At 62.9% G+C, this 52,523-nt stretch carries 48 protein-coding genes, 2 tRNA genes and 1 riboswitch; of the genes, 15 read left to right on the top strand and 35 right to left on the bottom strand.

The features are described from left to right. The first annotated feature begins 214 nt into the window (after positions 1-214). The 7 genes from QMA15_RS28950 to QMA15_RS28920 all read left to right on the top strand — a co-directional run bounded on the left by QMA15_RS28950 (position 215) and on the right by QMA15_RS28920 (position 9,172). Positions 215-300: transfer RNA gene (locus tag QMA15_RS28950), tRNA-Leu, on the top strand. 108 nt (positions 301-408) lie between these two features. Beyond that, the gene (locus QMA15_RS28945) at positions 409-1,950 is read left to right on the top strand and encodes an SDR family NAD(P)-dependent oxidoreductase (protein WP_020907830.1); all 1,542 of its coding nucleotides are present in this window, start codon (positions 409-411) and stop codon (positions 1,948-1,950) included. Between the two features lie 157 nt (positions 1,951-2,107). Next, positions 2,108-2,539 (top strand): universal stress protein, encoded by a 432-nt coding sequence (locus QMA15_RS28940; RefSeq protein WP_020723653.1) that lies wholly within the window; start codon positions 2,108-2,110, stop codon positions 2,537-2,539. Between the two features lie 44 nt (positions 2,540-2,583). Next, positions 2,584-3,834, top strand: a complete 1,251-nt coding sequence (locus QMA15_RS28935; protein ID WP_283384352.1) for a saccharopine dehydrogenase NADP-binding domain-containing protein — start codon at positions 2,584-2,586, stop codon at positions 3,832-3,834. Positions 3,835-3,986: 152 nt separating this feature from the next. Further along, positions 3,987-6,170: a malate synthase G gene (locus tag QMA15_RS28930; protein WP_019748551.1), complete on the top strand. Its 2,184-nt coding sequence runs from the start codon at positions 3,987-3,989 to the stop codon at positions 6,168-6,170. 159 nt (positions 6,171-6,329) lie between these two features. Continuing rightward, positions 6,330-8,024 (top strand): VWA domain-containing protein, encoded by a 1,695-nt coding sequence (locus QMA15_RS28925; RefSeq protein WP_279164098.1) that lies wholly within the window; start codon positions 6,330-6,332, stop codon positions 8,022-8,024. Further along, complete coding sequence (locus QMA15_RS28920; protein WP_279164099.1) at positions 8,024-9,172, top strand: metallophosphoesterase; 1,149 nt, start codon at positions 8,024-8,026, stop codon at positions 9,170-9,172. The genes QMA15_RS28925 and QMA15_RS28920 overlap by 1 nt, the downstream gene beginning before the upstream one ends. 22 nt (positions 9,173-9,194) lie before the next feature. Here the strand turns inward: QMA15_RS28920 and gcvP are convergent, their stop codons facing one another. From gcvP to QMA15_RS28865, 11 genes are all read right to left on the bottom strand, one after another. Then, a complete protein-coding gene (gcvP, locus tag QMA15_RS28915; protein WP_024487228.1) occupies positions 9,195-12,053 on the bottom strand; it encodes an aminomethyl-transferring glycine dehydrogenase in 2,859 nt (952 codons plus the stop codon). 53 nt (positions 12,054-12,106) lie between these two features. Then, a riboswitch (glycine riboswitch) is annotated at positions 12,107-12,236 on the bottom strand. A 220-nt stretch (positions 12,237-12,456) separates the two neighbouring features. Continuing rightward, a complete protein-coding gene (locus tag QMA15_RS28910; protein WP_021344354.1) occupies positions 12,457-13,011 on the bottom strand; it encodes a MerR family transcriptional regulator in 555 nt (184 codons plus the stop codon). 335 nt (positions 13,012-13,346) lie between these two features. After that, positions 13,347-13,820, bottom strand: coding sequence for a bifunctional nuclease family protein (locus QMA15_RS28905; RefSeq protein WP_003946194.1), 474 nt, complete (start codon positions 13,818-13,820; stop codon positions 13,347-13,349). 93 nt (positions 13,821-13,913) lie between these two features. Next, a complete protein-coding gene (locus tag QMA15_RS28900) occupies positions 13,914-14,651 on the bottom strand; it encodes a MerR family transcriptional regulator (protein ID WP_003946161.1) in 738 nt (245 codons plus the stop codon). Next, positions 14,651-15,145 (bottom strand): glycogen accumulation regulator GarA, encoded by a 495-nt coding sequence (gene garA, locus QMA15_RS28895; protein ID WP_003946166.1) that lies wholly within the window; start codon positions 15,143-15,145, stop codon positions 14,651-14,653. Before garA ends, QMA15_RS28900 begins: the two co-directional genes overlap by 1 nt. A 211-nt stretch (positions 15,146-15,356) precedes the next feature. Beyond that, positions 15,357-15,761, bottom strand: coding sequence for a glycine cleavage system protein GcvH (gene gcvH, locus QMA15_RS28890; protein ID WP_020969688.1), 405 nt, complete (start codon positions 15,759-15,761; stop codon positions 15,357-15,359). A 44-nt stretch (positions 15,762-15,805) separates the two neighbouring features. Further along, the gene (locus tag QMA15_RS28885) at positions 15,806-16,585 is read right to left on the bottom strand and encodes a DUF881 domain-containing protein (RefSeq protein WP_021344355.1); all 780 of its coding nucleotides are present in this window, start codon (positions 16,583-16,585) and stop codon (positions 15,806-15,808) included. Between the two features lie 3 nt (positions 16,586-16,588). Next, positions 16,589-16,939, bottom strand: a complete 351-nt coding sequence (locus QMA15_RS28880; protein WP_003946178.1) for a DUF1290 domain-containing protein — start codon at positions 16,937-16,939, stop codon at positions 16,589-16,591. A gap of 13 nt (positions 16,940-16,952) precedes the next feature. Then, positions 16,953-17,819 (bottom strand): DUF881 domain-containing protein, encoded by an 867-nt coding sequence (locus tag QMA15_RS28875; protein WP_290287753.1) that lies wholly within the window; start codon positions 17,817-17,819, stop codon positions 16,953-16,955. Then, positions 17,816-18,415, bottom strand: a complete 600-nt coding sequence (locus QMA15_RS28870) for a CDP-alcohol phosphatidyltransferase family protein (protein WP_020969691.1) — start codon at positions 18,413-18,415, stop codon at positions 17,816-17,818. Before QMA15_RS28870 ends, QMA15_RS28875 begins: the two co-directional genes overlap by 4 nt. Positions 18,416-18,524: 109 nt before the next feature. Further along, entirely contained in the window at positions 18,525-19,139 is a 615-nt protein-coding gene (locus tag QMA15_RS28865; RefSeq protein ID WP_279164100.1) for a CoA pyrophosphatase, read from the bottom strand. A 139-nt stretch (positions 19,140-19,278) separates the two neighbouring features. Here QMA15_RS28865 and QMA15_RS28860 point away from each other — a divergent pair, with 139 nt between their 5' ends. Both QMA15_RS28860 and QMA15_RS28855 read left to right on the top strand, forming a co-directional pair. Then, positions 19,279-21,414 carry a DUF2156 domain-containing protein gene (locus tag QMA15_RS28860; protein WP_133728094.1) on the top strand — a complete coding sequence of 712 codons (2,136 nt, stop codon included), beginning with the start codon at positions 19,279-19,281 and terminating at the stop codon, positions 21,412-21,414. 4 nt (positions 21,415-21,418) lie between these two features. Beyond that, positions 21,419-23,686 carry a DUF2254 family protein gene (locus tag QMA15_RS28855; protein WP_046378597.1) on the top strand — a complete coding sequence of 756 codons (2,268 nt, stop codon included), beginning with the start codon at positions 21,419-21,421 and terminating at the stop codon, positions 23,684-23,686. Here QMA15_RS28855 and QMA15_RS28850 read toward each other — a convergent pair. The 5 genes from QMA15_RS28850 to QMA15_RS28830 all read right to left on the bottom strand — a co-directional run bounded on the left by QMA15_RS28850 (position 23,648) and on the right by QMA15_RS28830 (position 29,780). Beyond that, the gene (locus QMA15_RS28850) at positions 23,648-24,937 is read right to left on the bottom strand and encodes an alpha/beta hydrolase-fold protein (RefSeq protein ID WP_007731985.1); all 1,290 of its coding nucleotides are present in this window, start codon (positions 24,935-24,937) and stop codon (positions 23,648-23,650) included. The genes QMA15_RS28855 and QMA15_RS28850 overlap by 39 nt on opposite strands. Before the next feature lie 65 nt (positions 24,938-25,002). Next, on the bottom strand, positions 25,003-27,486 hold the full coding sequence (pepN, locus tag QMA15_RS28845; protein ID WP_279164101.1) for an aminopeptidase N: 2,484 nt from the start codon (positions 27,484-27,486) through the stop codon (positions 25,003-25,005). 48 nt (positions 27,487-27,534) lie between these two features. Continuing rightward, positions 27,535-28,335: a bifunctional hydroxymethylpyrimidine kinase/phosphomethylpyrimidine kinase gene (gene thiD / locus QMA15_RS28840; protein WP_003946192.1), complete on the bottom strand. Its 801-nt coding sequence runs from the start codon at positions 28,333-28,335 to the stop codon at positions 27,535-27,537. A gap of 93 nt (positions 28,336-28,428) precedes the next feature. Continuing rightward, positions 28,429-29,043, bottom strand: coding sequence for a class F sortase (locus QMA15_RS28835; protein ID WP_243617608.1), 615 nt, complete (start codon positions 29,041-29,043; stop codon positions 28,429-28,431). Next, entirely contained in the window at positions 29,040-29,780 is a 741-nt protein-coding gene (locus QMA15_RS28830; RefSeq protein WP_279164102.1) for a hypothetical protein, read from the bottom strand. Before QMA15_RS28830 ends, QMA15_RS28835 begins: the two co-directional genes overlap by 4 nt. 337 nt (positions 29,781-30,117) lie before the next feature. Between QMA15_RS28830 and QMA15_RS28825 the strand changes: the two genes are divergently transcribed. The 4 genes from QMA15_RS28825 to QMA15_RS28810 all read left to right on the top strand — a co-directional run bounded on the left by QMA15_RS28825 (position 30,118) and on the right by QMA15_RS28810 (position 32,523). Then, positions 30,118-30,561, top strand: a complete 444-nt coding sequence (locus QMA15_RS28825; RefSeq protein ID WP_084324770.1) for a hypothetical protein — start codon at positions 30,118-30,120, stop codon at positions 30,559-30,561. 21 nt (positions 30,562-30,582) lie between these two features. Then, positions 30,583-31,404: a class II glutamine amidotransferase gene (locus tag QMA15_RS28820; RefSeq protein ID WP_279164103.1), complete on the top strand. Its 822-nt coding sequence runs from the start codon at positions 30,583-30,585 to the stop codon at positions 31,402-31,404. Between the two features lie 61 nt (positions 31,405-31,465). After that, positions 31,466-32,146, top strand: a complete 681-nt coding sequence (locus QMA15_RS28815; protein ID WP_279164104.1) for a hypothetical protein — start codon at positions 31,466-31,468, stop codon at positions 32,144-32,146. Positions 32,147-32,181: 35 nt separating this feature from the next. After that, positions 32,182-32,523 carry a hypothetical protein gene (locus QMA15_RS28810; protein WP_047888127.1) on the top strand — a complete coding sequence of 114 codons (342 nt, stop codon included), beginning with the start codon at positions 32,182-32,184 and terminating at the stop codon, positions 32,521-32,523. Here the strand turns inward: QMA15_RS28810 and QMA15_RS28805 are convergent, their stop codons facing one another. Further along, the gene (locus QMA15_RS28805; RefSeq protein ID WP_279164105.1) at positions 32,524-32,979 is read right to left on the bottom strand and encodes a hypothetical protein; all 456 of its coding nucleotides are present in this window, start codon (positions 32,977-32,979) and stop codon (positions 32,524-32,526) included. It abuts the gene before it with no gap. A 466-nt stretch (positions 32,980-33,445) separates the two neighbouring features. On the opposite strand from QMA15_RS28805, the gene QMA15_RS28800 reads away from it, so the two are divergent. Further along, positions 33,446-33,871 (top strand): hypothetical protein, encoded by a 426-nt coding sequence (locus tag QMA15_RS28800; RefSeq protein WP_046378606.1) that lies wholly within the window; start codon positions 33,446-33,448, stop codon positions 33,869-33,871. Between the two features lie 219 nt (positions 33,872-34,090). Next, positions 34,091-34,252 (top strand): hypothetical protein, encoded by a 162-nt coding sequence (locus QMA15_RS28795; protein WP_198586352.1) that lies wholly within the window; start codon positions 34,091-34,093, stop codon positions 34,250-34,252. A gap of 61 nt (positions 34,253-34,313) precedes the next feature. Here QMA15_RS28795 and QMA15_RS28790 read toward each other — a convergent pair. The 18 genes from QMA15_RS28790 to QMA15_RS28705 all read right to left on the bottom strand — a co-directional run bounded on the left by QMA15_RS28790 (position 34,314) and on the right by QMA15_RS28705 (position 52,409). Beyond that, a tRNA-Pro gene (locus tag QMA15_RS28790) sits at positions 34,314-34,387 on the bottom strand. Between the two features lie 102 nt (positions 34,388-34,489). Continuing rightward, complete coding sequence (gene der, locus QMA15_RS28785; protein WP_019748583.1) at positions 34,490-35,917, bottom strand: ribosome biogenesis GTPase Der; 1,428 nt, start codon at positions 35,915-35,917, stop codon at positions 34,490-34,492. Then, positions 35,914-36,594 (bottom strand): (d)CMP kinase, encoded by a 681-nt coding sequence (gene cmk, locus QMA15_RS28780; protein ID WP_172827088.1) that lies wholly within the window; start codon positions 36,592-36,594, stop codon positions 35,914-35,916. The genes der and cmk overlap by 4 nt, the downstream gene beginning before the upstream one ends. An 11-nt stretch (positions 36,595-36,605) precedes the next feature. Next, complete coding sequence (locus tag QMA15_RS28775; RefSeq protein ID WP_279164106.1) at positions 36,606-38,051, bottom strand: pseudouridine synthase; 1,446 nt, start codon at positions 38,049-38,051, stop codon at positions 36,606-36,608. A gap of 77 nt (positions 38,052-38,128) precedes the next feature. After that, complete coding sequence (scpB, locus tag QMA15_RS28770) at positions 38,129-38,812, bottom strand: SMC-Scp complex subunit ScpB (RefSeq protein WP_070797649.1); 684 nt, start codon at positions 38,810-38,812, stop codon at positions 38,129-38,131. Between the two features lie 41 nt (positions 38,813-38,853). After that, positions 38,854-39,675, bottom strand: coding sequence for a segregation/condensation protein A (locus tag QMA15_RS28765; protein ID WP_046379919.1), 822 nt, complete (start codon positions 39,673-39,675; stop codon positions 38,854-38,856). A gap of 50 nt (positions 39,676-39,725) precedes the next feature. Continuing rightward, a complete protein-coding gene (locus QMA15_RS28760) occupies positions 39,726-40,739 on the bottom strand; it encodes a ParA family protein (protein WP_020969711.1) in 1,014 nt (337 codons plus the stop codon). A gap of 143 nt (positions 40,740-40,882) precedes the next feature. Next, positions 40,883-41,806, bottom strand: a complete 924-nt coding sequence (gene xerD / locus QMA15_RS28755) for a site-specific tyrosine recombinase XerD (RefSeq protein ID WP_070386276.1) — start codon at positions 41,804-41,806, stop codon at positions 40,883-40,885. Position 41,807: 1 nt separating this feature from the next. Beyond that, the gene (locus QMA15_RS28750) at positions 41,808-42,440 is read right to left on the bottom strand and encodes an NUDIX hydrolase (protein ID WP_020907867.1); all 633 of its coding nucleotides are present in this window, start codon (positions 42,438-42,440) and stop codon (positions 41,808-41,810) included. A gap of 6 nt (positions 42,441-42,446) precedes the next feature. Continuing rightward, entirely contained in the window at positions 42,447-44,207 is a 1,761-nt protein-coding gene (locus QMA15_RS28745; protein WP_003946139.1) for a CTP synthase, read from the bottom strand. Between the two features lie 156 nt (positions 44,208-44,363). Then, positions 44,364-45,317 carry a copper transporter gene (locus QMA15_RS28740; RefSeq protein WP_019748590.1) on the bottom strand — a complete coding sequence of 318 codons (954 nt, stop codon included), beginning with the start codon at positions 45,315-45,317 and terminating at the stop codon, positions 44,364-44,366. Continuing rightward, positions 45,314-46,498, bottom strand: coding sequence for a putative cytokinetic ring protein SteA (gene steA, locus QMA15_RS28735; protein ID WP_020907868.1), 1,185 nt, complete (start codon positions 46,496-46,498; stop codon positions 45,314-45,316). The genes QMA15_RS28740 and steA overlap by 4 nt, the downstream gene beginning before the upstream one ends. An 86-nt stretch (positions 46,499-46,584) precedes the next feature. Further along, positions 46,585-48,363, bottom strand: coding sequence for a DNA repair protein RecN (gene recN, locus QMA15_RS28730; protein WP_279164107.1), 1,779 nt, complete (start codon positions 48,361-48,363; stop codon positions 46,585-46,587). Between the two features lie 2 nt (positions 48,364-48,365). Next, positions 48,366-49,313: an NAD kinase gene (locus tag QMA15_RS28725; protein ID WP_019748593.1), complete on the bottom strand. Its 948-nt coding sequence runs from the start codon at positions 49,311-49,313 to the stop codon at positions 48,366-48,368. Then, positions 49,310-50,167, bottom strand: a complete 858-nt coding sequence (locus QMA15_RS28720; RefSeq protein ID WP_279164108.1) for a TlyA family RNA methyltransferase — start codon at positions 50,165-50,167, stop codon at positions 49,310-49,312. The genes QMA15_RS28725 and QMA15_RS28720 overlap by 4 nt, the downstream gene beginning before the upstream one ends. Before the next feature lies 1 nt (position 50,168). Next, complete coding sequence (locus QMA15_RS28715; RefSeq protein ID WP_019748595.1) at positions 50,169-50,411, bottom strand: hypothetical protein; 243 nt, start codon at positions 50,409-50,411, stop codon at positions 50,169-50,171. A 76-nt stretch (positions 50,412-50,487) separates the two neighbouring features. Then, positions 50,488-51,471: an HAD-IIA family hydrolase gene (locus QMA15_RS28710; protein ID WP_019748596.1), complete on the bottom strand. Its 984-nt coding sequence runs from the start codon at positions 51,469-51,471 to the stop codon at positions 50,488-50,490. Beyond that, complete coding sequence (locus QMA15_RS28705; RefSeq protein WP_073513327.1) at positions 51,468-52,409, bottom strand: hypothetical protein; 942 nt, start codon at positions 52,407-52,409, stop codon at positions 51,468-51,470. Before QMA15_RS28705 ends, QMA15_RS28710 begins: the two co-directional genes overlap by 4 nt. Between the last annotated feature and the right edge of the window lie 114 nt (positions 52,410-52,523).

Raw genomic sequence — 52,523 nt, 5'->3', positions numbered from 1 at the left:
AGGTGCTAGTGTCCTATTAACGGACGTGGGGGTTCAAGTCCCCCCTCGGACACTCGAATACAGCAAAAAGACCCCAGCCTGATCAGGTTGGGGTCTTTTTGCTGTGCGCCTTTATTAACCCCCGGCGGTTAATAAAGGCGCACAGCAGAGGGGCGATTTGGGACCTGGCGATGGCATCGGATACTCTTTCCCAGCACCGAGAAATCGGGGCCGAGTCCGAGTGGCGGAATGGCAGACGCGCTAGCTTGAGGTGCTAGTGTCCTATTAACGGACGTGGGGGTTCAAGTCCCCCCTCGGACACTCTGTGTTGAGACAGACAGGAAAAGCTCCGGTTCATCGAACCGGAGCTTTTCTCGTAATTGGCGAAGTTCCCGCACCAGGGAACAGTCCGCGCGAGCGGCGATCGAGATGGAACAGAAGTTCGAAGTGGATACAGACACCAAGAAGTCGGATGCACTGCAGGCAGATTCGCTGGAAACAGCCGATTCAGAATCTGCTCGAGCCGAACTCACCGGCCTCGACCCCGCAGAACTCGAAATCTGCCTGAAGGTCCTTTCCGAAGCCGCCGAACTCGACGACGAGCATCCCGATTCGATCACCATGCAGCGCGCTGTCGGCCATCTGTTCAAGCGACTCAAGAAGAAGCGCCGCCTCGCCTCGCGCGCAGCCGTCAACGAAGCGGACCGCCAAGTAGTCGCCGCGACTGCCACAGGTTCACCCGATCGCATCGACGACGAGACCGCAGGCATTCCGATCAAGTCGAACACCGCCGGCGCTTCCGCCGGCACGCTCATCAAGGCGCGACCGTGCTACATCTGCAAGCAGCGCTACACCGCAGTCGACGCCTTCTACCACCAACTGTGCCCCGAGTGCGCTGCCACCAGCCGCAGCAAACGTGATGCGAGCACTGATCTGACCGGCCGACGCGCACTTCTGACCGGCGGCCGCGCGAAGATCGGTATGTACATCGCGCTGCGCCTGCTGCGTGACGGCGCACATCTGACCATCACGACGCGATTCCCCAACGACGCGATCCGCCGATTCAAGGCGATGGAAGACAGCAACGACTGGATTCACCGTCTGCGCATCGTCGGCATCGACCTCCGCGACCCCGCCCAGGTTGTTGCACTCGCGGATTCCGTTGCCGCACAGGGTCCGCTCGACATCCTCATCAACAACGCCGCGCAGACCGTCCGACGCTCCCCCGGTGCCTACGGCGCTCTGGTTGATGCCGAGTCCGGTGCGCTTCCCGCCGGTGAACTGCCTGATGTCCTGACCTTCGGCAAGACGAGCGACGCCCACCCCGCGGCTCTGGCCGGATCGCTGTCGGACGTCGCAAGCATCACCTCCGGAAATCTGTCCGCCGACGCGGTCAGTTCACTCGCACTCGTCGCCAAGTCGGCTTCACCCGATCGCATCGAGCAAGGCATCGCCATCGACGCCGGCGGGCTGCTGCCGGACCTCGCGCACACCAACAGTTGGGTCCAGACCGTCGAGGAAGTCGATCCGATCGAGCTTCTCGAAGTCCAGCTCTGCAACTCGGTAGCGCCCTTCATCCTCGTTTCACGCCTGCGCCCGTCGATGGCCGCGGCAGCTGCGCGACGCAAGTACGTCGTGAATGTCTCCGCCATGGAAGGCCAGTTCAGCCGCGCGTACAAGGGCCCTGGCCACCCGCACACCAACATGGCCAAGGCAGCACTGAACATGCTGACCCGCACCAGCTCCAAGGAAATGCTCGACGACGGCATCCTCATGACCGCCGTCGACACCGGCTGGATCACCGACGAACGCCCGCACTTCACCAAGATGCGGTTGGCCGACGAAGGTTTCCACGCACCACTCGACCTCGTCGACGGTGCCGCCCGCGTCTACGACCCCATCGTTCAGGGTGAACTGGGTATCGACCTGCACGGCTGCTTCCTCAAGGATTACAAACCCTCGCCGTGGTGATAGGCGGCACCCCGCAGTGGTGACAGGCAGCACCTAGGCGCCCCGATGTGGCGATCTCGTCACCGCCAAACCCCCGTGTCGAGTAGCTCAATTCAGGTAGGGCACAGCATTGCAGGCGATAATGGACTGCGAACCTGCTCACCGACTCGGAGGAACCATGACGATCGCCGTCGTACACAAGGACAGCCCGGAAGGCCGCGCCGCAATCGTGGCCGCCGCACGGGAATCCGTGGGTCGAAGCGAGGAACTGCTGGTTCTGCACGTCCTGGACGATGTCAACATCGGGGACACGGCCGACACCGGAGACACCGAGGACGATCGGGCCGCTCTTCGCGGCGAGATTCAGTCAGCGCTCGACGCCGGTGGATTCTCGGAGACGAAGTGGGATCTGCGCACCACCGAGCACGACGGCGATCCGGTGACCGCGCTCGTGAACCTGGTCCACGGCGCGGGTGTCGATCTCCTGATCGTCGGAACACGCCGGATGTCCCCCATCGGCAAGTTCCTCCTCGAACGCCCGCTGCAGCGTCTCCTGCTCGAAGTGGAGGCTCCGATCCTCGTCGTCAAGGAACCCCTCCCTGCTGAGTGACCACGGTCACATCACTTTCGAGTGCGCGTTTGTAGGCTGGCTCCATGACTGGAACCTCGCCCGCCCGAGAACTCGACATCATCGTCTACGGAGCGAGCGGCTTCGTCGGAAAGCTACTCGCCGACTACCTCGTCAAACATGCTCCCGAAGGCACGAAGATCGGCCTCGGTGGCCGCTCCCTCGAGAAGTTGGCAGCCACTCGCGCCGATCTGGGTACCGCCGCGGCCGATCTCCCCCTGATCATTGCCGACGCCGACGACGCCACCGCATTGAAGGCGCTCGCGCAGCGAACTCGGGTCGTCGCCACCACGGTCGGCCCGTACGCCAAGTACGGTCACACCCTTGTTCACGAATGCGCCTCCGCCGGAACTCATTACGTCGACCTGACCGGTGAGGTGCTGTTCCACCGCGAGAGCATCGACGCCAACCATGAGCTGGCGGTCTCGACCGGCGCAAAGATCGTCCATTCCTGCGGATTCGATTCCATCCCTTCCGATCTCGGAGTTCACGTCCTCCACGAGAAGGTCACTGCCGACGGCGCCGGTGAGCTCACCGACACAACGCTGGTGGTCACGGCGCTGCGCGGCGGAGTGAGCGGCGGCACGATCGATTCGCTTCGCAACCAGATCGACGTGTCGAAAGACGATGCGCGCCTGCGGAAACTCGCTGCTTCGCCGTATTCATTGAGCCCCGATCGTGACCGGGAGCCCGACCTCGGACGACAGAGCGACGTGAGCGTGGTCGACGGCAAGAAGATCGATCCGTCGTTGAAGGGTTGGAAGGCACCGTTCGTGATGGCGTCGTACAACACACGAGTCGTCCGTCGCAGCAATGCGCTCCGAGAGTGGGCGTACGGCAAGAAGTTCAAGTACAGCGAGGTGATGAGCGTCGGCTCCTCGGTGGTGTCACCGGTAATCGCGGGCGGTGTCGCAGTCGGCCTCGGCGCGCTGGTCGCCGGACTCGCTCTACCTCCGACGCGTTTCCTTCTCGACAAGGTATTGCCTGCACCCGGCGAGGGCCCGAGCGAGAGCACCCAGAAGAAGGGGCACTTCACGCTCGATGTGTTCACCACGACCACGACCGGCGCTCGATACACCTCACGAGTGAAGGCGAAGGGCGACCCGGGATACAGCGCGACGGCGGTAATGCTCGGCGAATCTGCGTTGTCATTGGCGAAGGACCACAAGGATCTCCCCCCGGCCACCGGCGTTCTGACTCCAGCGACAGCGCTCGGCGACGTCCTGGTCGAGCGTCTACGCAAGGCCGGTTTCGAGATTTCCGCGCGCAAACTCTAGACAGAACGAATTTCACTTGATCGTTTCAGCTCTTTGCGCCCGATTATCGCAGCTCAGGGCGCGGACAGCGGTGGGAATACTCCCAGGTAACATTGATGTTGGTTCATGGCATCCATATGTGGTGCTCCGCTTTCGGAAAAGTGAGGCTATTCATGACTGAGCGCGTTCAGGTCGGCAGTCTTCAGGTTGCCAAGGTTCTCTACGACTTCGTGGTCGAGGAGGCTCTTCCCGGCACCGGTGTAGACGCCGAGACGTTCTGGGCCGGCGCCGACAAGGTCATCACCGAGCTCGCACCGAAAAACCGCGATTTGCTTGCCAAGCGTGACGATCTGCAGGCTCAGATCGATCAGTGGCATCGCGATCATGCCGGCGCTCCCATCGACGCTGCCGCATACAAGGCGTTCCTGCAGGAGATCGGCTACCTCTTGCCGACGCCTGCCGAGTTCTCGGTCACCACCGCGAACGTCGACACTGAGATCACCTCGACGGCCGGCCCGCAGTTGGTCGTGCCGATCCTCAACGCGCGCTTCGCTCTCAACGCGTCCAACGCCCGCTGGGGTTCGTTGTACGACGCGCTGTACGGCACCAACGCCATCTCGGAGGAGAACGGCGCCGAGAAGGGTTCCGGCTACAACAAGGTCCGCGGCGACAAGGTCATCGCCTGGGCGCGTGAATTCCTCGACGCGGCAGCACCTCTCGCGTCGGGGTCGCATGCAGATTCGACCAAGTACGTGATCGACGGCAGCGAACTGAAGATCACGTTGGCAGACGGTACGGTCACCACCCTCGCCCAGCCGGAGAAGTTCGTCGGCTACCTCGGCGAGAAGGACGCACCGACGAGCATCCTGCTGCTCAACAACGGATTGCACGCCGAGATCCAGATCGACGCGTCCTCCCCGATCGGCAGCACCGACGCCGCCGGTGTCAAGGACGTCGTTCTCGAATCGGCCGTCACCACCATCATGGACTTCGAGGACTCGGTCGCCGCTGTCGACGCCGACGACAAGGTTGTCGGTTACCGGAACTGGTTGGGCCTCAATCGCGGTGATCTGTCCGAGGAGATCAAGAAGGGCGCCAAGTCCTTCACTCGTACGCTCAACGGCGACCGTAAGTACACCGCCGTCGACGGCAGCGAACTCAGCCTGCACGGTCGTTCGCTCCTGTTCGTCCGCAACGTCGGTCACCTCATGACCAACCCCGCGATCCTCGATGCCGACGGCAACGAGGTCCCCGAGGGCATTCTCGACGCTTTGATCACCAGCACCTGTGCAGTGCACGGCCTCTCGATCAGTGACGCCAACGGCCCGCTCGACAACAGCCGCACCGGCTCGATCTACATCGTCAAGCCCAAGCAGCACGGCCCCGAGGAAGTTGCCTTCACCACCGAACTGTTCGGCCGCGTCGAGCAGGTCCTCGGGCTTCCCGAGAACACGCTCAAGGTCGGCATCATGGACGAGGAGCGTCGCACGACAGTCAACCTCGCTGCCTGCATCAAGGAAGCCGTCGACCGCGTCGTGTTCATCAACACCGGCTTCCTCGACCGCACCGGCGACGAGATCCACACCTCCATGGAAGCCGGCGCGATGGTGCGCAAGGCCGAGATGAAGAAGCAGAAGTGGATCGGTGCCTACGAGGACTGGAACGTCGACACCGGACTGGCCTGCGGCCTGCAGGGCAAGGCGCAGATCGGCAAGGGCATGTGGGCCATGACCGAGCTGATGGCAGACATGCTCGAGCAGAAGATCGGCCACCCCAAGGCCGGCGCCAACACCGCGTGGGTTCCTTCGCCGACCGGCGCAACGCTGCACGCGACGCACTACCACCGCGTCGACGTGTTCGCTGTTCAGGACAGCCTGAAGGGCAAGCCGCGTGCGAGCGTCGACGACATCCTGACCATCCCGCTCGCTCCCAGCACCGACTGGACGGACGCGGAGAAGAAGGAAGAGCTCGACAACAACTGCCAGTCCATCCTCGGCTACGTCGTCCGCTGGATCGACGCGGGTGTCGGCTGCTCCAAGGTTCCCGACATCCACGATGTCGCGCTCATGGAGGACCGCGCCACCCTGCGCATCTCGAGCCAGCTGCTCGCCAACTGGCTGCGTCACGGCATCGTCAGCGAGAGCGACGTTGTCAGTGCACTCGAGCGCATGGCGCCGGTTGTCGACCGTCAGAACGAGGGCGACGCCGAGTACCGCAACATGGCACCTGATTTCGATTCCAACATCGCGTTCCAGGCTGCCAAGGAACTCATCCTCGAAGGCGCGAAGCAGCCCAGCGGATACACGGAGCCGATCCTGCATCGCCGCCGCCGCGAGTACAAGGCTGCCAACGCCTGATTTCACCTTCTTCGAACTCGAAGCTGAACCCGAACAGCCTCGGCACCGCTACCGGTGTCGAGGCTGTTCGCGTAGGCCCCGAAGATTCGTCACTAGACTGGCCGAGGACACAGTCCGTTCAGCAGACATTCTTCGAGTGACCAAGGTAGGGCAAGGTACGTGGGCGAACATCGCGGCGGGTCAGGCGCCAGAGGTATCAGCAAGGGGCCGATTCTCGTCGTCGTGCTGATCGTCTTGATCGTTGCAGGCTTCTTCGGGTGGAAGGCCCTCAGCAACCGGATCGACGATCAGGGCCAGCAGGCAGCAGGTACGTGCGTCGAAGGCAACAAGACACTCGACGTCACTGCGGATCCGTCCATCGCCCCACAGATCGAGGAACTGGCCAAGCGGTACACCCAGACCTCTCCGGTCGTGCGCGATCACTGCATCGCCGTCGTGGTGCATGGTGCGCCGTCCGCGTCGGTCTCGACGGCACTCGAAGCCGGTCCGGCGGCATCCTGGGACGACGCAGCACTGGGACCGCGTCCCTCCCTTTGGATCCCGACGAGCTCGCTCGAACTCGCGCCGCTGGCGGGCAAGGCCGTGATCAACGGTGATCCCCGCTCGCTCGCGAGTTCCCCGATCGTTCTGGCAGCCGGCCCCGAGACCGCGGCAACATTGGTCGGCGCAGCATCGAGTTGGAAGTCATTGCCTTCGGATCTGACAGTCGCCCTGCCGGTCGGAAGTACCGAAACCTCGATGGCCGCACAGGCGATCGCTGCCGACGTCGCCGATGCGGGTGCCGGTCCGGTCACGACGGATCAGGTGAAGTCCGCGCAGGTCAACGCTGCGCTCAGTGCGCGGGCGTTGCAGTTCCAATCCTTGCCGACTCCCCCGACGTCCACCGCCGAAGCCCTCGGAGCACTGAGCGCCGGAACACCGGATTCGGTGAAAGCCGTTCCGGCCACGGAACAGTCGATAGCGCAGAGCGCGAACGCGGCGATGACGACGTACTCCCCCGCCGGCGCAACGCCAGTCGCGGATTATCCGGCGGTCATCGTCTCGGGCAGCGGGATCGACGAAACCGCCTCGCGCGCAGCGGCACAGTTTGCCGATTTCATGCGTGAGCCGAATCAGTCACAGTTGTTCGTCGGCGCCGGTTTCCGGGTCGAGGGTCAAGATCTTCCCGATCTCGGTGCGGTGTCTCCGGCCAAGATCTCGTCCACGTTGAAACCGGCTTCGGCCGAAACCGCAGCTGCGCTCGGTGACATCGTCGCCAATCCGGTCTCTCCGCGTAGTGCCACCATCCTGATGGACACGTCAGCGTCGATGGGTACCGACGACGGTGGCACTACCCGCTTGGCGAACGTTGCCGCGGCAGTGAACACGCAATTGGGTCGCAGCCCTGACGCTTCGGACATCGGCCTTCGCGAGTTCAGCACGGGCACCGACGGAAAACCGTCCGAGCGCATCCTGGTTCCGGGCGGTTCACTGTCCGAGCCGAATCGGCGTGCCACCATCACCGATTTCCTCAACGGGCTTCGAGCCGGCGGAAAGACCTCCAAGTACCCGGCGCTTGCCAGTTCGTACAAAGCCGCGGTTGACGGTTTCGACGCGGGACGAGTCAACTCGGTGCTGCTGATCACCTCGAGTACACCTGACGAATCCACCACGACGCGAGCCGAACTGCTCAGCGCGATCGCCGCTGCGGGCAATCCGTCGCGTCCGGTACAGGTCGACGTGATCGTCGTCGGTGCGGGCGACGACGTCTCCACACTCCAAGACGTCTCGGATCGGACCGGCGGAACCTTGGTTCGCGTCGATTCGACGTCCGACCCCGCTCTCGCGGCCACAGTGACCAAGATGCTGTCCTGATGGGGCGCGTCGCGGTTTTTGCAATCCTTCTCGCCCTTCTGACCTGGTTCCTGCACCGCCGACTCGTTCGCGCCACCGGCATCCCGAGGCGATGGGCTCGTCTTGCCGACACTGCGCTTGTCGTCTTGGCGGTCTCGACGCTCATCGGGGTCGGCAGCGGCGAAATCTTCCCGACGTCCTGGGCGCGACCGATCGGATTTCTCGGATGGGTCTGGCTGGCTTCGTGGCTGTACCTGATTCCCGGACTGCTCGTGATCGGCCTGTTTGCCGGGATCAGTCGACTACGTGCACGCCGCACGGATACCACGACCGAAGTCGACCCGGCCAAGCGTCGTACGTTGCAGTTGGCTACAGCAGCAGTCACTCTCGCGGCGATCGGCACCGCCGGCTACGGCGTCTACGAGGCGTCGGGCCCCAAGATTTCACGCGTCCGCGTGCCGCTTGCTCGCCTACCTGAGCGCTTCAACGGATACCGGATCGCCTTGATCACCGACCTGCACGTGGGACCGGCCCGCGGGGTCGACTTCACCCGCAAGGTGGTCGAAATCGTGAACTCGCAGAATGTCGATCTGATCGCGATCGGCGGCGATCTCGTGGACGGCACCGTCGCAAAAGTTGCTCCCGATCTTGCTCCGCTCGCCGATCTTCAGGCGCCGGACGGAATCTTCGGAGTCAGCGGAAACCACGAGTTCTACGCGGACGACGGTGGCAAATGGCTCGACGTGTGGGAAACATTGGGGATCACCACACTTCGCAACAGCCGCGCCTCGATCCAGCATGACGGCGACACCATCGACATCGTGGGCATCCACGACTACACGTCGCCGGCCCCGTACGAGCCGAACCTTACTGCCGCGCTCGCAGGTCGCGATCCGAATACTTTCGCCTTGCTTCTCGCGCACGAACCGCGTCAGGCGATCGAGGCGTCCGAGATGGGTATCGATCTGCAGCTGTCCGGGCACACTCACGGCGGTCAGATGTGGCCGCTGAGGTATCTCGTTCCGCTGCAGCAGCCTTCGGTGCAAGGCTTGGACAGGGTCGGAAACACAGTGTTGTACACGACGCGTGGCGCCGGGGCTTGGGGCCCGCCGGTACGCGTCGGCGCACCGCCGGAGATCACCGTTCTCGAACTCGTACGCGAGAGGTGATGATCTCCGGCGCGCACACGCCTTAGTTGCCTGCGAACGCTTCGATCGGCGGGCACGAGCAGACCAGGTTGCGGTCGCCATGTGCACCGTCGATACGACGCACGGACGGCCACACCTTCGGGCGAGCCTTGCCACGCGGGAAGACGGCAATCTCACGCGAGTACGGGTGATCCCACTGCGCTGCAATGCTTCCGGCAGTGTGGGGAGCACCGCGTAGCGGGTTGTCCTCCACCGTCCACTCGCCGGCGCCGACGCGATCGATTTCGCCGCGAATGGCGATCATCGCCTCGCAGAACTCGTCGATCTCTTCGAGGTTCTCGCTCTCGGTGGGCTCGACCATCAGTGTGCCGACCACGGGGAAGCTCATGGTCGGTGCATGGAAACCGTAGTCGGCCAGACGCTTTGCCACGTCGTCGACGGTGACGCCAGTGTCCTTGGTCAACCCACGGAGGTCGAGGATGCACTCGTGCGCGACCATGCCGTTCTCGCCGGTGTAGAGAACCGGGAAGTACTCGTCGAGTCGACGCGCGATGTAGTTGGCCGACGCGATGGCGGTCAGGCTGGCCCGGCGCAGGCCCTGAGCACCCATCATCCGGATGTAGGTCCAGGTGATGGGCAGAATGGACGCACTGCCGTACGGCGCTGCCGAGATCGTTCCTCTACCACCGAGTTCGGGGGCCATCGGGTGTCCGGGCAAAAACGGCGTCAAGTGTGAGCGCACACCGATCGGGCCGACGCCGGGTCCGCCGCCGCCGTGCGGGATGCAGAAGGTCTTGTGCAGATTCAGGTGGCTGACGTCGCCGCCGAATCGGCCCGGACGGGCAAGGCCGACAAGCGCATTGAGGTTGGCGCCGTCGACGTACACCTGGCCACCGGCGTCGTGTACCGCTGCGCAGATGTCGGAGATCTCATGCTCGTAGACACCGTGTGTTGAAGGGTAGGTGATCATGATCGCGGCGAGACGCTCGGCGTGATCGGCGATCTTCGCGCGCAGATCGTCGACGTCGACGTCACCGTTGGGACGGCAGGCGACTACCTCGACGCGCATCCCGGCCATGACGGCAGACGCCGCGTTGGTGCCGTGAGCACTCGACGGGATGAGGCAGGTGTCGCGGTGGTCGTCGCCCCGGCTGAGGTGGTAGTTGCGGATCGCGAGCAGGCCCGCGTACTCCCCCTGGCTGCCGGCGTTGGGTTGCAGGCTGACGTTGTCATAGCCGGTGACCGCGACCAGCCAGTCTTCGAGATCCTTGATGATCTTCAGCAGACCGGGTGCATCCGACGTGGGCGCGAACGGATGGATCGCGTTGAACGCGGGCCAGGTGATGGATTCCATCTCGGCGGTCGCATTGAGCTTCATGGTGCACGAACCCAGCGGGATCATGCTGCGATCGAGGGCGATGTCCTTGTCGGAGAGCGCGCGCAGGTAGCGAAGCATTGCCGTTTCCGTACGGTAACGGGTGAAGGCTTCGTGCTGCAGGTAGTCGGAGGTGCGCTCCTGAGCAGCCGGAACCGAATTGCCCTCGGCTTCGATGGCGACAACAGCATCCTCGATCCCGAACGCGTCGAGCACGGCAAGGACGTGGTCGGCGGTGGTGGCCTCGTCGCAGGAGATACCGACATGATCGGCATCGACCAGACGCAGGTTGATCCCGGATTCCTTGGCCGCAGCGACGACGTCGGCTGCCTTGCCCGGAACCTGAGCCAGCACGGTGTCGAAGAACGAATCGTGGACTACGGTCACGCCGCCCTCGCGCAGGCCGTTTGCCAACGCGTGTGCGCGGGCAGCGACGCGCAACGCAATCGCCTTGAGCCCCTCGGCGCCGTGGTAACTCGCGTACATCGCAGCGAGGATCGCGAGGAGCACCTGCGCGGTACAGATGTTGGACGTCGCCTTCTCGCGGCGTATGTGCTGCTCACGTGTCTGCAGCGCGAGGCGGTATGCCTTGTCTCCGTCGGCGTCGATCGAGACGCCGACCAAACGGCCGGGCAGCTGACGCGCATGCTTGGAGTGCACGGCCAGGTAACCGGCGTGCGGTCCGCCGTACCCCATGGGAACACCGAAGCGCTGGGTGGTCCCGAAGCACGCGTCCGCACCCAGTTCACCCGGCGAGGTGATGAGCGTCATCGCAAGAAGGTCGGCGCCGACGGCAACTAGCGCGCCGCGCTCGTGAGCTTCCGCGATGATCGAGGTGTAGTCCACGACGCGTCCCGAAGCGCCCGGGATCTGGGCGATGACACCGAAGAAATCACCCTCGGGCAGTCCGGCAGTGAGATCTGCGGAGACGATCTCGATGCCGAGCGGCTCGGCGCGTGTCTCGATGACGGCGAGGGTCTGCGGATACAGGTCCGCGTCGACGACAAAGCGTGGGGACTTGCTGCGGTTCGCGCGGCGCAGGAGCGTCATGGCTTCGGCAGCGGCGGTGGCCTCGTCGAGCATCGACGAGTTGGCCAGTTCCATGCCGGAGAGATCGGCGACCATGGTCTGGAAGTTGAGGAGGGCTTCGAGGCGGCCCTGGCTGATCTCCGGCTGATACGGGGTGTACGCGGTGTACCAGGCCGGGTTCTCGATGATGTTGCGCAACAACACCGGCGGCGTCAACGTGTCGAAGTAGCCGAGGCCGATCATCGACGTCGCGACAGTGTTCTGGGCTGCAAGTGCAGTCAGTTCGGCAAGTGCCTCGTGCTCTCCGACCGGAAGCGGCAGAGCGTCGAGTCCGGCCGCGATGCCGTTCGGGGCAGCGTCGAGGATGACGGAGGGAACGGCCTTGGTTGCCAGTTCGTCGAGTGAATCGACACCGACGAGTTCGAGGATGCGCGCGAGTTCCGCGGCGTTCGGACCGACATGGCGGTCGGCAAATATACGGCTTGCAGCGTCGATCACGACAACTCCCAGACAGATCGGAGGATCAGGACACACACCGAACTGCGGTGCGTTCCTCCCCCTCTGTCGCATGCTCGATTCCCGAGCGCCTGAGAGATTCGGTAGTGATCCGCCGATAGACGGAAGCCACAGCCTTTCCCCGTCGGCGGGTGGGTTGTCCCACCGCTTTCCAGAGGCGTCGGAGCCCGTACGGTCCTTGGTGCCTGAGAGATTGACGGGGAGGTATTGCTCCTTCGGCGCCCTGATCCCGCTCACGACTGACCTTTGAGACAAAGACTGAAACAAAGACAAGTTCGGTGAATCGGTATCCGAGGCTCTCCCGTACGCCGGCGACGCAGGCCCAGTCTAGTTGACCGAAACGCCTACCTGCACCGTGGCATCCTCCAAAGAGATGTGACGTGCGTTATCCGGTTTTGCGGCTGGCGCGATTCTTGCGTCGCGAAGCCAACTCGTCTTCCGGGTTGGGATCGCTTTCGCCGCCGTCAGCCCGCTCGGCTGGGAAGTCGGCGATCGTTCCGGTGAGTTCACGCATCGCTCCACTGACTGCGATGCCGAATACACCCTGCCCACCCTGGAGGAGGTCGACGACCTCTTCGGGAGACGTGCATTCGTACACGGTGGTGCCGTCGGAGAACAGGGTGATGTTGGCAAGATCGCGGACGCCACGCTTACGGAGGTGATCGACGGCAACGCGGATGTTCTGCAGTGAGATGCCGGTGTCGAGCAGACGCTTCACGATCTTCAGAACGAGGATGTCCTTGAAGGAGTACAGACGTTGGCTACCGGATCCGGCAGCGCCACGGATTGACGGAACAACCAACGACGTCCGTGCCCAGTAGTCGAGTTGGCGGTACGTGATCCCGGCGATCTGGCACGCACTGGGTACTCGATATCCGACGAGGTCGTCGGGGATGGAATCGTCCGGGAACAGGCCTGGCTGCAGCTCTTCGGAAGACATTTCTGCAGTCGGCTCGGCACTATCGGCTATGCCCGTTCCGCGCTCATTCGACTGTTCTTCCACTGCCGTCTCCCTCTCGCTTCGCCATCATGTAACCAACCTGTGCTATCAGCAGTCACGAGAATCCCGTGCCGACCGAACTTTCAGATGTGAATCCAAGGCAGGTAATTCCATGAGTGGACTTACCCAGAGTACGCCTCGATCGACAAGGCGAGAAGATCTCCACCGCACGCAACGGTAAGACCACGAGGGTGCTCGGTCAACGCAACACGCCGACCGAGACTCAACCTCTACTTGAGAGTTGAAGACTAAAGCCTGATTACGGACAAACAGGACTAACCGTCAGTGGCTTTGAAGTCGTCCGGCGAGATGGTGTCAAGGAATTCCTTGAACTTCTCGACCTCGTCTTCGCGCTCGTCAGGAATGACCAGACCGGCCTCGGCGAGAACAGCCTCCGACGCGAAGATCGGAACGCCGATGCGCAGGGCCAATGCAATCGAGTCCGACGGACGTGCCGAGACGGTGGTCTGCTCGTCGAAGACGAGATCCGCGTAGAAAGTGCCCTCTTGCAGGTCCACGATCCGCACTTCCTTGAGGCTCCGACCGAATGATTCGATCAAGATCTTGATCAGGTCGTGAGTCAGCGGCCGCGCCGGCTCGACTCCCTGTTGTTCGAGAACAATCGCGGTAGCTTCGGTTTGCCCGATCCAGATCGGCAGGTACCGATCGCCGTCGGACTCTCGCAGCAACAGGACCGGCTGATTCTGAGGCTGCTCGACACGAACTCCGATCACACGCATTTCGCCCATCGAGCTTGCCTCCAACCTGACGTGATCCAGCCGACCGACTCCGATGCGGTCGTACTGAAATTCTATTCGAGTGTGCCCCGCTGATCGAGGAACTCAGCGATCGAGACTTCCCCGAACCGCCGACTTGACCAGACATGTGTGCAAAGTCAGCGACAGCGCAGCCAGTTCCCGGACCATTTCCTCGGCACGATCACGTGCTCCGGCGTCACGACCCTTGGCAACCGGTCCGGCGATCTGGGTCACGAGTCCCGCTTCACGATCAGCAGCCAACTTGAACGCCCGCAGATGACGAACCTCCAAGCCGTACTCGGACATCGCCTTCGCGGTGCGCGCCAGCGTCACGGCGTCCTCGTCGAAGAAGCCCGCTGCGCCGGGAACGACCAAACCGGTACGGATCAGATCGGTCAGAAACCGATCGTCGATGTCGGCGCGAGCGAGAAGGTCCTGACGACCGACTCGAACTTCGCGATCGACCCGGAAAGCCTCGGGTGAGACATCGCCCGTAGCGATCGACAGGACGCGAGCACGACGAGGCGCAGGAACTTCTGCACTCACCGTCGCTGCGCCGCTGTCGATCGCTTCGAGTTGTTCTTTGATCACTTTGAGCGGCAGGTACTGATCACGTTGAGCGGTCAGCACGAAGCGAAGACGCTCGCAGTCCTCGACAGAGAATCTGCGGTATCCCGACGGTGTCCGTTGTGGGCTGATCAAACCCTCGGACTCGAGGAAACGGATCTTCGAAATCGTCACGTCGGGAAAATCTGGACGCAACCGATCCAGCACGGAACCAATCGACATTCCGGGCTGGCTCTGCTGCCGCACTGCCGTCATTAGCTACCCGCACCTGCTGACGACTCGCCGACCTGCGAACCGCCGGCACGAGGGCCGGTGAGGAACACCAGACGGAACTTGCCGATCTGAACCTCGTCACCGTTCGCGAGAACTGCCGAATCGACAGGCTCACGGTTGACGTAGGTGCCGTTGAGGCTTCCGACGTCGACGACGTGGAAATCCGCATCTTCCTGACGGAACTCGGCGTGACGACGGCTGACGGTCACGTCGTCGAGGAAGATGTCGCTGTCCGGGTGCCGACCTGCCGACGTCGTCGGCTGATCGAGCAAAAAGCGGGATCCTGCATTCGGTCCCCGCTTGACCACCAGAAGGGCGGCTCCGGCGGGAAGGCCTTCCACGCCCGAAACCGGCTGCTCGGCGGCCGGTGCTGCAGAGGAGGTGTTGTCGAGCTCATTGAGGAAGTCCGCACGGAAAACCGAAGTGGTCTCCGCCGGCGACTCCCCATAGCCCGCGTCGTTACCGTTCTCGCTCACTGTTTCTCCTCCTGGGTCAATCATCCAGATCATGAATCACTGGACTACGCAGTGCACTTTCTTCACGAGCATCTTTCACAGTCACGTTCGATACGGCCCTGCGCCCCGACTCGGCACATGCGTACCTAACGACCGTACCCTGCGCAGACCGCCGCGTGCAGCGAGACAGGCCGCGACACAACACGAGTTGGCCGGTCCACGCGCAGGTTTTCTACTCGGACGTGAGTCCCTTGTATGCCTCCGCGTCCAGCGTTGCCGCGAGTGCGGCGTCGAGTGTGGCCTCGTCGACGACCTCGAGCTCGACCAACCAACCCGTGTTGTACGGATCGGTGTTGACGAGGTCAGGCTGTCCGTCCAATTCACCGTTGGCTGCAAGAACTTTCGCAGTGAACGGAGCAAAGATGTCGGAGACGCTCTTGGTCGACTCGACCTCACCGAGCGATTCACCGGCGGTCACGTCTTCGTCGACAGCGGGAAGCTGGACGAACACGACGTCACCGAGCTGCGACTGAGCAAAGTCGGTGATACCGACTCGAACTGAGGTCGGGCCGGTCCGCTTCACCCACTCGTGCTCCGCGGTGTAGCGCAGATCGGTAGGTGTATCGAGCTCACTCACAGTGGCTTCCTTTCACAGGCCGTCCGAAAGTCGGACGCAAAAGATCAATTTCCGGGTTGAGCGTATTGGCGCGGATTCAATTGTCGCAAGACGGAGATCGTGACCTGCTGCGATTGGTCGACTGAGGAAGTTCCGCCGTTGCGTGCGACGTTGTCAAAAACGCCTCCGGGAATGTTCAACGCTGCTGCCAACGTCGGTGGATCCCCGATCGCGGTCACAGTGTACGGCTGCTCGATCCGGGTTCCGTCCAATTCGATCTCGCCGCCGCGCCCACTCACCCACGAGTTCACGCCGATACGAATGGGTTCGCCGTTCGCACCTGCGATCGAGATGGCTTCGGCACCGGCAGCACGTAGTTCCTGGATGAGATCGAGAATCACTTCGGAGCCGACGCCCCCTGCTGGATCCGTCAGGGTCATCGTCACACCTGGTCCGGTAGCAGGAGCGGTCCCCACCTGAATGGAGAGCGAGGTCAGCCGCGCCCGCGCCTCGTCGAGCGCTGCTCCGGTGTTGCCGCCGGCTTCCAAAGTGGCAAGCGATTCCTGAAGATTCGCGACTTCCTGCCTCAGCGCGGCTTCACGCCGATTCAAGTTGTCGAGAACCACCAGGAGGTCGGCAGGGCGCGCGGCGTCGAGTGAATCTCCGGCCACGGTGCTGCGTACCTGTGTGGCAATCGCGACGCCGAGCACACCCAGAAGCACGGCGGCGAGGATCGCGAACACGACGTTCGTGCGATGTTTCGACGGCGAACGCAACTCGTGACGACCTTCACCCGTAGTCGTCACTGGTGGTTCTTCGGGGTCAGTCGTGGCGTGGTCGGACATGGCTCACGCTCCGAACAGTCGTCGTCGCAATGCAGCTGCGTTGCCGAAGATCCGGATACCCAGCACGACGACGATTGCCGTCGAGAGTTGAGTACCCACACCCAACTGATCGCCGAGCCAGACGATCAACGACGCGACGAGCACGTTGAAGACGAAGGAGACCACGAACACCTTTGCGTCGAATATCTCGTCCAGATACGCGCGTAGTCCGCCGAAGACGGCGTCGAGTGCCGCAACGACAGCGATCGGAAGATAGGGCTGGATGACGTCGGGGACCTGCGGGCTGAAAACGACGCCCAAGACGATGCCGACGACCAGTGCTGCGAGTCCGTACAGGGCGGAACCGGCCTTCATCGAACTCCTTCTGTCACTTGGGTTCTGTGGGTTCTGTTGCCACCCGGACCGCACGAGGCGTCGCGGGTGGCAGTGTCAACGAGTCGTCCTCGGCCACTGCGAAACCGACTCCGTACAGTTGCGAGACGCTCGACATTCTCACGTAGGCGTCGCTGACGACGAACTCTCGCTGCAGCGCGCGCGTGTCGCCGATCGCCTCGACGCGGTACGGCGAGAAGACAGGTTGGTTGTCGACGAGCATCGCGCCGCCTGCCTGACGGATGGTCACCGTCGGCCCGATTCGCACGCCGCCGACGGCGATTGCCTCCGCTCCGCCAGCCCACAGGGCGTTGACGACGGTCTGCAGATCGCGATCGAGGACAACTGTCTTACCGCCGACGCTGCGCTGGGACGCATCCGAGAGGTTCGGGCGCCCGGCCGGGTCCGTCAACGTCACCACCAGCCCCTCCCCGTGAACAGCTTCGGCTCCTGCGCCGGATTCGACCGCTCGCAATTGATCGAGGACCGCGCTGCCTCTGGCATCGCCTTCGAGCGCCAAGCCACGGGCGTCGTCGACGTCGCCGCCGAGTGAATCGCGGGACGCGGCCAGCGAATCGATTCGATCCTCCGCGTCACGGACCTTGGCGACCAACTCGCTTCGAACCTCCTCGGTGCCGGTCACCTGCTTGGTGGCCTGAACTGCAGAGACCGTGACGATGAACCCGATCAACAGTGCACCGAGGGCCAGCCACGGCCCCGTCTTCGAGGATCTGTTCGTCGTGTGCTCGTGTTGGCGTTCGAATGCCGTCGCTTCGTAGCCCGGATCGAGATGTTCGGTCATGAGCGACCGAAGCAGCGACGGTACCGGGTTACGACGGACGTCCTCCCCGGTCGACTTCATCGAGGCACGACCTCGTGCGTTCGCGCAACGTCAACGGCTTTGAGCACGTAGATCGCAGCAGTCCACACGTACAGGACGGTTCCCCAGATCAGGAAAGCGAAACCGAAGGCATGGGTGAACGGTCCGATGGCCCAGTCTCCATGCCCGGCAAGAATCAACGGCAGAGCGAACATCAGCAGGAAGGTCGCAGCCTTGCCGAGGTAGATGACCTCGGGCGGCGGCAGTCCACGCCGGCGGTAGATCGGCAACGTCAACGCGAGTAGAAGATCACGGCCGATCAAAATCGCCGCGACCCACCAGGGAATGAAATCGCGGGCAACGAAGGTGACCAGTGTCGTCACGACGTACAGGCGATCGACCAACGGGTCGAGAAGCGCTCCCAGACGCGAGGTCTGCCCGAGCACCCTGGCCAACTTGCCGTCGAGCCAGTCGGTGAACCCGCTGAGCATCAGCAGCGCCAATGCCCAGCCGTCCGAGTGCGTGACGAGCAGCAGGTAGGCGAACAGCGGCAGAGCGAGTAGACGCACGATACTGAGCACGTTGGGAACAGTGAGAATCCGATCCGTGGGGACCAGTTCTTGTTCGCCAGAGTTCACTGCACACACCTCGCGTCTTTCGATTGCCGTGCGGCCAGCTTTCCACAGCACGACGGACTATTCGCCGAGGCGCCGTAGCCCGAACTGTCCCGAGCGTGTCGAGCCGACCTTATCGCCAGGCGAACACCGGCTGCTCGAGGTTGTCGATGCGCGTGTTCCGTCCGTTCAGCACTTCGCGGAACTGATAGATGACGGCTCCGGTCGGCGCATGGATCAGGCTCGTTCGGAAAGGCCATTGGATCACCGGGTTCGGTGATTCCTCGATGGTGACGAATCGCGAGTCCACGTCGAGTTCCTCCGACGTCACGGCATACACCTGGGCCACCTCGTCGGGATTGGGTACCAGTCCCCCGATGTCCTCACCGGACCAGACGACGAACGGTCGGATCACAAATCCCGAACGGGTGACGTAGTCGTCGAGCCGGCCGATGATGTTCGACTCAGGGACGTCGACGCCCAACTCTTCGGACAGCTCCCGAACCGCTGCTTGTTCGGAAGACTCACCCGGGTCGACGCTTCCGCCTGGCAACGCGAACTGACCGGGGTGAGCGCGCATCTTGCTCGGCCGCTTCGTCACCGGGAACACGGGTGTTCCGTCCGCACTCCGCATGACGACGATGACCACCGACGCCGAGCGCCTTCCGTCCAATTCGACCGACCGAGGTTCGAAAGCGACAAGTGAGGCGACCAGGTGGTCCCGATTCAGTAAATCTCCGTTCACCATGGCTCGACAGTAGCGCCACGAGACTGAGACCCCCAGTCAGTCTGGTCCATTTTGACCGCTTCGCCTGATTATCGGTCTGTATTCCTGTCATGCTGAACAGGCAGAATCCACCGTGCGGTATGGCGAGAAGAGAACCTCGATGGCTGAGCAGTCCCAGACCCCCACCCCGCAGACCGACCAGAGCGCGCCGGGCGCGCCGAACCGGGCCTCTCGCTTTGCCTCCGACGCGCTGAGCATCCTGCGGCGCGTGCCGTTCACCTCGATCGTCGTGCTCACCATCACCATCGTCGGGATCGCGACCGGCGCCTTGTGGAATCACGTCCGTACCTACTCGTGGTTCGACGACATCGCCTACGGAGTCCCTGCCTTGCAGGAAGGTAAGTGGTGGACCCTCGTCACGGGTTGGTTCTTCGGCTTGACGCCGGGTCAGTATGTTTCGATCATCGTCGTTTTTGCCTTCGCGGTCGGCTGGTGCGAGTGGCGCCTGGGAACCAAGAACGCGGCCATCGTCACGATCAGCGGTCAGTTGGCGGGCGAACTGGGTGCATCGCTCCTCCTCTGGGCGGGCAGCCACACCGATTGGGATTGGGCTCGCAACCTCGCCACCCACCGCGACGTCGGTGTCACCACCGCCATCATCGCCGCACTCGCCGCGACCACCGCAACTCTGCGCTCGCCCTGGCGAATGCGAGTGCGCGCCATCCTGTGCGCGTACATCGCGATCGCCTTTCTCTTCGAAGGTCGCCTCGCCGACGTACAGCACCTCATCGCGGTTGCGATCTTCCTTCCGGTCGGCGAAAAGTTCTTCGGCGACGGAGAGCGCGGGTTCATCCCCCGAACGCGACGCGAGATCCGTCTGCTCGGATTCATCGGCCTGCTCCTGATCGGAGTGGTCGAGATCGCCGTGTGGTTGTTCCCCGGCAGTGGACCCTTCGGGCCGACGGAAGCCGAAACCGGTTCGGGCTGGACCGCATTGGTCGACGTGATCATCGTTGCACTGATCGCGGATCAGTTGCGACGAGGTCGCCGCTGGGCCTGGTGGGTTGCCGTGGTGTTCGGCTCTCTGACGGTCTTGGCCACCGCCCTCGTCCTCGGTTCGGTCATCTTCTTCGACTACGAAAGCGCCGGAGCCGTCACGGTCGGTACCGCGCTGCTCTGGCTTCTCGAACTCATCTTGCTGATCAAGGGCCGTCACGCTTTTCACGTGCCGATGCGGCGCAAGATTCGAGGCGGACCGCTGTCCGGGAACGATCCTCGCGCCACTGCTCGGGAACTGCTCAAACAGCACGGCGGCGGAACCATGTCGTGGATGACGACGTGGGACGGCAACAGTTACTACTTCGGTGAGTCGGGAGAGAGCGTCGTTGCATTCCAACGGCATGTCGGTGTCGTCGTGGTGCTGGCCGATCCGATAGCGAGCCCCGAGCGACTTGCCGCGGCGGTCGACGAGTTCACGACGATGTCCGAAGCCAACGGCCTCACTCCCTGCTTGTTCTCCGTAGGAAAGGAAACAGCCGATGCCGCCACACGGCGGGGGTGGCGCACCGTTCAGGTCGCCGAGGACACGATCGTCGACCTGCCGGAATTGCAGTTCACCGGAAAGTCCTGGCAGGACATCCGTTCGGCACTCAACAAGGCCAAGAAGGACGACATCACCTTCCGGATGACAACACTGGCAGACGAGCCGTTCTCCGTATTGGCTCAGGTGCGCGCTATATCCGAGGAATGGGTGGGCGACAAGGGACTACCCGAGATGGGGTTCACCCTCGGCAGCGTCGAAGAGGCGCTCGATCGCGACGTCCGGGTCGGATTGGCCGTCGACCCGACGGGAAGTATTCACGGCGTCACCTCGTGGTTGCCGGTGTACGGCGAAGGCGGCGTTGTCCGGGGTTGGACGCTCGACGTCATGCGTCGACGCCCGGACGGCTTCCGGCCGGTGGTCGAGTTCCTCATCGCATCGTCGGCCCTCGAATTCAAAGAACAAGGTGCCCAATTCGTCTCACTGTCCGGCGCGCCGCTGGCCCGCAGCGACGACGGCGCCGACGCCGCATCGATGGACCGCCTGCTCGACATGCTCGGAGCCGCGATGGAACCGCTCTACGGCTTCAGGTCTCTTCACGCGTTCAAGAAGAAGTTCAAGCCGAGATACGAACCCGTTTTCCTGTGTTTCCGCGACGAGGCCGACCTGCCTCGAATCGGAATCGCGCTCACGCGTGCCTACCTTCCGGACGCGACGGCTCCTCAGCTGATCAAGCTCGCCACCAGCAAGAGCTGACGCCGTGCGGTCCTGGTTCGAGCACACGGTCGTCGACACCGGCAGACTCCCACTGTTCTTCCTTCTGCTCGCCTTTGTCCTGACGTTCCTGTTCATTCGGTTCAGCGTTCGAATGATCCGAGCTGAGGTCTCGTGGTGGCCAGGCAATGTCACGCCCGGTGGAATGCACATCCACCACATGGTTTTCGGTTTGATGATGATGCTCGTGTCCGGCTTTGCCTTCATCGCTCTGGCCGACTATCACACCCCGATCGCCAACTGTGTTCTTGCATCGGTGTTCGGTATCGGCAGCGCGCTGGTCCTCGACGAGTACGCACTCGTGCTACATCTGCGCGACGTCTACTGGGCCGAGGAGGGTCGCTCGTCCATCGACGCGGTGTTCGTTGCCATCGCGATCTCGTTCCTTTTCCTTCTCGGAGTCCACCCGATCGGGTTCGCCGGAGAGTTCGACCCGTATGAGCAGGACCGTAGCCTGGCGACGTTGATCGGCGTTGTCGTCGCGATCGTGATCCAACTCGGACTCGCCGTGATCACGTTGATGAAGGGCAAACTCTGGACCGGCTTGATCGGACTGTTCTTCACCCCGCTTCTGTTGGTCGGAGCAATTCGGTTGAGTCGCCCGGGTGCGCCGTGGGCGCGTTCGCGTTACCGCGACAAGCCCGCCAAGATGAGCCGGGCAGTCGCCCGTGAGCAGCGGTATCGCGAGCCGATGATCCACGCGAAGATCTACGTTCAGGAAACGGTGTCGGGAAGTTTCGGTTCCACTCCCCCGACCCCACCACCGCTCCCCGTCGTCGACACCACGACGCCTACGACGAAAGTCGGACTATCACGGCGGCTTTCGGACAGAATTCGCTGGCGCCGAACTCGCCGACGATTACGAACAGTCCCGGTCTGGCGCCTCCCCGTGATCCTCGTCGTGCTGTCCGTCGTCACCGCGAACATCCTCGTCGGGATCGACGGAGACCTGGTGAGCGACGGCGACGTCGGTACCATTTCCGAGGGCGTGGACGCCGGGGCCACCGCAACGCTGCTCAGCGTCATCGCCGGCGGGATGATCACTCTCACCGGTCTGGTGTTCACCGCCATCACCCTCGCAATGCAGTTCGGCGCCTCGCAGATTTCGGTGCGGGTGGTCCCGATGCTTGCGCAACAGCGAGTGATGCGGTGGTCGATCGGCATGTTTCTGGCCACGTTCGTCTTCTCCTTGATCATTGCGCTCGATCTGGCGCTCGATTCGGAGAATTCCTCACCGACCATCTCCACGGCGATCGCACTGCTTCTGGCATTGGCCAGTGCGATCCTGTTCATCGCGTTGGTGGCGAAGGTCGGGTCGATTCTCAATTCCAGTCGGTTGCTGCGTTGGATAGCGGCCCAGGGTCGCAGCGCGACGATTCGTGCCTATCCGCTGTACGAGGACTTGCCTTCCGGCGCACCGAAACCCAGTCAGCCGCTCCCCCTCCCCCAACCGCGCGAGTCCGAAACCTCCGAGAGCGCCGACGCACTGGTGATTCGCCTGCGCCACCTCTCACCCGACGGCCGGATTCTGCTGGCGATCGATCTCGCACGACTGCAGCGGTTGGCCAGCCGCTGGGACGTCTCGGTCGAGGTCGTCCCCAGCATCGGCGAGTTCGTCGCCCAGAACGCGCCCCTCTTCGAGGTACGCGGACCGTCGCTGAAGGTACGTCCTGACACCTTGATGTCGTGCTTGATCTTCGGTGACACGCACAGCCCGGTCGTCAGCCCCGGTGCAGCGCTTCAGTCGATCGTGGACATCGCGCTCAAGGCACTGTCACCCGCCATCAACGACCCGGGCCGAGCCGTGCAGGCTCTCGACCACATCGAGGACCTTCTGGTACTTCTCGCCCCGCGGGTCCGCTTCGACACGTCAACCTCGGATCTCACGCTGATCCGAGGGCAGCAACGCACCTGGACCGATTACGTGTCCGTCGCCACCGACGAGATCCGGCACTTCAGTACCAATTCCGCGCAGGTCCAGCGTCGTCTACGCGCGGTATTCGCGACCTTGCTCGAAGCCTGCCCGCCGGACCAGCACCCTCCGCTACTCGAGCGCGTCGACGCACTCGATGCGCAATTGACCCGAGAATGGACCGGCGCACTCGACCTTCGGCTCGCGAGTGTGGCAGATCCGCAGGGATTGGGCTCCGAAGCCGGGGCGACCGGAAGAATTCACCCGCTGATCATCGGGTCTTCGGAACTTCCAGACGATCGTTCATCCGGGCAGACCGAGTCGCGTTCCCAGCCAACCTAATTGACTCGCCAATCCAGCCGACCACACCTGGAAGCTGTGTCCTCCGTCGACCTCGGCGTACTGGACGTCCATCCCTGCGGCTTTTGCGGCTTCGTAGAGCGTTTGAAGACCTGGTCGGTAGTCGTTGTCCTGTTTGCCGACTACGAACACTCCGGCGCTGTCGGGGAACTTCTTCTCCCGGAGCAGATCCTGCGGATTCACTGCCACGAACGCGGCTTCATTGCCTCCGAACGCTGCATCGACCGTCTGCTTCCGATCGCCGAGGGTGGGTTCGATCTGACCGGACAGATCCAGGAACGTCGGATATACCGCGGGGAAGTTCGTTGCCATCTGGAACGCGCAGGTACCGCCGTAGGAAAGTCCCCCGATCGCCCACTTCCTCGGGTCGGGATCCACCTGGAGGTTCCCGCGCACCCAGTCGGGAACATCGCGCGAAAGGTACGTTGCGACGTTCCCGAGTTGGGAATCGACGCAGAGCGGATTCGCCAGTTCCGACCCGGTCCCGTCAGCAACGACGACAACGGGAGCCAAGCCCGAATGCGCAGCGGCGTAGGCGTCCATGGTCTGGACGAGACGTCCGCCCTGTAGCCAGTCCTCGGGCGCGCCTGGTTGGCCGGCAAGCAGTACCAACACCGGCAACTCCGGTCGTGGGTTGGTGAAATACGCGGGCGGTAGGTAGATCTCGGCGTCGCGGGCGCTGAATCCGGAGACCGTCCCCGCAATCGTGACCGTGCTGACCTTGCCGGCCGACGGCATGTCCGCTGGAGCCTTCCATTGCGAAACCGGTACCGCCCCGTCCTTGCCGTCGTCCAGGTCGGCGAGTGAAACCTTCTCCGCGTCCGAGAGTCCCAGCGCTGTTCCCAACGTCGGATATGACTGGAACTGCAGATTCACGTGAGCCGCGCTCGACACGACCACCAGGAGCACGGAGACGACGGTGAGCACGCGGCCGTCGATCCGCGTCGCCGCAAATACCCGCGAAACACCCAGCAGCACGCCGAGAATGCCCAACCCGATCCACACGTAGACCGGACGGGCAATCGGATCGGGGAACGGGTGCCACACCTTCTCGATCAGCCAGTACAGCACGAGAGTGATCGCGATTGCCGCGACGATGCAGACCGGAATCGAGATCAGCACGTGACGCCTCGATCTCGAGAAGATCAGCCACAGAAGTGCCAGAATTCCGAGCACCGTCACCACGGGCGGAACCGGGCCCGTGACCAGCGACAGATCCGTGATCGTGTGCACGTCGTCTCCCGTCGCAGCCCTGTTTAGACAATATCCAAGAACAGGACATTTCGGAGCTGATGGCGTCAGATCACTGCGTTCGACGCCTGGGCACGTAGGTCTCGGGCCAGGTGATCCCGACGCTCGAGAACAAGCCTTCGCAGCGACGCGGGCGCCTCCGCATTGGCCTGGATCCAGGAATCGACAGCAGAGGTGTCTTCAGCTGCCGGGAAGAGTCCGTTCACCAACCGTCGGGCGATCTCGATGCTGCGTTCGGGCCACCACTTCCCCAGGGACGAGAAGTACTCTGCCGCATATCCCTCGATCAACGACGGGTCCGTGCCCGAACGGAATCCGGCGATCGTCGCATCCAGGCGGTCGTTCGAGAGTGAGGCATCGGTGGTCGCCGACGCCCAGGCAGCCGCCTTGGTCTCGGCATCGGGAATCGACGCCGCGGCGCGGACGTACGCCGTTCGACCCGCTGACGTGCTGTCCTTGCTCAGCTCACCGTCGAAGTCGCTCACACTCGCATGGCCGGTCGCGGACAGGGCGATCCACAATGCCCACCGCAGATCAGGATCGAGAGCCAGTCCGACCGGTCCCGGGCAGGTGCCGTCGAGTATCGACCGCACCTCGTCGGCGCGAGCATCGTTGACCGCTGCGGCGGCCGACAGAGCCCGTGCCCATGCCAGCTGTCTTCCGGACTCCGGTTCGGCTTCGAACACCGCCTTCCAGGTCGTTTCCAACCAGCCTGCACTTACATTGGGCCGCAAGCTTTTCGGAACGTAGTGAAGAACCGCGTATTGGGCATCGGTCAGGATCGCGCTGAGAATCGCAAGATCTGTCTCTGCGGGAGCGAATCGTTCCACCATGTCGAGGTATCGGAACACCGAGAGCTGCGCATCGCGCACCGAGTTCCACAGCGACGACCAGATCACACCGCGCGCAAGCGGATCGCTCACGCGGTCCAGGGATGCCTCGACCGTGGACAGAGATTCCGCGTCCAGTCGCACCTTCGCGTAGGTGAGGTCTTCGTCGTTGAGCAGTGTGAGCGCTCCGGGCGGAAGGTCGACCGGCGTGCGGGATTCGGTGATGTCGAGTTCGACGCGTTCGGTGCGAACAAGATCTCCGGACTCGTTGTAGTCGTAGATTCCGACTGCGAGCCGATGCGGCCTCGGGTCCGTCTGAACCAGGTCTGTTCCGTCGAGCGACAGCGTGGACACTCCGGTGGTCTGCAACCAGATTCGGGCCCATTCGCGCACATCACGTCCGGAAGTCTCCGCGAGCACGTCGAGCAGATCAACAAGCGTGGTGTTCCCGAAGGCGTGGGCCTTGAAGTACCGTCGTGCCGCTTCGAAGAACGCGTCACGGCCGACGAACGCCACGAGTTGCTTGAGGACACTGGCACCCTTGGCGTAGGTGATTCCGTCGAAGTTCAGCTTCGCAGCTTCGAGATCGACGATGTCGGCGACGATGGGATGCGTGGTCGGCAGCTGATCTTGGAGGTACGCCCACGCCTTCCGCTTGATGGCAAATGCTACCCAGGCATCGGTGAAGCGAGTGGCTTCGGCGCTGACCAGCGATCCCATGAAGTCGGCGAAGGATTCCTTGAGCCACAAGTCATCCCACCAGACCATGGTCACGAGATCGCCGAACCACATGTGCGCCATTTCGTGCAGGGTCGTGTTGGCGCGACGCTGATGCTGCTCGTCGGTTGCGGTGCCGCGGAACACATACGCCTCGGTGAAGGTCACCAGTCCCGGGTTCTCCATGGCGCCGAGGTTGTACTCGGGGACGAAGATCTGGTCGTACTTGCCGAACGGATACGGATAGTCGAAGTGCTCGGCGTAGAAGTCCAACCCCTGACGGGTGATGTCGAAAACGTTGTCTGCATCGAGGTGTGGAGCCAACGACGCCCGGCACAAAGCGCCCAACTCGACAGTGAGTTCGCCGCGACTCCACGACGAGGCCACGCGGTGATACGGCCCGGCCGCGATCGCGGTGATGTAAGTCGAGATCGGCAGCGTCGGTGCGAAAGTGACGCGTTGCGCACCGTCGACGGAGAGCGTCCGTGTCGCGGGCTGATTCGACAGGACTTCCCAGCCGTCAGGTGCTGTCACCTCGAATGTGAAGGGCGCCTTGAGGTCCGGTTGCTCGAAGCAGGCGAAAACACGCCTGGCATCGGCGGGCTCGTATTGCGTGTACAGATACGTCTGATCGTCAGCGTCGTCGACAAATCGGTGCAGCCCTTCACCGGAACGGCTGTAGTTGCCGTGAGCTGCCACCCGAACGACGTTCGATCCGCCGAGTCCGCGCAGCACAATCCGGGACCCGTCGTACTCCACCGGAATCGACGCACCGTCGACCTCTACGGAATCGACTGCAGCACCGATGAAATCGAGCCACGTGGACTCCGCCGACGACGTCAGATCAATTGTCGTGACGGTCGAAAAGGTCTTCGAGGCAGAGTCCGCCGCCGATCGCAGATCCAACTCCACCCGGTACCCGGTGACGTCGATGGTTCGAGATCGTTCGGCGACTTCGCTTCGATTCAGGTTCGCAGTACTCACGCACTCGATCCTGCCAGGCCGCACGCGGCGATGTGAGCCGGAGTGTGCCTATCCCTTGAAAGCGCCCTGCCAGACGGTGTCGAACGGCGTGTGTGCCGAGACGCGGCCTTCGATGCCCGCCGTGACGAACTTCTTGGCCAGAGCGACGGCTTCTCCCACGTCGGCGCCCTTTGCCAGTTCGGCGGTCACCGCGGCGGCAAGCGTGCAACCGGCACCCGAGACGCGCTCTTCGCCGACCTTGGGGGCGGAGAGAACCGTCACGTCGGTCCCGTCGAACAACACGTCGACGGCGTCGCCACCGGCGAGTTCGACACCACCCTTTGCGAGCACGTACTTGGGTCCGAGGTCGTGGATACGACGTGCGGCCTCGATGAGGTCGTCCACGCTTTCGATACTGTCCATTCCGGCGAGGGTGCGTGCCTCGAACAGGTTGGGTGTGACGACGGTGGCGAGCGGGAGGATCGAATCACGAAGTGCTGTATCGGTATCGAGAGCCGCGCCGGGCTCCTGGCCCTTGCAGATCAGGACCGGGTCGAGGACGACGTGGCGCCAGGACTGCCGACGCAGACCCTCTGCCACAACCTCGATCGTGGCGGGAGTGCCCAACATGCCGATCTTGACGACGTCCAGATCGTGAGCCGCAGTGGCAGCCTCGATCTGATCAGCGATCACGTCAGGAGCGATCGGCACGAAGCGATGACCCCAGTTGTTCTTGGGATCGAACGAGACGATGCATGTGGTGGTCGCTACGCCGTAGACGTCCAATGCCTGGAACGTCTTCAGGTCGACCTGCAGGCCGGCACCGCCAGTCGCTTCGGACCCAGCGATGACATAGGCGAGGTCAACCACAGCACAATCTCCTTCTTCGGACTTTCGAAACGTGCGTGGATGGCCACGAACGCGGGGCTCAGTTTATCAACCGTTCCGACGTCTGGTTTTCGGCTATGCGGGCACCGGACTTCCCCACGCGACGTCGTTGTCCTCGTAACCGAAGGGTGGACCGACGAATTCGCCGCCGCAGGTGATCAGCGCGAGGGTTTCCGGTCCGTCGAGGCTGTTCAATCTCTCGACCGGCAGCTCGCCGTCCTTGCCGTAGTGATCGACCGCATCGATACGGTAGTTCCAGGTCTGTCCCCCGGCGCCCGCCACGGTCACGATCGAGCCGATTTCCAGTGTCGAGAACTTCTTTCCGAAACCGTCACCCTGATAGATGTCGTTGATGTGTCCGGTGATCACCACGGTGCCCGCGCCCGAACCCGGGAATGCCGAATCTGCCCACCATCCGATCTCACTGACATCCTCGGGCGGAATGAGCGAGCCGTCTGTCGTCGTCTTGATCGACAGAACGTCAGCGGTGCTGTCGACTATGCGAAGCGTGGTCGGGACATCCGGACCGTCGACCACAGCGCGAATCTCTGGCGGCAAATCTTGTTGGCCGGTCGCGAGGACGCGGGTCGGCGAGTCGCCGTCGTCAGAACACCCGCCGATCAAGAGCATTGTCGCCACTACTGCAGCGGCCCATGTTCGACGGACCGTGAATCCAGGTGCCGCTGTCACGGGCGAGAAGTCGGGCCGGACGGAATCTGGGAAATTGGTACTCGGTTTCCGACGTCACGACTGGGAAGTGCGTCACCGGACTCCCCACCGTTCCCACCGGAACCGTTGTCACCGCCACCGCTCCCGCCACCGCTTCCATTCCCGCCGCCGCCGGGGCCCGGACCGGGGCCGGGGCCGGGGCATTCACCTCCCGGATCGGTGGTATCGCCTGCCAAGACAATCTTGACTGCCGAGAGGTTGACTGTCTGGTTCTGTGCCACTTGCCCAGGCGTTGTGACGTCGAATGCGAGCTTGGCACGAACCGGAATGACCGAGCCGTCGTCGGCATCGGTGACCGTTGATCCCGAGCGACCGAGATCTTGGGTCAACGTCATTCTGGAGATCAAATCCTGATCTCCGGTCAAGCCGGCGCCGTCGATCCGAAGGGTCCCTCGGACGGGACTTCCGTGGGCTCTGATCGTCACCGATGCGCGAAACTCGAGGATGTCTCCCGGCACTGTCCGCCACGCCTCGATCGAGTTGATCTTCGTTCCCGGTGAACCAGTCGAGATGTCGTACCAACCGTCTATCACTGCCGGATCGAGTGACATCGAATTGTCGTTAATCTCGAGAGTGCACGCGTGGGTGAGTGCGACTGGTGCTGCCGATCCCACCGCGGGAAGTGCCGTCGATACAACAGCTGCCAAGACGAAGGCCGTCGCGGAGATGCCCGCGGAACGCCTGCCGAAGATCGTCATTCTCTCGCTACTCTTTTCCGCGGACCGTAGCTTCCGGTCAATTCAGTCAAAATACCAGTACAGCTGGACAAATAGGTCGAATTCCGTGCCGAATTCTTCTTGTTTTCTGTGAACTTCGGTTACGAGCAATTCCTCCGCACACGCGTTCCGGCAAGGGGTACATCGCATCAACAGGGGCCAGAAGTTACATTTCGCCCGCACATCGGAGCAGAACGCACTGATTTCTCACCGAACCGGACCGGCATTTCCGTTTCACGACAGTCGGCCGGTGGAACAACGATCGGTACAACGTGCCGGGCACGTGTCCGGTCACCCCTCCGAATCAAGGGAAACCGCCATGTCGGATACAACGTCAGTCAAGCAGGGTTTCGCGGTAGGAACATCGATCGGGGCAGCCGTCATCTTGGTGACGGTCGGCATCGTGCAGTTCTTTCAAGGACTCGCTGCCGTCGCCGAGAACGAAGTGTTCGTAGTCGGGATCGACTACGTCTATCAATTCGACCTGACGACGTGGGGTTGGATCCATCTCGTGCTGGGCGCGCTCGTCGCTCTCGTCGGTCTCGCACTGTTCACCGGAACGCCGTGGGCACGGGTATCGGCAGTCGTGATCTGTGCGATCTCGATCATCGCGAACTTCTTGTGGCTGCCGTATTACCCCTGGTGGTCGACTCTCATCATCGCGCTGAACATCGTCGTGATCTGGGCTGTGTCGACATGGAAGCCCACCCAGACGACGCACGCCGCTGCGCATGCACCGACAACGCCGACTCAATCTGTTTGAGTTGAAAGCATGTGTAGGTGGATGGCGTATTCGGGAGAACCGATACTCGCCCATGACTTGCTGTTCCGACCACAGCACTCGCTGATCGACCAGAGCCTGCATTCTCAACTCGGGGCAACGACGACGAATGGCGACGGCTTCGGAATCGGTTGGTACGGGGAGGGGTCCCAACCAGCAGTGTTCAAGAGCATCGAACCCGCGTGGAACGACTCGAACCTGCGCGAGGTCACCTCGCAACTGCGCACCCCGCTCATGTTCGCCCACGTGCGCGCTTCGACGGGAACTGCGGTGCAGCGCAGCAACTGCCACCCATTTCGGCACGGCAATTGGTTGTGGATGCACAACGGTTCACTACGCGGATTCCACGACATGAAAAGGGAATTGGTGACTGCCATTGATCCGTCGCTCTTTCCGGATCTCGAAGGGTCGACGGACTCGGAAACCATGTTCTTCCTCGCGCTGACGTTCGGCCTGACCGACGATCCGTTCGAAGGTGTCGCGAGGGCCGTCGGATTCGTCGAGCACACGGCTCGCTCGCAGGGTATCGACGATCCGGTCCAGATGACCGTTGCTACGTCGGATGGCGTCTCCACCTGGATCTTTCGCTATTCGAGCGAGAACCGGTCGAGGTCATTGTTCTTCTCCACCGAGATCTCCACGTTGCGCAAGCTCCATCCTGAGGTGGATGCCCTGCACCATCTGAGTGAGGAGACCCGAATCGTCGTATCCGAGCCTCTGCGCGACCTTCCCGGAGCATGGAACGAGGTTCCCGAGTCCGCCGCAGGCGTCATCCGGCCCGGACGGGACGAGATGCGGAACTTCGCGCCGATCCCACCCCGATAGGTAAAGCATGACGCAGACCTGTTGCGCCGAATTCTCCCGCGGGATGGGTCAAGATGGCTTGATGTGGAAACAGGCACTCGGGTTTGCTTTGTTCGGTGCGACCGTTGCCATCGTCACGGCGGCGCTGACACAAGGATCGTCACAGGCGTCGGCCACGATCACCCTCTTTTCGGGTGGCACGACAATCTCGGGCTTCGCGGGTGAATCGCAATGGGCCTGGCCCATCGAGGCTGCGGTGATCGGCGCCGTTCTGGGCGCGCTGACCGGGCTCGTACTCCACCTCGCGGGTGTGCGAATCTCCGGAGGTCAGGACAATCGAATGCTTCGAACTGTGGTGGCAGGCCTTGTGGGAGTCACGCTTGGGTTGACGCCCCTGTTGGTCTTGATCAGCATGGCATTCACCAGGTCGGTTGACATCGGATGGTCCCCGCTCCTGGTTTATGCCGTCAGCGGTTTCCTGGCCTACGGTCTGGCGGTCGCCGCCGTGTTCGGAGTTCTTCGCGCTGCCGGGGATCGACTTACTACGCGCACGACGCAGGCGGTGGCGGCGATGCTTCCGGTCGGGGCGTTGGCGGCGACGACTGTAGGTGTCGGTACTGCGTGGAGGCTGGGCTTTTCCACCGCCGCTCCCACCTGGATCGCGGTCGTGCTGCTGGTGGTTCTCGTATTGGCCATGACGTTCGTTGCGGCCCGGGCGTGGGCTCTACGGATTCAGCCTCGTGACTTACCAGAAGTCGCATAGGCAGTGGGACGATTGATTCGGACGGGTGCGTCGAGATGAGGGGCGAACGAATCTTCGCGGGACTCGTCGTCGGCCTCCTACTGGGGCTGTTCGGCTACCTGCCATTGGTACTCCTGTGGCAACACTTCGCGGACGTCCCGCAGCCGCAGCTGTATCCGAACCGTTCGTTCACGTCGTTCGGGCCCAACCCACCACCGCTCACCTACTGGATAAGTTGGGCGGCGCCTGCCGCCGTGTTCGTCTTGCTCGGACTTATGACTATTCCCAGTCGCACCGGCCGGCAATTCGCGTTGCCATTGGTGTTTGCGTTCCTTCCGGTCGCTGCAATGGTGGCGTGGTTCTGGATCTCGATGGAACTGTTCTTCAGCCCCGACTGATCACTCACTCGACCGCATATCGCGAACCTCACCGCGCGCACGAGCAATGGCGCCCTTGTTGCGCAATGCGATCCCCTGATGCACCGCAGCAAGTACCAATGCCAGCACTGCCGCCGGGAGGCTCCCCACCATCGAGAGCAGAGAAGGCATATCCGAGCTGAAAGCGGTAAAGAAACCCACTACTGCAGCGCAGAGCATTGTCGCCGAGACGATCCAGGAAACTAATGGTCGCGGAATCACGGCTGGAATGACGCACAGAGCCACCGGCAACGCCAGCACCAAGAAGAGCTCCCGCCCGAAATAGTCATGAATCGAGCGGTAGCAATCAGCAGAACTGAGCGGGCCTAGACCTATTTCGCAATCGGTGATCTCGTACAGCGGCCACTGTGCCGTCGCGGATCCTAGGATCCCGGTGGCAACCGCTAGTACAACCCACGCGATCCGAATCCCCGTCATACGAAGAGATCATGCCAGTAGGGAAAATTGTGCGCCGGCGCAGAAATCGGTTGCAACCCAAAATGCACGAAGGAGCGATAACGTCGACGGTAATCGAAGAAGGGACCAACGACGTTGATCGCATTGGGCGCACTGATTCTTGCTACTGCTGCCCATGTCTACGGCGCTCGCCTCGCAGCTCACGGAAACTACGGGTGGAGAATACCTCTCGCGGTGGGACCGTCCTCATCGCGAGCGGCACACCATGTTCGGCGTGCGCAACTCGCAGGTTGGGTTTTGAGCCTGATCGGGACATTCCGCGTCGTTGGCAACTATTGGGAGACAGCACCTCTTTTGAGTGCGGGTATCGCAGTCGCTGTACTCGGAATAGTTAACGGCCTGCCGAGTTTGACTGTCACCCTGATGCACAATCGACGGCCGCAACAGGCTTGAAGTTTTCGAGCATGTTTTGTGGAAGGGTGCTTGCATGGCAACACAACCGCATGGCCAGTCCATAACCCCGGCGTGGAAAGTATTCACGGCCATCGGTTTTGCAGGTGTTGTGGGCGCTGCCGTGACGTACTTCCGAGACGGGTCCACTTTGGCGATCATTGGCGGGATGGTCATCCTCGCGATTGGTCTGCCGCTTACTGTCTGGTCCTTCCTGCGAATGCTGCGTGAGAATCGAGGACATCGCCTTCATTGGTGGAGAACACCGCCGGTCAATCCGAGGAACGTCGACCTGTCTCGTGCTGTCGGCATTCCGACTACAATATTCGGTGCACTGGCCATCTGGCTGAATACAGCAGGTTCGGCGCCGTGGTGGTTGGCAGCAATCTTTACCGCCATTCTGATCGCGCTCTTCGGAGCAACCGTTGCCGTCCACAATATTCGCCTCAGTCAGCGAAACTGAGCTAGCCTTCCGCGCATGCCGGTTTCTGCGGATGTTCGCGAGCGCCTTCGGTCTTACTTGGATCCAGATGACGAGATCCGGTACGTATTTCCAGCAGACGTTCTGATGAGCGCGAAACCGAGTGTGTTTGTCGTGGTGAGCCGAAAGGCGATCACCGTGTTCTCCACGAGCTTTCGGTCCAGAAAAGTGCCGCGGACGGTCCTTACACGGTTTCCGAGAATGACCGTTCTCGGCCCGGTCGATACTGCATCCACACCGCACTTCACTGCGGCGGGCATTACGTACGAGATCGACGAAGAATATGTTGCAGTCGTGAATGCTGCCGACGCGGAGCTCACGTCACCGCAGGACTTCCCACGAGATCCGTTGCCGAACCTGTGAGGCACATACAAAAAAGGCAGTTTCTCATTTCTGAGAAACTGCCTTTTTGATCTAACTTCGGTCGGGCTGACAGGATTTGAACCTGCGACCACTTGACCCCCAGTCAAGTGCGCTACCAAGCTGCGCCACAGCCCGTCCCACGCCCTTGTTTCGGGCGCTTGGAAAGATTACATCAGGGACGGGCCGAAGTACCAATCGGCTGGTCAGAGCCTTTTCGGTACCGATCTGGACGCAGAATCAGCGGCCCTTACGGTCACGCTTCTCGCGCACTCGTACGGATACGCGGATCGGGCTGCCGTCGAAGTTGAACTCTTCACGCAGACGCCGCTCGATGAAGCGGCGGTAGCCGGCCTCGAGGAAGCCCGTGGTGAAGAGAACGAATGTCGGCGGGCGTGTGCTTGCCTGAGTCGCGAACATGATGCGAGGCAGGCGACCACCACGCATCGGAGGCGGCGTAGCCGCCACAACTTCCTTGAGCCAGGTGTTCAGGCGACCCGTGGGGATGCGCTTGTCCCAGGACTCCAGAGCCGTGTCGAGAGCCGGCACGAGCTTCGCCACGGCGCGACCGGTGTGGGCGGAGATGTTGACTCGCTGAGCCCACGGAACGCGGACCAGATCGCGGTCCACTTCCTTGTCCAGCATGAGTCGACGGTCCTCGTCCACGAGGTCCCACTTGTTGAACGCGATCACCAGTGCACGACCCGTGTCGGCCACCATGCTCAGAACACGCAGGTCCTGCTCGGTGATCGGCTCGTGTGCGTCGATGAGCAGGATCGCGACCTCAGCGGCCTCGATCGCACTCTTCGTACGCAGCGACGCATAGAACTCCGCGCCGCTGGCATGGCTGACGCGCTTGCGCAGACCAGCCGTGTCGACGAAACGCCAAGGGCGCCCGCCGAGTTCGACGATGGAGTCGACGGGGTCGACGGTGGTGCCGGCAACATTGTGCACGACGGACCGCTCGTCACCGGACAGCTTGTTGAGCAAGCTGGACTTTCCGACGTTCGGCTTTCCGACAAGAGCAACACGACGCGGGCCGCCGCCGGGGATACCTTCACGCGGGGTTTCCGGCAGCTTCTCGAGAACCTCGTCGAGCAGGTCGCCGGTACCGCGTCCGTGCGTCGCACTCACGGAGTACGGCTGACCGAGGCCCAAGGACCACAGCGCTGCAACCTCGGACTCGGTGCGTCCGTCGTCCACCTTGTTGGCAACGAGGATGACCGGAGTCTTCGAGCGGCGAAGCACTCGAGCGACAGCTTCGTCCGTCGTCGTAGCGCCGACAACGGCGTCGACGACCAGGAGAATGGCGTCAGCCGTTCCCATGGCCAATTCGGCCTGGCGGGCAACGGCCTGCTGAAGACCCTTTGCGTCGGGTTCCCATCCGCCGGTGTCCTGGACGAGGAAGCGCCGTCCGGCCCAGTTCGCCTCGTACGAGACGCGGTCACGGGTAACGCCGGGGATGTCCTCGACTACCGCTTCACGACGGCCGATGATGCGGTTGACGAGCGTCGACTTGCCGACGTTCGGTCGACCGACAACAGCCAAGGTCGGGACGGCAATGTGCGCTTCGCCTTCGCCGTCCGCTTCGAGATCGGCGTAATCCCACTCCGATTCCTCGGACCAAGTTCCGTCACCGGCATATTCGGTTACCAGATCGTCGCTCACTGCACTGCTCCAGTTCTGTCGCTGACCACCAACAGCAACTTGGCGATCACATCTTCAATTCCCAATTCGCTCGTATCCACCAGAATGGAGTCCTCGGCAGGGCGCAACGGCGACACTGCCCGAGTCGAATCGAGATGGTCACGGCGCTGCACATCAGCCAGCACCGCTTCGTAATTGTCTTCACGGCCTTGGCCGATGTTCTGCGTATTGCGCCGTGCCGCACGGGTTTCCGCCGATGCGGTCAAGAAGATCTTGACGTCTGCATCGGGGAGTACGACGGTTCCGATGTCGCGACCTTCCACAACGATCCGCTCCGCACCGGCCGCCAACTCACGCTGAGTGGCGACCAGCAGGTCGCGAACCTCGGGTACGGCCGACACCGCGGAGACAGCCTTGGTGACCGCGTCGCCGCGGATCTCCTCGCTGACGTCCGCGCCGTCGAGATGCACCTGCTCGCTGCTGGGATCGGTACCGATTGACCACGGCAACGCCGCAACGGCGGCCGTGATCGCGGCGGAATCCGCCAGATCGATTCCCTGACGCAGCACGTGCAGGGTCGCGATCCGGTAGATTGCTCCGGTGTCGAGATAGCGAGCGCCCAAACGCTGCGCCAACGCGCGAGAGACGCTGGACTTGCCGGTTCCGGACGGTCCGTCCATTGCGACTACCAGCGGCATGGACGAATCGGTCACAGGCCGACCGCCTCGTACAGTCCACCGACCTCGCTACGTCCGAGGACGCGCTGCGTTCCCGGACGCTGATCGCCGAGCGCGACAACTCCGACGTTGGTGCGAACCAGACGGACAACGGGGTGACCGACGGCATCGAGGAGACGACGCACGATGTGCTTGCGACCCTCGTGCAGAACGAGCTTGACGAGCGTCTTGCCCTCGTTGATCTCGAGCACGGTGAACGCGTCCACCTTGGCCGGACCGTCATCGAGAGTGACACCGTCACGCAGCTGCTTGCCGGTGCTGCGCTCGACAACGCCGTGAACCGTGGCGAGGTACGTCTTCGGAACCTCGAACGACGGGTGCATCAGGCGGTGAGCCAAGTCGCCGTCGTTGGTGAAGAGGAGCAAGCCTTCGGTGTCTGCGTCGAGACGGCCGACGTGGAAGAGCCGCTGACCGGACTGAACGCGCTCGGAGACGATGTCACCGACGCACGGACGACCGAGATCGTCGGACATGGTGCACTGCCAGCCACGCGGCTTGTTCATCGCGAGGTAGACGAGGTCCTTCTGCACGACGACGCGGACGCCGTCGACACGAACCACTGCGTTCTCGGGGTCGACACGCAGACCCTGCTCGACCACGATGCGGCCGTCGACCTCGACGCGCCCCTGGTCGATCAGTTCTTCAGCTGCACGGCGTGATGCGACGCCGGCCTGAGCCAGCACCTTCTGCAAGCGGACGCCGTCGCCCTTCGGCGGGCCGTCGTGCTTGGTGATCTCGGCATGCTGATGACGTGCCGGCTTGGCGTTGGAGACCAACGGGTTCTGAGAGACGACGCGCTGCGGCTTCTCGGTCTTCGGCTTGCCACGCTTGTTGGTCGCCGGCGGTGTGGGAGCTGCCGGGCGCTTGCGCGGAGGTCCGTCGAACTTGGATCCACGAGGTGCGTTCGACCATGCGCCGCCACGAGGAGCGTCGGGGCGTGCGCCGCGCTGATCGTCACTACGACGGTCGGCGCCACCGCGCGGTGCCCGACGGGCGTCTACGTGGGGTGTCCTGCGGTCATCGCTGCGGGGTCCGCGGCGGTCGTCACTGCGCGGTCCGCGACGGTCGTCGTTGTAGCCACCACGACGGTCGTCCGTACGTGCGGGGCGACGGTCGTCACTGCGCGGAGGGCGACGGTCGTCGCTGCGCGGCGGGCGACGGTCATCGCTGCGCGGCGGGCGACGGTCATCATTGAATCCACCGCGACGGTCGTCCGTGCGGGGACGGTCGGATCCGGCGTTGCGGTCGTATCCGGAGGTACTGCGGGAAGTGTTGCTGCGTCCACCACGGGGCGCTTCGCTACGTGCGCCGCGGGGGGCGTCGCTGCGACCACCACGGGGGACATCGCTGCGTGCGCCGCGGTTGTCGCGGGAGTTGTTACGGTCCGGTGTGCCATCACGGCGAGCGGGATTGTTCACTTTTTTCCTGTCAGTTTTCTACTGTTTCCCGAGCGTGGTCGGGTCTTTCTCGGTGCTGACGACGGCCGGTATTCCGGTCAGTCGTCGACTTCGGTGTCCACTACCTCAGTGGGCACGTCTGCCTTGTTCATTCTCGCAAATCGCGGATCGGATTCCAGGCTTTCGCTGATGTCGTCGATGAGATCGACATCAGGCAAGAGCGGGGCCAACTCCGGGAGCTCGCTGAGCGAGGCCAGCCCGAGCCGTTCGAGGAACAGTTCGGTCGTGGAGTACCGTGTCGCGTTGGTGTCCGGGTCAGGCCCGGCTTCCGCGATCAGTCCGCGGGCAAGGAGGGTGCGTACCACCCCGTCCACGTTGACGCCTCGTACCGCACTGATCCGCGCACGAGTCAACGGTTGACGGTATGCGACTACGGCCAAAGTTTCCAATGCCGCCCTGGTCAATTTGGTGCGTGCGCCGTCCAATAGCAGCTTTTCCACGTACGGGGCAAACTCTTGTCGCGTGTACAGACGCCATCCGTCGCCCGCGTAGCGAAGGTCCATTCCGCTGCCGCGAGCGGTCAATGCGGCCGACATCGACGTCAGGCGTTCTTCGACGCGCTCCGGTGCGGTTCCGGTGACAGATGCGAGTTGGTTCACTTCGGCCGGCGAATCCACGACAAGCAGAAGCGACTCCAGCACTGCGTCGAGTTGATCGTCGTCGAGGTCGAAATCGGGTGCAGACTCTTCGGACTCCGAGGCGGGGTCGGTAGGCTCGATCATCTCGTCTAGCTGCGAAGACTCTGATTCCGTCGGTTCGGCGTTCATCCGTAGTCCTCCTCTGTGACCGGCGCGGCCGGGTCGTCTCCGGTCCAACTCACCATCAGCGGTCCGAGGGCCTCGGGTTGCTCGAACACGATGACCTGCCGGCGATACAGCTCGAGCAATGCGAGAAACCTTGCCACTATCTCGACGGTGATTTCGCACTCGGCAACAAGGTCCCCGAAAGGTGTCCACTCCCCGATGCCTCGCTCGCGCAGCAACTCGAGAATTCGCTCGGCCTGTTCGGGTATCGAGATATTGGACACATGGAGGTGATCGAGGCCCACTGTCGGCACCGGACGCGGTGTGAACACCGTCGCCGCGATCTCCGCAAAACGCTGAGGGTCGACTCCCAACAACACCTCGGGCAGGAGTTCGGTGAACTGATCCTCGACGGCTACCGAGCGCGGATAGCGCCGCAGTGCTGCTTCCTCCAACTCGCCGAACAGCGCCGCAACTTGTTTGTACGCCCGGTACTGCAGCAGTCTCGCGAAGAGAAGATCGCGTGCTTCGAGAAGCGCCAGATCCTCCGCGTCCTCGACCTGCCCGGCGGGCAACAACCTGGCCGCTTTCAGATCCAGAAGCGTAGCTGCGACGACCAGGAATTCCGTCGTCTGATCAAGGCCCATCGCACTGCCGAGTTCCTTGGTGTACGCGATGAAATCGTCCGTGACGGTGTGAAGGGCGACTTCGGTGACGTCGAGCTGCCGTTGATTGATCAGGTTCAACAGCAGATCGAACGGGCCTTCGAAGTTCCGGAGAGTGACTCGAAAACCGGCAGCCTTGGCTGCGGTCTGAGCGTCGGTCGGCACGTTCGGATCGATCGAATCCGGCTCGACTTCGACCGGATCTTCTTGCGATGCAATCAGTTCCACTAACGACCAGACCGGTGAATGACCTCGCGGGCCAAGGCTCGATATGCCTCGGCGCCAGCCGATTTCGGCGCCCACGTCGTGATCGGCTCACCGGCAACGCTGGTTTCGGGGAATCGAACGGTGCGGTTGATCACCGTGTCGTAGACGACGTCGCCGAACACCTCGACCACTCGCGCCATCACCTCACGAGCGTGCAGGGTCCGGGCGTCGAACATCGTGACGACGATGCCGGCCAACTCGAGCTTCGGATTGAGACGGTCGTGCACCTTTTCGACGGTGTCGTTGAGAAGTGCCAGGCCGCGCAGGCTGAAGTACTCGCATTCCATCGGAATGATGACCGAATCGGCGCACGCCAGCGCATTCACCGTGAGCAGGCCAAGCGACGGCTGGCAGTCGATGAGCACGTAGTCGTACCGATCGAGAACCGGGTGCAGCACGCGCCCCAAAGTCTGCTCACGCCCGACCTCGGTGACCAATTGAATCTCGGCGGCCGAAAGGTCGATGTTGCTGGGGAGCAGGTCCAGACCGTCCACCCGAGTGCGCATCAACACGTCGTCGATGGACACACGCGGTTCGACCAGGAGATTGTGGACGGTCAGTTCCAGGTCGTGATGCTGAACGCCCAGACCAGCAGACAACGCTCCTTGGGGATCGAGATCCACCAAGAGCACTCGGCGACCGTATTCGGCCAACGACGCGCCCAGGTTGATGGTCGACGTCGTCTTGCCGACGCCGCCCTTCTGGTTGCACATCGCGATGATCATCGCGGGTCCGTGGTGCGCCAACGGTGTCGGTTGAGGTACCTCGCGGACCGGCCGGCCCGTCGGACCGAGTTCTTCCGTGGAAACAGCAGGGGTTTCCGCAGGTGGAGAGGCTACTGGCGTCGTATCTATTTCGAACATCGCCTCTGGTTCGGAGGGTACAGCTGGTGCTGATTCGTTCACGCGCTCGAAGAGTTGGGCATTGACATGCGGCGGCGCGGACTCCGCCGCTGGTGGCTGCGATGTCGACACGGTCCGATGCTCCCCTACTCTTTCGGCGGTTGCTCTCGGCGCCGGCAAACCTCCGAAACTGCGGTGGAGGCCGCTCGCGCTCCTTGAACGCTACCGCTTACATCACCGAATGGTCTCGCAGACACGCATGAGCCAACCAACGCCTAACGGGCGCGTGGGTGTGCCTGAGCCCACACTTCGCGCAGCGCTGTGACGGTGACCAGTGTGTAGATCTGCGTCGTGGTTACCGAAGCGTGACCGAGAAGTTCCTGCACGACACGTACGTCCGCGCCGCCGTCGAGCAGGTGTGTGGCAAACGAGTGCCTGAGCGTATGGGGTGAGACGTCCGCCTTGATCCCGGCCGACGCGGCCGCGTCCTGAAGAATCTGCCATGCACTCTGACGCGAGAGGCGTCCCCCGCGCGCGTTGAGAAACAGGGCGGGAACACCGCGCGTCGCCAGGCTGGGGCGCCCGCGGACGAGATACGCGTCTACGGCGGCGATCGCCGGCCTGCCGACGGGGACGATCCGCTGCTTGCCGCCCTTGCCCTTGAGCAGCACGGAACGGGTTTCGGTGTCGATGTCGTCGACGTCCAGATCGATCGCCTCGGTGATGCGTGCTCCGGTCGAGTACAGAAGCTCGAGCAGAGCGCGATCCCTCAGGTCGCGGGGCCCGTCACCGGCCGCACCGCCACCCGAAGCGTCGAGTAGGGCGATCACGTCGTCGAGCGGCAGAGCTTTGGGCAGCTTGCGTCCGGGCGTCGGCGGCTTGACCGTTCGAGCCACATCGACACCGACAAGGCCCTCGGCGGCGGAGAACTTGTGGAATCCGCGGACCGCGATCAGGGTCCTCGCTGCCGAACTGGCGGCCAACGGTACGACGCCGGCATCTTTGTCACCCAGGCGCAGATGTGTCACGAATTCGGTGACGTCGTTCTCCGTCACGCCCGCGACGTCGTCGATGCCGCGCCCGTCCAGGTACTCCGCGTACCGATTCAGGTCGCGGCGATACGAAAGCAGAGTGTTGCGCGCAGATCCTCGCTCGACCGCTAGATGGTCGAGATACGAGTCCACCTGTCGGGCAAGCACTTCAGGCTCGCGACTTGCGTTCTCCGAATGCGCGAGGACGATCGGGCCACGGTGCGTCGGCGGGGCGCAGCGGCTTTCCCGTCGAGCGTGCGGTAGCGATCGCGAGAATGCCCGATACCGCGGTGGCATTGACGATGTCGCCGCGCAGCGCCATGTCGACGGCGTCGGCGAGCGGAACTCGCGAAATCTCGAGATCGGCTTCTTCGTGTTCGGGATCGTCGCGCTCCACCTCGTGCAGCCCCTCGGCGAGGAAGACGCGAACCGCCTCGTCCGTGAACCCGGGTGAGAGAGCTACATCGACCAGCACCGACCATCGATCGGCGCCGAGTCCGGTTTCTTCGCCCAGCTCACGCGCTGCCGCCTCGACCGGGCTCTCCCCCGCAGCGTCGAGCAGACCGGCAGGGATTTCCCACAACCGGTGCCCGAGCGGGTGACGGTACTGGTGAATCAGCACCAGGTTGTCGTGCTCGTCCAGTGCTACGACGGCAACGGCGCCGTGGTGTTCGACGACTTCCCGATCGGCACGCTGACCACCAGGCATCGCAACGGTGTCGACGCGCAACGCGATGATCGCGCCGGTGTAGACCGTCTTGGAGCCGAGGGTGTCGAATTCGTGCCGACCGGGATCGCTCATCTGTGGCTAGACCTTTTCCACGTTCTCGACTGCAGCGTCGAGCGCCGTCTCGGTGGCAGCGGTGTCGATCTTCTCGTCACCGTGGACGTCGACGGGCAGGCGCTCTTCGAGCTTGTAGGTCAACGCTGCTTCGACGAAGGCGGCGAACAGCGGGTGCGGGCGCGTCGGGCGGCTCTTGAGCTCCGGGTGTGCCTGGGTGGCAACGAAGAACGGATGCTGCTCACGCGGGTACTCGACGAACTCGACCAGGTGACCGTCCGGCGAGGTTCCGCTGAACTGCAAGCCGGACTTGGCAATCCGGTCGCGGTAGGTGTTGTTGACCTCGTAGCGGTGACGGTGCCGCTCGGAGACGTCCTCGGTTCCGTAGGCCTGAGCGACGACGGAACCCTTGGTCAGCACGGCCGGGTAAGCACCCAGACGCATGGTGCCACCGAGGTCGGCGTCACCGGCGATGACGTCTTCCTGATCAGCCATCGTGGAGATGACCGGGTGCTTGGTGTCCGGCTCGAACTCGGCCGAGTTGGCATCGTCGAGGCCGACGCTGCGAGCAGCTTCGATGACGACGCACTGCAGACCCAGGCACAGACCCAGCAGCGGCAGCTTGCGTGAACGTGCGAAACGGATCGCGCCGAGCTTGCCCTCGATGCCGCGAATGCCGAAGCCGCCCGGGATCAGAACACCGTCGACGTCACCGAGAGCGGCCTGCGCTCCGGCTTCCGTCTCACAGGCGTCCGACGGGACCCAGGAGATCTCGACCTTCGACCGGTTGGCAAATCCACCGGCGCGCAGTGCCTCGGTGACGGAGAGGTATGCGTCGGGCAGGTCGACGTACTTGCCGACCAACGCGACGCGCACGGTCTCACGCGGCTGGTGAACACGATCGAGGAGGTTGCCCCACACGGTCCAGTCGACGTCGCGGAACGGGAGACCGAGCTGGCGAACGACGTAGGCGTCGAGGCCCTCACGGTGCAGAACCTTCGGGATGTCGTAGATCGAGGGAGCGTCGGGCGTCGAAATGCAGGCGTCGACGTCCACGTCGCACATCAGCGCGATCTTGTTCTTGAGGCCCTGCGGAACGTCACGATCGCAACGAAGGATCAGCGCGTCGGGCTGAATGCCGATGCTGCGCAAGGACGCAACCGAGTGCTGCGTGGGCTTGGTCTTGAGTTCTCCGGAGGGGCCGAGGTACGGCACGAGGGAGACGTGCAGGAAGAAGACGTTGTCGCGGCCGACGTCGTGGCGGACCTGGCGAGCGGCTTCGAGGAAGGGCTGCGATTCGATGTCGCCGACGGTTCCACCGATTTCGGTGATCACGACATCCGGGCGGTGTCCCTGCAGATCCGGGCCGCTCATCTCGAGGATGCGACGCTTGATCTCGTCGGTGATGTGCGGGATGACCTGAACGGTGTCACCGAGGTACTCGCCGCGGCGTTCCTTGGCGATGACCGTCGAGTACACCTGGCCGGTGGTGACGTTCGCCTGACCGGATAGGTCACGGTCGAGGAACCGCTCGTAGTGCCCGACGTCGAGGTCGGTCTCGGCACCGTCTTCGGTGACGAAGACCTCGCCGTGCTGGAAGGGGTTCATGGTGCCCGGATCCACATTGAGATAGGGATCGAGCTTCTGCATGGTCACGCGCATTCCCCGCGCGGTCAACAACTGTCCCAGGCTCGAGGCGGTCAAACCTTTGCCGAGCGAGGAAGCTACACCTCCGCTGACGAAGATGTGCTTGGTGGCGGTACGCGTGTTAGTGCGTGACTGTGGCAAAGGGGCTCCCGTGACGACTGTGCAGGGCTTGGTCTGATGAAGCATGCTGGGGCCTGCCGACCCACGGGATTTCACGGTAACACCTATCGGGGGTCGGTGCCTACAACGCGCCGACTTTCCGACCCCGATGTGACCGGCGTATCAATACCGGGGTGTTCAGTTGGTGGGTGCGCCGACGGTAACCGCCGCCGCTCCCGGTCCCGTGCCGTAGCGGCCGGCGCCGCCGTTCAACTGTTCCTGAAGTGCCAACGGCGTCGTGATCTTGCCCGATTCCCGGTCGATGTTGTCGATGGTCGTCAAGCCCGCTGAGAGCGCCGCGTCCGCACGCGCGACGGCAACCGGACCACTGCCCTCGGCCGAGCCAGGCCGGCCCGCGAGAATCGTTCCTGCGCCGCGTCCGTCGAGAGCACCGGCAAACCGGGCGATGACGGCGCCGCGGTTACCCGTGGCTGCGTCGGATTCACTCTTGTTGTCGCCGGTGAGGACCACGGCGAGCTGAGCCGGCTTGACCGCTCCGTCGTCGTAGCTGATGAAACCGGCGCTACGCAGCGAGTCGAGCGCGAGATTCATCTCGTCCGGAGTGCTCTGGGGTTCGCTGTTCTGCCCGTTGAGAAGCAGAACCGAACCGAGCAGATCACCTGCGAGACTGCCCTGATCGACCGCACCGGTCTTGAGGGTGATCCCCGCAGGGATGACATTGGTGACGACAGTCCGCAAACGGTCACCGCCGGTGGCGTCGACAAACGAATCGGTGAGCGAGACGCGTCCGGTCACGGCGCCGCCGGCGGCAGTGACGAGTCGGTTGACACCGTCGAGATCACTGGGATCCGCGTCCGGTGCCGTGATGACGACGACGGTGCGACCAGCGAGACTGTCACGCACGACGCGACCGCCGACAGCGGCATCGAAGCCGTCCGCGGAATTGAGTTGCTGCTGAAGCTGATTGGACTGTTGATTGAGGTCTTCGATCTCGTTCTGCAGGTCCGCCTTGTCGTCACGCAGACCGGACAGCAATCCACTCGACAGCATTCCGGAACCGAGCACCACGCCGATCGCGAGTGCCAGAAAGATTGCCGCTATGGAAATTGCATGTTGACGCATCGAAATCACTTGAAGAGCCCCTGAACCCACAGCGCGAAGCTGTTCCACGTTGCGATTGCCCAGTCGAGAACTTCACTACCGGCATTGGACACGACCAGGGCGACGATCACTGCCACCAGGGCGGCGAGCACCAGTAGCGCGATCGCGCCGCCGGACACTCGACTTCGATACAGCGTTGCCACAGCCTTGGCATCGACCAGTTTCGGTCCAACCTTGAGCCGTGTCATGAACGCCGACGGATTGCTTTCACGACGCCCACGGTCGAAGAACTCGTCCAAGGACACCACGTTGCCGACCGTCACGATCAGTGAAGCTCCGTGGTGATCGGCAAGCAGCAGGGCAAGGTCGGTCGGTGAGCAGGTCGCCGGGAACGTCATCGCCCCGATACCGAGATCCTGGATTCGGGAAAGCCCCGCCGCATGACCGTCCTGGTCTGCAGGCAGAACAACTTCCGCGCCGGACTTGAGCGTGGAACTGGTGATTTCCTCCGGGTCGCCCACGATCAGATCGGGGCGGTATCCGGCCTTGCTCAACACGTCCGCACCTGCGCCGACACCGATCAAGATCGGCGAATACTCCTTGATGAAGGGCTTGAGGTTCTTCAGATCGGTCTCGCGTTCGGGGCCGTCGGAGACGACCACGACATGGCGGTCCTTCAAGTCGATATCGATGTCCGGAACACCGATTCCGTCGATGAGCAACGGGCTTTCGGTGCGGATGAACTCGATGGTGTTACCCGAGAACGCTTCCAAGTGATCGACCAGGCCGGTCTTGGCCTCGATCATCCGGTCGGAGATTTCGGCCTCGGTCTGCTCTTCGCCCTTGACGAGGCTCTTCTCGCCGTTGAAGATCTCGCCCTCGTGCAGGCGGATCTTGCTTCCGTCCTTGATGTTCTTGAAGACATCACCGTCGACGGCATCGATCAGAACGATGTCGTTGGCGACGATCACTTCCGGTCCGAGGTTGGGGTACCGCCCCGAAATCGACGGCGACGCGTTGACCACGGCCATGACTCCGGCTTTCACCAGAGCATCGGCGGTCCGGCGATCGATGTCGATTTCGTCGAGGATCACGATGTCTCCAGGACCGACACGGCGCAGAAGCTTCGCCGTGTTCCGATCGGCCCTGGCGATGCCACTGATCCCAGGCAAGGATTCGGTGTTACGTGAGAGCAATCCGGGCATCTTCATGGCTTCGATGATGAACCTGAAACCGCGTTGACCGGTGGAGGCGCGCCGACAACTACCACATCAGTCACACCAACACCACAGAACCTTCAATCTGTGACGCGGGCCGCATTCGCGATCTCGAGCAGTTCTTCGGCGTGCGCACGACCGGTTTCGGTGTCGTCCAGCCCTGCCAACATACGGGCCAATTCGACCACCCGATCCGAATCCGACAAGGTCCGCACGCCACTGCTCACCACTCCGCCTTTGTCGTCGACCTTGTCCACCACGAGGTGGGTGTCGGCAAACGCAGCAACCTGCGGAAGGTGGGTGACAACGATAACCTGATGCGTGCGAGCAAGTTTCGCCAATCGGCGGCCGATCTCGACAGCAGCGCGGCCACCGACCCCCGCGTCCACCTCGTCGAAAACCATCGTCGCACCGGTGTCGCTACCAGCGAGAACAACCTCCAGCGCCAGCATGACGCGTGACAGCTCACCACCCGAAGCGCTCTTGCTGATCGGAAGTGAAGGTGCCCCACTGTGCGCTGACAGGCGAAATTCCACGTCGTCGACGCCGGCCGACCCGGCATGCAGGTCTACTCCCCCGACACTGAGCGGCGCCGAGTCCTGCGGGCCGGCAGGCTGCGAACGCACAGTCACCTCAAGGCCCGCACGTCCCATCGCCAGACCGGCGAGTTCCGCGCTGACGGCTTTGGCGAGCTTTGCCGCCGCCTTGACTCGCGCGGCGCTCAGCTTGGTAGCTGCCTCCGCGGTCAGACCAGCCGTCTCCTCGACCTGCTTGGCCAACAGTGACAACGCATCCGAGGACACGTCGAGTTTGGATAGACGAGCGCGAGCAGTATCTGCCCATTCGAGAACACCGTCGACATCGGCGGCGTACTTGCGAGTCAGAGTCTTCAGTTCCGATTGCCGCGACAACAAAGAGTCCAGAGCACCCGGGTCTGCGGGCAGCCCGGACAGGTAGGTGTTCAGGTCACCGGCAACGTCGGTGACGACGGCAATAGCGTCGGCCAACCGGGAACCGAGGCCATCCAGATCGGCGTCGGTGACCGACTCGATGCGCGCCCTCGCTTCGGACATCAGGTCTAGCGCCGGCATGACACCGACGTCGCCGCTTGCCATGTCGTCATTACCGGCGAGCGCAGCGTGCGCCTCTTCGGCAGCGGAGCGGAGCGAATCGAGTTCACTGAGTCGACGAACTTCGGCAACGATCGCCGTGTCCTCGCCGGGCTCGGGTGCCACGCCGTCGATTTCGTTGAGCGCGAAGGTCAACTGATCTGCTTCTTGCGCCAGTTCACGAGCCTTCGACGTGCGCTCGATCAATTCCGAACGAGCATCGAGCCACTCACGACGGTGTTTGCGGTACCTCGTCAGCAGCGTTCCGATTGCCTTGTCCCCGAAGCGGTCCAGCGCGTTGCGTTGCTGGTCGGGACGAAGCAATCGCAGCTGATCGTTCTGTCCGTGGACAGTCAGAAGTGGGTCCGTGAATTCGGAGAGAACTCCCGCCGGCACGCTTCGTCCGCCGAGATGAGCCCGTGACCGCCCATCGCTGCCGACTGTCCGAACAGCGATGATGGTCCCGTCCTCGTCGCGCTCGGCGCCGGACGATTCCAGGATTCGGACGATCTCACGCTCGGTGGCCGGCGAGACGTCGTCGGCGATGAATCGTCCTTCGACAACGGCCCGCGACGCGCCCAACCGCACTCGACCGGCATCCGCTCGCGCTCCGCTGAGGAGGTGCAAGCTGGTGACGACCATCGTTTTACCTGCGCCGGTTTCACCGGTCAGGACGGTCAGGCCCTCGTGAAACTGGGCGCTGGCCTCGGAGATCACACCAAGACTGTCGATACGGATCTCTGCGAGCACGATTAAGGCTTCCTTCCTCGCCATCCGGTAACCGGAAGCTCGAACTTGCGAACCATCCGATCAGCGAAAGGCGCAGAGTCCAACCGGACCCACTTGACGGGAGTGGCGCCGCGAACGATCTCGACGCGAGCGCCGGCAGGCAGTTCCAACGTACGACGGCCGTCGCAGAAGACCAGGCCGTCGTGGCTACCGGCGACGGTCTCCACCGCGATGATCGAATTCGGGCTGGTGACCAACGGCCGCGCGAACAGCGCGTGCGCGTTGCTGGGTACGACGAGCAATGCTTCGAGTTCGGGCCACACGACGGGGCCGCCTGCGGAAAATGCATAAGCGGTCGAGCCTGTGGGAGTGGACACGAGAACACCGTCGCAACCGAACGCAGACACCGGTCTGCCATCGACTTCGAGGACAACTTCGAGAACTCCCAGACGCGAACGGTTCTCGATACTGGCCTCGTTGAGCGCCCACCCGCGGTCGATGATCTCGTCGTCCACCCGAATCACGACGTCGAGTGTCATACGGGACTCGACGCGATATTCCTTGCGAACTACCTGTGCGAGAGCCTCGTCGAGATGCTCGGCCTCGGTCTCTGCCAGAAATCCGATCCGTCCGAGGTTGATGCCCAGTACCGGAATGGACGCTTCTTGAGCGAGTTCGGCGGCGCGCAGAAACGTGCCGTCGCCACCGAGAACAAGTACCAACTCGCATCCAACGGCAGCATCAGGGCCGGGATGAACAACCGTGACGTCGAGACCCGGCGCAGAGAAACCCTCTGGTTCCGTCATTGCTTCGATGCGCGAGCTGTCTGCTTCGTCGACGAGGACTCGCAGTCCAATTCCCGCGCGCTCGAAGATCTTCCCGACCCGCTTGGCAGTTTCCGTGATGTCACGTCGACCAGGGTGTGCGACAAGAAGGATCTCGCGCGACTCGCCGTTCGTGACCGCGTTCACTGGGGCCCTTCCTCTACAGCCTTGCGAATCATGTCCTCCACCGTAGGAATTCCCTCGGTGTTCGTCTCGGCGTCGGTATCCGTCTCTTCATCGTCGGATGTACCCGTCTTTCGAAGCCACAGGAAATACTCGACATTTCCCGACGGACCGGGCAATGGGCTGGCCACCACACCTAACGTCCGCAGACCCACCTTTGCAGCAGCCTCCGACACGTCGAGCACAGCGGAGATTCGCAATTCCGGATCTCGTACGACGCCACCGGCACCGACGCGGTCCTTGCCCACCTCGAACTGAGGCTTGACCATCGGAACCAGGTCCGCGCCGTCAGCGGTACAGGCGACAAACGCCCCGAGTACCAGTTTGAGAGAGATGAACGACAGGTCCGCGACAACGAGATCGACAGTTCCGCCGATCGTCTCGGCATCGATAGCGCGAACATTGGTTCGGTCGATGACATGCACTCGGTCGTCGGACTGCAGGCGCCACACCAATTGGCCGTAACCGACGTCGACGGCGACAACTTCCTTCGCACCGCGTGTCAGCAGAACGTCCGTGAACCCGCCGGTGGAAGCGCCGGCGTCGAGGCAACGGCGACCTTCGACCGTCAATCCTTCGGTACCGAAGGCGTCAAGGGCACCGATCAGTTTGTGAGCACCGCGCGACGCCCACGAGACTTCCTGCTCCACCTCGACGACCCGAAGCGGCGTTCCGGCTTCGATCGCCGTCGCGGGCTTGGTCGCAACGGCTCCGGAAATGAGAACTCGGCCCGCGGAGATCAGTTCTTGCGCATGATCTCTCGATCGTGCCAGACCGCGACGGACCAATTCGGCGTCCACCCGTGCTCTACGTGCCACGTCAAGCCCTGTCCACAGAGGCGAGTGCCTGGACGAGCACCTCGTGTGCCTGTTCCAAAATATGTGCCTTCTGCGGAATCACACCTGCTCCGTGATGATCGTTCGGATCGTGTTCGATGCCGCCGAGGCGTGCCAGCAGACCGTCGACGTCAGAACGTATTCGTTCCGGATCGACGGTAGGGCGTGACCCGGGCAGCGGTGATCCGTTGCTCGAGTTTCCGGGGTGCGGTGTCGGCGTGCTCATCGGGCACAACGTTAGTGCATGACTCTCCGTTGCGCATACACCCGCACCCCCGCGAGTCGAACACATATGCGAGAAATCAGACCAGCCAGGAAGCAAACAGATCCGCCACGCCGGCATCCGACGCTTCCAGCGTCTGGAACGACGGATTAGCCCATGCGACAGGCGCAACCGCACGTAGAAGTGACATTTCGTCCCCGACAACCGGGCCGTCGACAACCAGCGCCGACCCGTTCACGGAGACAGACCACTTGGAGTCCGCACCGACCAGCGATTCGACGGCCGGCTGATTGAGCGAATCCAGAGTTGCTGCAATGTAGGTGGGGCGCTGCTCAATCGGAGCCCGCAGTACGTCGCCCGGCGTGCTCACACCGGTGAGAACCAACAACGAGTCGATCGAAACAGCATGTGCGCCTTCGATATCAGTGTCCAAGCGATCACCGACGACCAGTGGACGCGAGCACCCACTGCGTGCAAGCGCATCCTCCATCAGCGGTGCAGCAGGCTTGCCTGCCACCAAGGGTTCCTGCCTCGTGGCGGCGCGCAGAGCCGCCACCATCGAGCCGTTGCCGAGCACCAAACCTCGTTCCGACGGCAGTGTGGTGTCCAGGTTTGCAGCCACCCACAGCGCCCCGGCCCTGATCGCCAAGCATGCCTCGGCGAGGATCGACCAGTTGGTCTCCGTCGAATGTCCTTGGACGACTGCAACCGGGGAATCCGCGAATTCGCGCACCGGAAGCAACCCGACGCGCGTCACCTCGTCGGCCAATGCATCGGTACCGACGACGAGTACGGCGGCACCCGGTTCGAGACGCTCAGCCAACAGGCGCACCGCCGTCTGAGAACTGGTGACCACGCGATCGTCTTCGGAATCGAAACCGAGTTCGGTCAGATGCGCGGACACTGCCGAAGGCGAGCGACTCGCATTGTTGGTCACGTAGTACAAAGCCTGCGTACCCTGACCCAACGCAGCCTGGGTGCCGGGAATCGCATGAGCTCCGGCGTACAGCGTGCCGTCGAGATCGAGCAAAAGTACGTCGTACTGAGTACGAAGCACGGTCACTGATCTTCTCCGGTCAACTCGGCCACCCGTTCTTCAGCATCCGTGTCACCCTCGAGGTCTGCAGCTGCAGCATTGAGGAACCACTTCAATCCGTCTTCGACACGACCTGCTGCAACGAGGGCATCAGCGTACGCATAGAAAAGCCGAGCCGCCGCTTCACCGGTACGCGCTGCGTCCAGATCCTTGGTCTGCAGTGTGACAACTGCCTGATCGAACTGACCGAGATCCATGCGGGCGCCGGCGACCACGATCCTCAACTCCGAAGCCTCGTCGCCGGAAAGCAGGGCAGCCTCGTCGCTACGGCCGAGCTCGATGGCGCGTTCGGGTCGACCCAACCCGCGTTCGCAGTCGGCCATGACAGCGATCAGACCCGGTCCACCAGCCATTCGACGGGCAGCACGAAGCTCGGAGAGAGCTTCAGCCCATTCACCGGCGTGGTACGCGGTGATTCCAGCAGCTTCACGAACGACCGCAATTCGGCCGGCGCGCTGACGAGCAGCACGAGCGTGGAGCAGTGCAAGTTCCGGGTCTTCGTCGACAAGCTTGCCTGCCATGACCAGGTGACGCGCAACTGTGTTGGCGTTGTCCTTGTCGAGGCTGAGCAGATCCCGACGAACGGCCGGATCCAACTCGGTGGGCTCTACGTTGTCGGGCAAATCCGGTTCGTCAGGTCGTGCTTGCTGACGGTTGCGGTCGCCGTCGCGTCCACGAGGGGTGAACCCACCCTCGCCGCCGCGACGCTGTCCGCCGTTGAATCCGCCGCCACGGTTACTGTTTCCAGCACCGCCACGGTTGTTGTCTCCGGCACCACCGCGGCGGTCTCCGCCTGCAGCGCCGCGTGATCCACGCCCGTCGTTGTCACGACGGGGGCCACCTGATCGAGGCGCTCCTCCCCCACGGAAGGACCGACGCTCGTCGCCATTCTCCGACACAGTCATTCCTCTCATACAACGCACGAAAGGGGACCCAATATGTTGGGTCCCCTTTCGGTTAACGGGTGTTCGGCGGTGTCCTACTCTCCCACACCCTGTCGAGTGCAGTACCATCGGCGC

This window comes from Rhodococcus sp. APC 3903 (genome assembly GCF_030407755.1).
GTDB lineage: Bacteria > Actinomycetota > Actinomycetes > Mycobacteriales > Mycobacteriaceae > Rhodococcus_F > Rhodococcus_F erythropolis.
This window is presented reverse-complemented; position numbering and strand designations above follow the sequence as displayed.

Bases quoted from the DNA above. Each gene is read 5' to 3' on its own strand.
- QMA15_RS28945 (WP_020907830.1), top strand. From the start codon at position 409: ATGGAACAGAAGTTCGAAGTGGATACAGACACCAAGAAGTCGGATGCA.
- QMA15_RS28940 (WP_020723653.1), top strand. From the start codon at position 2,108: ATGACGATCGCCGTCGTACACAAGGACAGCCCGGAAGGCCGCGCCGCA.
- QMA15_RS28935 (WP_283384352.1), top strand. From the start codon at position 2,584: ATGACTGGAACCTCGCCCGCCCGAGAACTCGACATCATCGTCTACGGA.
- QMA15_RS28930 (WP_019748551.1), top strand. From the start codon at position 3,987: ATGACTGAGCGCGTTCAGGTCGGCAGTCTTCAGGTTGCCAAGGTTCTC.
- QMA15_RS28920 (WP_279164099.1), top strand. From the start codon at position 8,024: ATGGGGCGCGTCGCGGTTTTTGCAATCCTTCTCGCCCTTCTGACCTGG.
- QMA15_RS28910 (WP_021344354.1), bottom strand. From the start codon at position 13,011: ATGTCTTCCGAAGAGCTGCAGCCAGGCCTGTTCCCGGACGATTCCATC.
- QMA15_RS28905 (WP_003946194.1), bottom strand. From the start codon at position 13,820: ATGGGCGAAATGCGTGTGATCGGAGTTCGTGTCGAGCAGCCTCAGAAT.
- QMA15_RS28900 (WP_003946161.1), bottom strand. From the start codon at position 14,651: ATGACGGCAGTGCGGCAGCAGAGCCAGCCCGGAATGTCGATTGGTTCC.
- QMA15_RS28885 (WP_021344355.1), bottom strand. From the start codon at position 16,585: ATGTCCGACCACGCCACGACTGACCCCGAAGAACCACCAGTGACGACT.
- QMA15_RS28880 (WP_003946178.1), bottom strand. From the start codon at position 16,939: ATGAAGGCCGGTTCCGCCCTGTACGGACTCGCAGCACTGGTCGTCGGC.
- QMA15_RS28875 (WP_290287753.1), bottom strand. From the start codon at position 17,819: ATGAAGTCGACCGGGGAGGACGTCCGTCGTAACCCGGTACCGTCGCTG.
- QMA15_RS28865 (WP_279164100.1), bottom strand. From the start codon at position 19,139: ATGGTGAACGGAGATTTACTGAATCGGGACCACCTGGTCGCCTCACTT.
- QMA15_RS28860 (WP_133728094.1), top strand. From the start codon at position 19,279: ATGGCTGAGCAGTCCCAGACCCCCACCCCGCAGACCGACCAGAGCGCG.
- QMA15_RS28830 (WP_279164102.1), bottom strand. From the start codon at position 29,780: ATGACGATCTTCGGCAGGCGTTCCGCGGGCATCTCCGCGACGGCCTTC.
- QMA15_RS28825 (WP_084324770.1), top strand. From the start codon at position 30,118: ATGTCGGATACAACGTCAGTCAAGCAGGGTTTCGCGGTAGGAACATCG.
- QMA15_RS28820 (WP_279164103.1), top strand. From the start codon at position 30,583: ATGGCGTATTCGGGAGAACCGATACTCGCCCATGACTTGCTGTTCCGA.
- QMA15_RS28815 (WP_279164104.1), top strand. From the start codon at position 31,466: ATGTGGAAACAGGCACTCGGGTTTGCTTTGTTCGGTGCGACCGTTGCC.
- QMA15_RS28810 (WP_047888127.1), top strand. From the start codon at position 32,182: ATGAGGGGCGAACGAATCTTCGCGGGACTCGTCGTCGGCCTCCTACTG.
- QMA15_RS28805 (WP_279164105.1), bottom strand. From the start codon at position 32,979: ATGACGGGGATTCGGATCGCGTGGGTTGTACTAGCGGTTGCCACCGGG.
- QMA15_RS28800 (WP_046378606.1), top strand. From the start codon at position 33,446: ATGGCAACACAACCGCATGGCCAGTCCATAACCCCGGCGTGGAAAGTA.
- QMA15_RS28795 (WP_198586352.1), top strand. From the start codon at position 34,091: ATGACCGTTCTCGGCCCGGTCGATACTGCATCCACACCGCACTTCACT.
- cmk (WP_172827088.1), bottom strand. From the start codon at position 36,594: ATGCCGCTGGTAGTCGCAATGGACGGACCGTCCGGAACCGGCAAGTCC.
- scpB (WP_070797649.1), bottom strand. From the start codon at position 38,812: ATGATCGAGCCTACCGACCCCGCCTCGGAGTCCGAAGAGTCTGCACCC.
- QMA15_RS28750 (WP_020907867.1), bottom strand. From the start codon at position 42,440: ATGAGCGATCCCGGTCGGCACGAATTCGACACCCTCGGCTCCAAGACG.
- steA (WP_020907868.1), bottom strand. From the start codon at position 46,498: ATGAAGATGCCCGGATTGCTCTCACGTAACACCGAATCCTTGCCTGGG.
- QMA15_RS28715 (WP_019748595.1), bottom strand. From the start codon at position 50,411: ATGAGCACGCCGACACCGCACCCCGGAAACTCGAGCAACGGATCACCG.
- QMA15_RS28705 (WP_073513327.1), bottom strand. From the start codon at position 52,409: ATGACTGTGTCGGAGAATGGCGACGAGCGTCGGTCCTTCCGTGGGGGA.